56 protein-coding genes and 2 pseudogenes (1 of these 58 running past the window's edge) are annotated in these 57,671 nt (G+C 48.5%); 25 read left to right on the forward strand and 33 right to left on the reverse strand.

Going from position 1 to position 57,671, the window contains the following annotated elements:
- Positions 1-186: 186 nt before the first annotated feature.
- From ABF86_RS05200 to ABF86_RS05225, 6 genes are all read right to left on the reverse strand, one after another.
- On the reverse strand, positions 187-3,369 hold the full coding sequence (locus tag ABF86_RS05200) for a zincin-like metallopeptidase domain-containing protein (RefSeq protein WP_011630657.1): 3,183 nt from the start codon (positions 3,367-3,369) through the stop codon (positions 187-189).
- Positions 3,370-3,371: 2 nt separating this feature from the next.
- On the reverse strand, positions 3,372-4,130 hold the full coding sequence (locus ABF86_RS05205) for a lytic transglycosylase domain-containing protein (RefSeq protein WP_011630656.1): 759 nt from the start codon (positions 4,128-4,130) through the stop codon (positions 3,372-3,374).
- 68 nt (positions 4,131-4,198) lie between these two features.
- Positions 4,199-4,759 (reverse strand): S26 family signal peptidase, encoded by a 561-nt coding sequence (locus ABF86_RS05210; RefSeq protein WP_011630655.1) that lies wholly within the window; start codon positions 4,757-4,759, stop codon positions 4,199-4,201.
- Complete coding sequence (locus tag ABF86_RS05215; RefSeq protein WP_041353903.1) at positions 4,756-6,699, reverse strand: type IV secretory system conjugative DNA transfer family protein; 1,944 nt, start codon at positions 6,697-6,699, stop codon at positions 4,756-4,758. Before ABF86_RS05215 ends, ABF86_RS05210 begins: the two co-directional genes overlap by 4 nt.
- Positions 6,696-8,744: a TraI/MobA(P) family conjugative relaxase gene (gene traI, locus ABF86_RS05220; RefSeq protein WP_011630653.1), complete on the reverse strand. Its 2,049-nt coding sequence runs from the start codon at positions 8,742-8,744 to the stop codon at positions 6,696-6,698. Before traI ends, ABF86_RS05215 begins: the two co-directional genes overlap by 4 nt.
- A complete protein-coding gene (locus ABF86_RS05225) occupies positions 8,725-9,120 on the reverse strand; it encodes a conjugal transfer protein TraJ (protein ID WP_011630652.1) in 396 nt (131 codons plus the stop codon). The genes traI and ABF86_RS05225 overlap by 20 nt, the downstream gene beginning before the upstream one ends.
- 336 nt (positions 9,121-9,456) lie before the next feature.
- On the opposite strand from ABF86_RS05225, the gene ABF86_RS05230 reads away from it, so the two are divergent.
- Genes ABF86_RS05230 through ABF86_RS05240 form a run of 3 tightly spaced genes read left to right on the forward strand, consistent with a single transcriptional unit; the run spans position 9,457 to position 10,942 of the window.
- Positions 9,457-9,753 (forward strand): TraK family protein, encoded by a 297-nt coding sequence (locus ABF86_RS05230; RefSeq protein WP_074455839.1) that lies wholly within the window; start codon positions 9,457-9,459, stop codon positions 9,751-9,753.
- Positions 9,647-10,486 carry a conjugal transfer protein TraL gene (locus ABF86_RS05235; protein WP_218117878.1) on the forward strand — a complete coding sequence of 280 codons (840 nt, stop codon included), beginning with the start codon at positions 9,647-9,649 and terminating at the stop codon, positions 10,484-10,486. Before ABF86_RS05230 ends, ABF86_RS05235 begins: the two co-directional genes overlap by 107 nt.
- Positions 10,487-10,501: 15 nt before the next feature.
- Positions 10,502-10,942: a hypothetical protein gene (locus ABF86_RS05240; RefSeq protein ID WP_011630650.1), complete on the forward strand. Its 441-nt coding sequence runs from the start codon at positions 10,502-10,504 to the stop codon at positions 10,940-10,942.
- Positions 10,943-11,088: 146 nt separating this feature from the next.
- On the opposite strand, the gene ABF86_RS05245 is transcribed toward ABF86_RS05240, so the two are convergent.
- A complete protein-coding gene (locus ABF86_RS05245; RefSeq protein ID WP_074455840.1) occupies positions 11,089-12,384 on the reverse strand; it encodes a Y-family DNA polymerase in 1,296 nt (431 codons plus the stop codon).
- 6 nt (positions 12,385-12,390) lie between these two features.
- Complete coding sequence (umuD, locus tag ABF86_RS05250; protein ID WP_074455841.1) at positions 12,391-12,822, reverse strand: translesion error-prone DNA polymerase V autoproteolytic subunit; 432 nt, start codon at positions 12,820-12,822, stop codon at positions 12,391-12,393.
- A 67-nt stretch (positions 12,823-12,889) separates the two neighbouring features.
- On the opposite strand from umuD, the gene ABF86_RS05255 reads away from it, so the two are divergent.
- The gene (locus tag ABF86_RS05255; protein WP_074455842.1) at positions 12,890-13,522 is read left to right on the forward strand and encodes an SOS response-associated peptidase; all 633 of its coding nucleotides are present in this window, start codon (positions 12,890-12,892) and stop codon (positions 13,520-13,522) included.
- 247 nt (positions 13,523-13,769) lie between these two features.
- Positions 13,770-18,854: a type ISP restriction/modification enzyme gene (locus ABF86_RS05260; protein ID WP_074455843.1), complete on the forward strand. Its 5,085-nt coding sequence runs from the start codon at positions 13,770-13,772 to the stop codon at positions 18,852-18,854.
- Positions 18,855-18,932: 78 nt separating this feature from the next.
- Here the strand turns inward: ABF86_RS05260 and ABF86_RS05265 are convergent, their stop codons facing one another.
- Together ABF86_RS05265 and ABF86_RS05270 are read right to left on the reverse strand one after the other, a co-directional pair.
- Entirely contained in the window at positions 18,933-19,322 is a 390-nt protein-coding gene (locus ABF86_RS05265; RefSeq protein ID WP_074455844.1) for a type II toxin-antitoxin system death-on-curing family toxin, read from the reverse strand.
- Positions 19,319-19,546, reverse strand: coding sequence for a transcriptional regulator (locus ABF86_RS05270; protein ID WP_011630643.1), 228 nt, complete (start codon positions 19,544-19,546; stop codon positions 19,319-19,321). The genes ABF86_RS05265 and ABF86_RS05270 overlap by 4 nt, the downstream gene beginning before the upstream one ends.
- Positions 19,547-19,604: 58 nt before the next feature.
- Here ABF86_RS05270 and ABF86_RS05275 point away from each other — a divergent pair, with 58 nt between their 5' ends.
- Positions 19,605-20,396 (forward strand): hypothetical protein, encoded by a 792-nt coding sequence (locus ABF86_RS05275; RefSeq protein ID WP_143000377.1) that lies wholly within the window; start codon positions 19,605-19,607, stop codon positions 20,394-20,396.
- A 604-nt stretch (positions 20,397-21,000) separates the two neighbouring features.
- On the opposite strand, the gene trfA is transcribed toward ABF86_RS05275, so the two are convergent.
- On the reverse strand, positions 21,001-21,969 hold the full coding sequence (gene trfA, locus ABF86_RS05280; RefSeq protein ID WP_011630641.1) for a plasmid replication initiator TrfA: 969 nt from the start codon (positions 21,967-21,969) through the stop codon (positions 21,001-21,003).
- 55 nt (positions 21,970-22,024) lie between these two features.
- Between trfA and ABF86_RS05285 the strand changes: the two genes are divergently transcribed.
- From ABF86_RS05285 to ABF86_RS05345, 13 genes are all read left to right on the forward strand, one after another.
- The gene (locus ABF86_RS05285) at positions 22,025-22,282 is read left to right on the forward strand and encodes a helix-turn-helix transcriptional regulator (protein ID WP_011630640.1); all 258 of its coding nucleotides are present in this window, start codon (positions 22,025-22,027) and stop codon (positions 22,280-22,282) included.
- Positions 22,283-22,379: 97 nt separating this feature from the next.
- Complete coding sequence (gene trbB / locus ABF86_RS05290; protein WP_011630639.1) at positions 22,380-23,345, forward strand: P-type conjugative transfer ATPase TrbB; 966 nt, start codon at positions 22,380-22,382, stop codon at positions 23,343-23,345.
- Between the two features lie 9 nt (positions 23,346-23,354).
- Positions 23,355-23,810, forward strand: a complete 456-nt coding sequence (locus tag ABF86_RS05295) for a TrbC/VirB2 family protein (protein WP_011630638.1) — start codon at positions 23,355-23,357, stop codon at positions 23,808-23,810.
- Positions 23,811-23,812: 2 nt separating this feature from the next.
- The gene (locus tag ABF86_RS05300; RefSeq protein ID WP_011630637.1) at positions 23,813-24,130 is read left to right on the forward strand and encodes a conjugal transfer protein TrbD; all 318 of its coding nucleotides are present in this window, start codon (positions 23,813-23,815) and stop codon (positions 24,128-24,130) included.
- Between the two features lie 14 nt (positions 24,131-24,144).
- Positions 24,145-26,643 carry a transporter gene (locus ABF86_RS05305; RefSeq protein ID WP_011630636.1) on the forward strand — a complete coding sequence of 833 codons (2,499 nt, stop codon included), beginning with the start codon at positions 24,145-24,147 and terminating at the stop codon, positions 26,641-26,643.
- A complete protein-coding gene (gene trbJ, locus ABF86_RS05310; RefSeq protein WP_011630635.1) occupies positions 26,621-27,370 on the forward strand; it encodes a P-type conjugative transfer protein TrbJ in 750 nt (249 codons plus the stop codon). The genes ABF86_RS05305 and trbJ overlap by 23 nt, the downstream gene beginning before the upstream one ends.
- 1 nt (position 27,371) lies before the next feature.
- Positions 27,372-27,590, forward strand: a complete 219-nt coding sequence (locus ABF86_RS05315) for a hypothetical protein (RefSeq protein ID WP_041353900.1) — start codon at positions 27,372-27,374, stop codon at positions 27,588-27,590.
- Positions 27,553-29,127, forward strand: coding sequence for a P-type conjugative transfer protein TrbL (gene trbL, locus ABF86_RS05320; protein ID WP_240142237.1), 1,575 nt, complete (start codon positions 27,553-27,555; stop codon positions 29,125-29,127). The genes ABF86_RS05315 and trbL overlap by 38 nt, the downstream gene beginning before the upstream one ends.
- A gap of 114 nt (positions 29,128-29,241) precedes the next feature.
- Positions 29,242-29,934, forward strand: a complete 693-nt coding sequence (locus ABF86_RS05325; protein WP_011630633.1) for a VirB8/TrbF family protein — start codon at positions 29,242-29,244, stop codon at positions 29,932-29,934.
- Positions 29,935-29,947: 13 nt separating this feature from the next.
- A complete protein-coding gene (trbG, locus tag ABF86_RS05330; protein WP_074455846.1) occupies positions 29,948-30,832 on the forward strand; it encodes a P-type conjugative transfer protein TrbG in 885 nt (294 codons plus the stop codon).
- Positions 30,829-31,287, forward strand: coding sequence for a conjugal transfer TrbH family protein (locus ABF86_RS05335; RefSeq protein ID WP_011630624.1), 459 nt, complete (start codon positions 30,829-30,831; stop codon positions 31,285-31,287). Before trbG ends, ABF86_RS05335 begins: the two co-directional genes overlap by 4 nt.
- Positions 31,284-32,645 carry a TrbI/VirB10 family protein gene (locus tag ABF86_RS13175; protein WP_041353899.1) on the forward strand — a complete coding sequence of 454 codons (1,362 nt, stop codon included), beginning with the start codon at positions 31,284-31,286 and terminating at the stop codon, positions 32,643-32,645. Before ABF86_RS05335 ends, ABF86_RS13175 begins: the two co-directional genes overlap by 4 nt.
- 248 nt (positions 32,646-32,893) lie before the next feature.
- The gene (locus ABF86_RS05345; RefSeq protein WP_074455888.1) at positions 32,894-33,571 is read left to right on the forward strand and encodes a hypothetical protein; all 678 of its coding nucleotides are present in this window, start codon (positions 32,894-32,896) and stop codon (positions 33,569-33,571) included.
- An 837-nt stretch (positions 33,572-34,408) separates the two neighbouring features.
- Here ABF86_RS05345 and ABF86_RS05350 read toward each other — a convergent pair.
- From ABF86_RS05350 to merT, 8 genes are all read right to left on the reverse strand, one after another.
- The gene (locus tag ABF86_RS05350) at positions 34,409-34,972 is read right to left on the reverse strand and encodes a recombinase family protein (protein ID WP_019334898.1); all 564 of its coding nucleotides are present in this window, start codon (positions 34,970-34,972) and stop codon (positions 34,409-34,411) included.
- A 117-nt stretch (positions 34,973-35,089) separates the two neighbouring features.
- Positions 35,090-36,091 (reverse strand): DUF3330 domain-containing protein, encoded by a 1,002-nt coding sequence (locus ABF86_RS12800; protein ID WP_074455847.1) that lies wholly within the window; start codon positions 36,089-36,091, stop codon positions 35,090-35,092.
- Entirely contained in the window at positions 36,088-36,324 is a 237-nt protein-coding gene (gene merE / locus ABF86_RS05360) for a broad-spectrum mercury transporter MerE (RefSeq protein ID WP_004099015.1), read from the reverse strand. Before merE ends, ABF86_RS12800 begins: the two co-directional genes overlap by 4 nt.
- Entirely contained in the window at positions 36,321-36,686 is a 366-nt protein-coding gene (gene merD / locus ABF86_RS05365) for a mercury resistance co-regulator MerD (protein WP_004636761.1), read from the reverse strand. Before merD ends, merE begins: the two co-directional genes overlap by 4 nt.
- A 17-nt stretch (positions 36,687-36,703) precedes the next feature.
- Positions 36,704-38,401: a mercury(II) reductase gene (gene merA, locus ABF86_RS05370; protein ID WP_074455848.1), complete on the reverse strand. Its 1,698-nt coding sequence runs from the start codon at positions 38,399-38,401 to the stop codon at positions 36,704-36,706.
- 40 nt (positions 38,402-38,441) lie between these two features.
- The gene (gene merC / locus ABF86_RS05375) at positions 38,442-38,864 is read right to left on the reverse strand and encodes an organomercurial transporter MerC (protein WP_074455849.1); all 423 of its coding nucleotides are present in this window, start codon (positions 38,862-38,864) and stop codon (positions 38,442-38,444) included.
- Between the two features lie 35 nt (positions 38,865-38,899).
- Entirely contained in the window at positions 38,900-39,175 is a 276-nt protein-coding gene (gene merP, locus ABF86_RS05380) for a mercury resistance system periplasmic binding protein MerP (RefSeq protein ID WP_012824081.1), read from the reverse strand.
- Between the two features lie 13 nt (positions 39,176-39,188).
- Positions 39,189-39,539 (reverse strand): mercuric ion transporter MerT, encoded by a 351-nt coding sequence (gene merT / locus ABF86_RS05385; protein ID WP_012824082.1) that lies wholly within the window; start codon positions 39,537-39,539, stop codon positions 39,189-39,191.
- A 70-nt stretch (positions 39,540-39,609) separates the two neighbouring features.
- Here merT and merR point away from each other — a divergent pair, with 70 nt between their 5' ends.
- Positions 39,610-40,044, forward strand: coding sequence for an Hg(II)-responsive transcriptional regulator (gene merR, locus ABF86_RS05390; RefSeq protein WP_004636746.1), 435 nt, complete (start codon positions 39,610-39,612; stop codon positions 40,042-40,044).
- Positions 40,045-40,146: 102 nt separating this feature from the next.
- Here the strand turns inward: merR and ABF86_RS05395 are convergent, their stop codons facing one another.
- The 5 genes from ABF86_RS05395 to ABF86_RS05415 all read right to left on the reverse strand — a co-directional run bounded on the left by ABF86_RS05395 (position 40,147) and on the right by ABF86_RS05415 (position 43,514).
- Positions 40,147-40,398 carry a hypothetical protein gene (locus ABF86_RS05395; protein WP_240142238.1) on the reverse strand — a complete coding sequence of 84 codons (252 nt, stop codon included), beginning with the start codon at positions 40,396-40,398 and terminating at the stop codon, positions 40,147-40,149.
- Between the two features lie 260 nt (positions 40,399-40,658).
- Positions 40,659-42,038 carry a replication protein gene (locus ABF86_RS05400; protein ID WP_240142239.1) on the reverse strand — a complete coding sequence of 460 codons (1,380 nt, stop codon included), beginning with the start codon at positions 42,036-42,038 and terminating at the stop codon, positions 40,659-40,661.
- Between the two features lie 176 nt (positions 42,039-42,214).
- Positions 42,215-42,532, reverse strand: a complete 318-nt coding sequence (gene parC, locus ABF86_RS05405) for a ParC family partition-associated protein (protein ID WP_074455852.1) — start codon at positions 42,530-42,532, stop codon at positions 42,215-42,217.
- A 273-nt stretch (positions 42,533-42,805) separates the two neighbouring features.
- A complete protein-coding gene (locus ABF86_RS05410; protein ID WP_074455853.1) occupies positions 42,806-43,120 on the reverse strand; it encodes a HigA family addiction module antitoxin in 315 nt (104 codons plus the stop codon).
- Positions 43,121-43,130: 10 nt separating this feature from the next.
- The gene (locus ABF86_RS05415; RefSeq protein ID WP_240142240.1) at positions 43,131-43,514 is read right to left on the reverse strand and encodes a type II toxin-antitoxin system RelE/ParE family toxin; all 384 of its coding nucleotides are present in this window, start codon (positions 43,512-43,514) and stop codon (positions 43,131-43,133) included.
- 227 nt (positions 43,515-43,741) lie between these two features.
- On the opposite strand from ABF86_RS05415, the pseudogene ABF86_RS05420 reads away from it, so the two are divergent.
- Positions 43,742-43,933, forward strand: a pseudogene (locus tag ABF86_RS05420) (transposase); the annotation flags it as partial.
- A 55-nt stretch (positions 43,934-43,988) separates the two neighbouring features.
- Here the strand turns inward: ABF86_RS05420 and ABF86_RS05425 are convergent.
- Positions 43,989-45,139 (reverse strand): IS3 family transposase gene (locus tag ABF86_RS05425; protein WP_107818370.1). Its coding sequence is split into 2 segments (ribosomal slippage): positions 43,989-44,893 and positions 44,893-45,139, totalling 1,152 coding nucleotides; the frame shifts between segments, so codons are not numbered across the junction.
- A gap of 420 nt (positions 45,140-45,559) precedes the next feature.
- Between ABF86_RS05425 and ABF86_RS05430 the strand changes: the two genes are divergently transcribed.
- Entirely contained in the window at positions 45,560-47,011 is a 1,452-nt protein-coding gene (locus tag ABF86_RS05430) for an aldehyde dehydrogenase (protein WP_074455856.1), read from the forward strand.
- A 704-nt stretch (positions 47,012-47,715) separates the two neighbouring features.
- Here the strand turns inward: ABF86_RS05430 and ABF86_RS05435 are convergent.
- Positions 47,716-48,927 carry a hypothetical protein gene (locus tag ABF86_RS05435; RefSeq protein ID WP_074455857.1) on the reverse strand — a complete coding sequence of 404 codons (1,212 nt, stop codon included), beginning with the start codon at positions 48,925-48,927 and terminating at the stop codon, positions 47,716-47,718.
- 511 nt (positions 48,928-49,438) lie between these two features.
- Between ABF86_RS05435 and ABF86_RS05440 the strand changes: the two genes are divergently transcribed.
- On the forward strand, positions 49,439-50,377 hold the full coding sequence (locus ABF86_RS05440) for an endonuclease (RefSeq protein ID WP_074455858.1): 939 nt from the start codon (positions 49,439-49,441) through the stop codon (positions 50,375-50,377).
- A gap of 179 nt (positions 50,378-50,556) precedes the next feature.
- Here the strand turns inward: ABF86_RS05440 and ABF86_RS05445 are convergent, their stop codons facing one another.
- The 7 genes and pseudogenes from ABF86_RS05445 to ABF86_RS05480 all read right to left on the reverse strand — a co-directional run bounded on the left by ABF86_RS05445 (position 50,557) and on the right by ABF86_RS05480 (position 56,799).
- Positions 50,557-51,195 (reverse strand): SOS response-associated peptidase, encoded by a 639-nt coding sequence (locus tag ABF86_RS05445; RefSeq protein ID WP_074455859.1) that lies wholly within the window; start codon positions 51,193-51,195, stop codon positions 50,557-50,559.
- A 344-nt stretch (positions 51,196-51,539) separates the two neighbouring features.
- Positions 51,540-51,735: pseudogene (locus ABF86_RS05455) on the reverse strand (Tn3 family transposase); the annotation flags it as partial.
- A 144-nt stretch (positions 51,736-51,879) separates the two neighbouring features.
- Positions 51,880-52,599 (reverse strand): hypothetical protein, encoded by a 720-nt coding sequence (locus tag ABF86_RS05460; protein ID WP_074455860.1) that lies wholly within the window; start codon positions 52,597-52,599, stop codon positions 51,880-51,882.
- Positions 52,600-52,663: 64 nt separating this feature from the next.
- Positions 52,664-54,649: a type II secretion system secretin GspD gene (gene gspD, locus ABF86_RS05465; protein ID WP_074455861.1), complete on the reverse strand. Its 1,986-nt coding sequence runs from the start codon at positions 54,647-54,649 to the stop codon at positions 52,664-52,666.
- Between the two features lie 104 nt (positions 54,650-54,753).
- Complete coding sequence (locus ABF86_RS05470) at positions 54,754-55,218, reverse strand: hypothetical protein (protein ID WP_204987568.1); 465 nt, start codon at positions 55,216-55,218, stop codon at positions 54,754-54,756.
- A 67-nt stretch (positions 55,219-55,285) separates the two neighbouring features.
- A complete protein-coding gene (locus tag ABF86_RS05475; protein WP_074455863.1) occupies positions 55,286-55,834 on the reverse strand; it encodes a type II secretion system protein M in 549 nt (182 codons plus the stop codon).
- On the reverse strand, positions 55,831-56,799 hold the full coding sequence (locus tag ABF86_RS05480) for a PilN domain-containing protein (RefSeq protein ID WP_181257470.1): 969 nt from the start codon (positions 56,797-56,799) through the stop codon (positions 55,831-55,833). The genes ABF86_RS05475 and ABF86_RS05480 overlap by 4 nt, the downstream gene beginning before the upstream one ends.
- Before the next feature lie 269 nt (positions 56,800-57,068).
- Here ABF86_RS05480 and ABF86_RS05485 point away from each other — a divergent pair, with 269 nt between their 5' ends.
- Entirely contained in the window at positions 57,069-57,302 is a 234-nt protein-coding gene (locus ABF86_RS05485) for an RHS repeat domain-containing protein (RefSeq protein WP_074455865.1), read from the forward strand.
- Between the two features lie 168 nt (positions 57,303-57,470).
- Positions 57,471-57,671 carry part of the coding region annotated (locus ABF86_RS05490; RefSeq protein ID WP_204987569.1) for a DUF6531 domain-containing protein on the forward strand (this coding region is incomplete at its 3' end). Its footprint extends 3,959 nt past the window's final position, so 201 of the 4,160 annotated nt are shown.

Raw genomic sequence — 57,671 nt, forward strand, 5'->3', positions numbered from 1 at the left:
TCATGGTTTCATGGTTTCATGGTTTCATGGTTTCATGGTTTCATGGTTTCATGGTTTCATGGTTTCATGGTTTCATGGTTTCATGGTTTCATGGTTTCAATTATATTACTGAGAATATCAGCGCTTGTCATTACAAAACACAAAAAAATCTGCTCTACCAGAGTTATGGTTGGCTATAAAACATCATTAAAAACCTGCATCAATATCTCGAATTATGGATTTCACGCGCTGGGGATGACTGGATTGTTGCATTTCTTCTTTACTGTTTTTCTTCTTATCCAAAGAAGAAATGATCGTAGAAACTGCTTTTCCACGTTCTGCTGCTATGACTGCATCATCCAATGATGTTGTCGGATTATTGCGTGCTTCCATTTCTCGGGTTCTGGCCAATCCTACCAATCGCTCCGACATAATGGCTGCCTCTCGTTTTGCTAAAGCCAGCTGCTCTGTAAGCATTTTTTTGGATGCTTCAAACCCACGATTTTCTTTTATGTCATTCCAGTCGCTGCCCTTTTCATCTTCCTTAAACTGAGGGGCAGCAACGCCAGCACCGTACTTTTTGGCTGTTTCTTTGGCTTTTTCTAAACCCACATTGACGCGAGGTTTGCTATCTGGCCCCAACTCTTTTGGTGCCCTGTGGTCGTTGTCTGCTGCAATGATCATGATTCGTTCCGAGAACAGCTGCCGCATGGTTTCGGCCACTGCATTTAGGTTGCCACTATCAAACGCCACAATGACTGGCTGACTTGATAGCTTGGCCACGGTATCAGCTGTGGCATACCCTTCTGCCAACACGATCGGCGTATCTTTACTGGCTAAAAGCTCGGCTACTGTTTTGTCACCCGGGTTGGCTCCGGCAACGGTAAACAGGCCATGTTTTCGACCACCTTTCATGAACGACTTGAAGTATGGATTGACTGATTGTAACGTCCATAACTTGCCCTTTTCGTCATGGCCGGGCACCAACAAATCACCTGATTTAAAAACCCTTGCGTCGGGGTCTGCCTCGCGCAATTCTTTGGCTTCTTTTGCAGTCTTGGCAATCTTGATGCCCAAGGCTGCTGCCTGCGATGAAACTGCATCTGGCACAACACGCAAACCCATTGCGCCGGGGTTATCAATACCCTTGGCCATGCAGTACGGGTTTTGGGCCGTTGCTGCCGGTGACTCTGACCACAAGGTGGCGGCGGCTTTGGCTGTGACTTCGTATTTGGCCTGCGCTTCGCTTGTTCTACGCTGCTGCCGCTGAGCTGCTTCTGTTGCCAGTTTTACCCGTTCTTCTGGTGATGCCTTCTCAATGTTGCCTTCAGCCTTCCAGTTGACGCGCTCACCTGTCTTATAGTTTTGGATGTAACCGCCCGGCATACGGCCTTCCATGTGGCCGGCATACGCGCCGCTCAATTCGCCGGCTTGGTCGCCCGCCACCGGCACCCGATGAATCTTTCCATCCATGACGGGCAGCCCGTCCACGATCAGGCCAGCGCCCTTCAACGCATCTGCGAATTGGTCTTCGGCGCTCTTGGTCGTCGGTATCTGCACCCGTGCGCTGTCGGTCTTCCATTGCTCCATTTTCGACAAGTCGGCTCCGGCCGGCGCAAACCATGCCTTGTTTTCCTTGTCCCATTGCAGCTTGAAGCCAGCCGCCTGCGCGGACGCTTTGGCTTGCTCTTTCTCGGCGTAAGGAACAGCCAGGTAAGTGCGGTCGGGCATGGGATTTTCCGGCGGATGGTGACGAACAGACGAGGCCGGTGCTGCATCGGCATCACCGCCAGGAATCACGAACGGCCCCACTCTCGCGCCCGGCTTTGCTTTCGCTTCGATTTCTGCAATCAAGGCGTCCTGCGTTTCCTTCGGTACGCCTTCTTTGTCCCAAATCGCTCGCAACTTCACTTCAGGGTCGTCGGCCTTCGGCTCGGGCATGACTTCCGGCCGGTCACCGTTCGACAGGGAGCGCAGCATCAGGGCGGTTTCGGTCGGCGTGGCGTCACCCAGCAAGACCCGTTCACCGCCGGTGCCGGTGCCGGTGCCGGTGCGAATGTCGAAACCGATTTTCAACCAATGCTTGTTTTCCTCGGCGATCATGTCTTCTGCGGTCGCGCCGTTTCTCTTCATTTCCTCACGGGTTTTGTTCATGGCATAGGCATTGGCGTAGTAGTCCAGCGCATCCTTGGCATCCGCTCCGATGTCATCGTCGCGCTGCGCGGTGTCGCGCAACAGGTCGCGGAAGCGCAAGCCGATTTCTATGTCAGCGACCGGCACCATGTCGATGTTGCTTGACTGCTGGATGGCGCGCAGCTCGCCACGATTGGCCTGATCGCGCAACTCGTTTGGATCGTCGGGCAGCTTCAAGGTGATGTAACTGCCCTCGCTGGTGGACTCAAACTGCAACGTACGATTGATGCCGTCGCCATCGGTGATGAACGCCAGCACGGTGTCTTCCTGTTGCTGTGCATCGCCCCTGCCCTGCTCTTGCTCCTTCATCTGCTCTTGCTCCTGCTCAAAGGTCATGACAAATCCGGTGATTTTTTCCGCATCGGACGCAGCTCGAAAAATCTCTTTGGGGTCTTCTTTAAGCGCCTTAATCCACGATCCAACATAAGCAACGTGCTGGCCGGGGTCATGGCCAATGTCCATGCGTTCCCCAAGCATCAATGAGGCAATTTCGGCGCGCAATTCTTCCTTGGCGTACCCTTCCGATCCGAATGGATGGGATAGGTCACGATCAAGGCGGCTTGAGTGCCCCGTCCAGTGCCCCAGCTCATGCAATGCGGTTGCATAGTAGGCATCAGCCGTTGGGAACTGGTGACGCGCTGGCAATGTGATGCTGTCTGTACTTGTCCGGTAAAAAGCACGGTCGCCCTCTATGTGCTGAATGTTGGCACCAGAATTTAAAAGCACAGCTTCGGCGCGAGCGTGGCGCTCTGGTTCTGGCTCAGCCTGTTTGGGCTGCAATGGTGGAAGGCCGTCAATCTGTTCAGCGTTGAAAACAACAGCGTGAAATAGTCGCGGTCTTTCAAGCTCAACCGTCATTATTTTTGGCTTGCCTTCTTCATCACGGATTGGGTGGCCTTGTTCATCCTTGGCCTGTCTTTCCTCTCTGAATTTCCAATACGTGATTTTGGTGCCCTTAGAGCCTTTGCGCACCTGTGCGCCCGCGTCTGAGGCTTGGTTGTAGGTCATCCAACGCGGGTCACTGTGGCCCTGTATTGCCAGCCACATGCTATTTATGCCGCGATACTCTTTGCCGGTTTGGGCGTTATAGGGTAGTGTCAGTTCGCCAGGCTTCCAAGGTTTTTGCCAAGGTGCCGTGCCCTGCTCTAACTGCTCAATAATTTTTGCGGCGACTTCCTCCGCATACTCTTTTTTCATGATTAGTTTCCTCCGCGATTGACGCTCTGCCCGGCAACAACAATTCCGGTGCTTTCAGGGTCAACCACAAGGTCTGCGTTAGCTGCCCACGCTTCTTGTTCCGTTAATGCCGTTTCTTCAAAAGCACCGTTTTCCTCTGCTGCATCGGCGGTGTATTCAACCTGCACACCAGGGATTTCCGCATCGTCTGCCGACTGGCTGATAACCGGTATCACCGTTTCTTTGCTGTCATTCATTGCTATCTCCTTTCGAGGTTTAAGGATCACGGCAGTATCCGCCGTGTAAGGGTTAATCGCTGGCACTCGTTCCAGCTCGACGGGGACACTAATGCCATATTTGGCAACGTAGCCATTGCTAAACCCGTTGATGAAATTGCCTGTGTTGTAGGCAGACAAAGCAGCCCACAAGGCTGCTTGCTCATTGTCATGTTTTGGCTTTGCTCTCGCGTAAAACTCGGACAAAACGCGAGCACCCGCTGCAATGTTTTTACAGGGTTCAAACATATCCTTGATGCTGTACCCAAGCCGTACAACATTTTTACTATTCACCTGCATCAACCCAAGATCAACTGAATAACCTTTTTGAATATACGATTCAGCTAAGTTCACTGCTTCTTCTACGTTGATCGGCTCTCGATCCAGCTTACCTTTATTGACGTGGATTGCTAAAGGATTACCACTGCTTTCCACTCTAATAATCTGTTCAATGGTTTCCGGTGCAAAAGCTGGCGCGCACGACAATATCAAATCAATTCCAATCATGACTTAATGACTTAATGACTTAATGACTTAATGACTTAATGACGCCATGAAATCATAACACGATGGTGTCATGCTTGCTCACGAGTTAAAAGCATCTCGGCTGGATCGCCTATTACCAATATTGGAACAGCTTTCCCTCGAATATTGGATACATCAACCGGGCCAAAGTATCTGCTATCAAAACTGCCTGAACTGTAAGTAGAGAACAGCCAGATTTCATTCTCTTTGGTGAGATAAGTACCATCAGGCCATGCCTGAATCGTTGGCATAGACCGGGTATTAGGTAAGAACCTGCCATTTATTGAAACTGGCAACCCTTTCCGAATTGTCACAATGTCACCCTTACCAACTGCAATGGGCTTAAGTAAGGTAATAACATTCGTTGGACAATTGCCTGTAGCGAGATAACCCTTATCCACCATAACCCTGATGATTGATAAGTCCGGTGGACATACTTCTACAAAATCGCCCTTCTGATAGGTTACAGCCTCTTGCACTCTCCACAAACCAACCGGTGCAGAAGCAGTGGTATTTAACCGAAAACCCAAGGAGTGAAAAACTGCCGTTACAGAGAAGAGACACGACGTAAAGGTAAGCGCAGCAATACCAATTAGCTTTGGCCGGATCATATCGACAGCCTGAAACCTTCTTTCTTTGGCGGAAAGTTACCAGTAATACGTTGAGAATTCTTTACCGTATCTGTGTATTTAGGCGGCTCAATTTCTGAACGTTTTCTGAAAACAGGATCACGGAAGTACAGAATCTGGCGTCCACGAATTACAGGGTAGCCCGCTACAAATACCAGCATTTCCCCAGGCTCGACAATGTTATCCTTACTATCCTTCTTGGGGCCAGGTAACTGCATGATTTCATCCGTTGTCATTAACGGTCTTTGAACCTCCTGGAAACTGCGGGAAACCTGCTCAAGTACCATCCCGAAGCGCTTCCCGGATTCATTGACTTGTTCCTTAATGACGGTTGCCTGTCCAGCCATTTTGCTCATCCATTCCGCTGTTTCCACTTTATTTGGTGCATAAGCAACACGCACATGACAATTGGAAATGATACTTTCAAAATTGGTATACGCTTTATAGAGTTGTTGCACGTCTTGCGTAATGATGTAGGCTTTCATTCCATAACCGGCAATGAAAGCAAGAGCGCTTTCAAATATCTCCAATCGACCCAGTGTTGGAAATTCATCTAGCATTAATAGCAACCGGTGCTTGTGTGATGTTTTAGAACGCCCGTTATCAAATTCCATGCGGTCAGCCAGGCTACTGACAATCAGTGTTAAAAGCAGCCTGGCCAATGGCCGCATACGATCCGCATTGCGCGGCGTAGTTATGAAATACAATGATACGGGCCGGTCGTGATCCATCAGATCGGATATACTGAAATCGCTGCGCGATGTATTTTCACCAACGATTGGATCACGATATAAAGATAACGCTGTGTTGGCAGTTGAAATAATACTTCCGAGTTCTCGCGCGGGTGTATCCAGCATTCTTCGCCCCACGCCGGCTATTACCAGTTTCGCCTCTCTATCAATCTGATCTTTTACCGGAAAATCGACATCCCTCATTTCGGCAAACAAACTGTTTAAAGCCTTTGGGTCGCCATCCGCATCTTCGGCAAGATTATCTTGCGTATCGGGTGCTGCAAAATCACCCACGCCGGTTAGCATCAAGGCACAATCAGACAAACTAGGAAATCTGCCGACACCATCACTCTTGTACAGGGAATGGAGAATTAAACCAGTCAGTAATTCGTAAGCAGCAGAACGAAAATGGTTACCTTCAATCCCTTTTCCATCGCTATCTACAACCATATAAGCGATATTTTGAGTATCACTTACCTGAAAACGGGTTTTGTACCTGATTTCGTTTAATGGATTCCAACCGCAACTTTCTCCGGGTTGGGCCGGGTCAAAACGCAAAATTACATTCCCCGCTTCTTCCCGCCTCCACCCTGCTGTGATTGCATAATTCTCTCCCTTTCTATCCAGTACGAAAACGCTATGCGGCCAGCTTAATAAGGTCGGGATAACCAGCCCAACGCCTTTACCCGATCGGGTCGGTGCAATGGCACAAATATGTTCTGGTCCGTCATGCCTAAGGTAATAGGTCTTTTCCCCATTGGGATCATCAAATGCACCACAGTAAACACCCTGTCCACGTTTACCTGGTTTGGATATTAAGCCTGTTTCCTGAATTTCCTCGATGCTGGCAAAGTGCGCTGTCCCATGAACATCGGTGTGCTTGCGTGAGCTGCGTGACTTGACACCCACAACGATGACAAATGCAACCATACCAATCAGTACACCGACAGAAAAAATGATAAATGCGTAGTTATAAGTATCGGGAGCGCCTTGATAGAACGTGAACAGCCATTTCCACCAATCAAAGGGGTTATAAATATTTGCATAAACAGGTGTGCCAAGTGCCAGGTGATAACCCAGCCGATAGGCCACAAACTGCGTACACAGGCTATTTATCGCTACCAGGTAAATGGCGAGCCAAATTACCCCATACCCTCGCGCGCGCATAATTGAAGTATTTTGATTGTTCAAATCTCAATCTCTTTTGATTTACCAATAAATCTTCCCTGCCTGTCGATAAAAACAGATCTTCCTATCTTCCATCTGCTTGCTTTTGCCACCACTCTTGAGCTGCAGGGCTTGACCAGCATGTCATTCCCTTTTTTCAATAAAAGCACCTCACTACCATCCATCATTTTTCGGCGTCCCTGATAAATTGCTTTGCCCGCATCAGTAACCATCCACAGCCGGTGATACTCCAAAGAATGCTGCCTGTCTTTCAACACATTCCTTTTTTGTATCCACTCAATGACTGCTCCTGAGACCTGATCCTGGTTTCCAGTTAGAACCCCATCTTTGTCTTCGGGCACCTTTGGGTAATCAGGTTTGTTCAAAACTGCCACCTGATTAACTGGTATCTTGTTGATCGTTGCCACTCGTTCAAATGCTGTAACTCTCTGCTGCCGATGCTGTTCCATAACTGGATCAACAAAAGTAATATTCAGCCGATGAATAGCTGCAAGCTCCGATACCTTTTCACAGAAATCTTTTGTACCTTCCACTATTAAAGCGCGCCCTCCGAATTTTTCTACAGCCAAAGTAAGCGCAAACAATGTAGTGACTGTCGATACCTTTCCAGTCTGGATATGATCCTTTCTATCCATGACCGTGCCTCCATCAGCAGTACGGTAAGAGACTGTGCCATCCTTTCGGACAGCAGGATTGAATGCCTTGAGTAAAATCGATTTTGTCAGATTAAAATCGCCCGCCGCTCTCAGTAAATCTCCCCGGAATCGCCTCTCTCTATTTTCTCTACTTCGTAATACTTCCAGTGCATCCCTATCCCCGGCCATCGCCTTTTGCATCAGCCAGTCAGACCAGCTCGGCATAACCGCATTTGATAAGACTTGCTTGCGTTTGCGTTGATTGGATGCCTGGTGATTCTTTCTGGCCAAAACAGCCTGTCTCCTGATATCCGCTCCCATCATTTTCCGGATCACTCCTTTATTACCCAGTTTTAACATTACCTGTTGATGGTTTTTCCAATGACGTAACTGCAACAAATACGCAGCGCTATCCGTTCTTATTTTCTCCAGTTCTTTCTTTCTGGTTAATAAACAAAGCTGTTTCTCCCGTTGGTACTGAGAAAAAAGATTGGCACTGGAGGGATGATGATGCACTGGTCGCGATACATACCCCGGTTTCTGTTTCCATTGTCCTTTTGGTACTTCGTATGGCCCAAACCTGTCAGTCATATTTTTCATTGAAAAATCACGCTGGCACTGACTGGCTCTAACCCATAAATTACTCCTGACATCCCCAATAATCAGCCCCGTTCCACGTGGCTTCATCAGTAACCCATACTCGAACAAAGCTGCGTGTACGCTTTGCCAGTCTTTGGCTTCAGATAGTTTCCTGCCAGCGTTTTTTGTAATGTATGTAGCTAGCGTCTCTATCCCGCTTTGATCCTCGATGCTCTTAATCCTGCTGGTTACTCCTGATCCTCTTCCTACTTCTTTGCCTTTAATTCCGTGATTTGTACGCTCCAGTCCATATTTGATCTCTAATTGTTCGCACGCCTGCATCAATCTTTTCTGGTCATAGTAGGGTTCTATATTTTGCAAACCGATAGGATGAACCTTGTTGATCGCAACATGGACATGCAAATGATCAGTGTCGATATGCACGGCAGAAACACGCTGATGATCGGCATAGCCAATTGATTCGCAAAGTGCATCCTCTATCTCGTGCAGCACGTTAAGTGATGGATGCTCACCTGGCGGAAAAGAAAAAACCAAATGATAGGTTTTTTCCTTGCCTGATCTTGTATTACGCGCTTGTGTTGCCAGGATCAGGCAGGTGGCATCTGCCGGATCATCCGTATGACAATTGGTTACACGTACACCACTAACCTTTTCTCCTTTCTCGTTAGGATCGGCATGAAGATCAAGTACATAATCCGCTGTGCGCTCCCAGTTTCTCGGATCAATTCCTCCCTTGGCATTAACGATATATCTTGTCAAACGGGCAACATTGGATGCCGTCCTTTGCCTGGATTCAATCCGTTTTGCGATCATGCAATGCCTTGTGCATCAGGTCGCGCATGATCTTTTGCAGCTCCCTGAAATCATCCATCATGTTTTCCACAGTCATCGGCAAGGCTCCTTGACCGCGTTTTTCCGCTAACCATAGCTTTAACAATCCGGCTACCCGTCCAAGATCGCCATTCACTTTTACCAGATCTGTCACCGCTTCCAGATCAAGCACAGATCTGACAGGAGTATTAAGACCCAAGGCGCGAAGATAGGCCGATTCTTTCATCCCTGAATTAGATGCAGCTTCACCAATCGCCGCTTTTTCTTCTGGTGTTACCCATACTTTGATGTGAACCCCCCGTGGACGACCACCGTGGGGTTTTTTTAGATTTCTATCGTTTTCCTCTGCTGCTTTCATAGCCTCCTCAGTTCTGTTTCTGGCGCGGCAGCGACTGTCGGCCTCGCAGAGCAAGATTAACGTTGAGCCAAAGGCGAATAAGTGAAGGTAATGTTAGCCAAAATGCGTAGCATGTAGGACTACATTACACATCTTGCCTGCTTATTATTTGGTATTATATGCAATAAATTAATGCGAAATAGATTTTTATTTGTGAATTGCATTAAATCTCATACAATATCTTAAGATTGCAAATAATCTTATTTAATATCAAAAAGCATCTATCATTTGCTGATAGTTGCTTAACAAAGGAGGGCTATAGATTAGAATCTTTTGGGGCACCAAAAAGGAGAAAAAATGGCATCAAAAAGGAGAAAAGGTGAAGGTCGTGTCGCTTTCCTCGCCAACCTAAATAAATTTAGAGAACTGCTCGACGCAGGATATACGCAACGCACGATATATGAAGATCACATAGAAATACTCGAAATTAGCTACGCACAGTTCAATCGTTATGTAGGTAAATATTTAAGAATTAAGGAACGCTCTAATGAACAGCAAAACAAAACAACAACCGAAAACGGAAATCCCAGAAAAAAAGGAATCCCCTTCTACCATGATCCAAACGCCGCAAACTCAAGGGACGACCTCATCTGACAAGACAAAAGAGACGAAACAAGTGCATCTCACCTTGCAGGGAAAGGGGGGTGTGGGAAAATCATTTATATCTGCTCTATTAGTGCAGCACCTCCGAAACAAAAATCAACCTGTTCTCGCTATAGATACTGATCCAGTAAATGCAACATTAGCCGGATACAAGGCATTTAACGCCAAACGACTGGAACTGATAGAAGGAGGCAGTTTGATTGAAAGAAATTTTGACAAACTGGTTGAGCAAGTGATAGCTGAGGATACTAATTTTGTAGTCGATAACGGCGCTGCATCATTTATACCTCTGTCCTACTACATCGCAGAAAATGATGCTATCAACGTGATAGTAGAACATGGGAAAAACGTAACCATTCACACCGTTATAACTGGCGGACAGGCAATGAAAGACACGCTGGTTGGCTTTGCATCTCTGGTTGATCAAATACCCGGAACTGTCGATCTAGTTGTTTGGTTAAATGAGTTTTTCGGGGATATTGTTGCTGATGGAAAAACTTTCGAGGAAATGAACGTCTATCAAAGTAATAAACAACGGGTGAAAGGGATCATAAGAATTCCTCGCCAGACAAGCAGCACGTTTGGAGAAGATGTTAAACAAATGATGGATAGAAAACTAACGTTTGATGAAGTAGCACAATCGCCAGAATTTGGACTAATGGCAAAATCACGACTGGCAAAAGTTAGAAAAACAATCTTTGATCAACTGGCAATTGTCCTCTAAAGCGAAATCTCCGCTATGATTGATTTTGAGGAAATCAGAAAGCAGATCGCCATCAAACACAACGTTCTCCTTGATAAGGATGATCCCATTTTGGTCACCATTACCATTAATGAGATCGTGCTGAGCCGCTACCTTGACTTGGTAACAGAACGATATAGTGATGCAAGTCGGGACTTAACAATAGCCCTCCTTCACCAGCAAGAAGAATCAAAAAGAATCGCCGAAAAAATTATTACAGAAGCTTCTGATTATGTTTCCAATCAAGTTCGTCAGTCTGTCGAAGAATCAATATTAGAAGCGAGCAAAAATCTCAAACAGCAATCACTAGGCAATAATATAGCCAGCAGCAACTACTATGCACAAAAGGCAGAGAAGAAGGCAACTTTGGCTACTATCATGGCTGTCGTATCAACAGTTGTTGCTGTCGTAGCTCTAGTTGTTGTAGCACTCAATTAACATGGTTGCATGGTTGCATGGTTGCATGGTTGCATGGTTGCATGGTTGCATGGTTGCATGGTTGCATGGTTGCATGGTTGCATGGTTGCATGGTTGCACAGTATCAATACACCTGTAATACAAACAATTGCTTCTTAAATATTTGTTCAGGTTAAGGCGGTTGGAATTTCTCCAAGAGTCGTTGTATAAGAAGGGGTACGTCGCTGCTGGTTCATCGTCCATACCTTTTTTTCGCTGCCCACTCCAGCACTGCCATAAATGATTGTTCCTCTGCCGAAGCGGTCATTGATCTCATCAATAGCGTGCATTAACCGCTCGTCGCTATCAAGTACTGTCTCACCAAAATCCAGCTCTGCCTGTCTGGTTTGAGCGTTGACCAGATCCATTAAAATAATGCCCGCTTTGGTGAGATCGAATCCTGGTTTATAGATCTTCTTGAGGCCATGTAAAGCAGCATTTAGCAAACTTTTGGTATCGGATACTGGACGAACCAACGGCACGGTGATTGATCGGGCATATTGCGGTCCTGAGCGGTGTTTGCTGGTATGAATAAATACCAGAATGGTTGAAGTCTTGCTTTGTTGCTTGCGCAGCTTCTCGGCTGCCCGTGAAGTGAACTCCGTAACGGCTTCTATCAAGGAAGCAAGATTGTGCACTGGCTGGCCAAATGTGCGGGTATGGGCAATTTCTTTTTTTGGGGATGGTATTTCTTCCAGAGCAATACAGCCTTGGCCATGCAGTTCACGCCAGGTACGCTCCAGCGTAACGCTGAACCGCTTTCTGATCGTTGCCGGGTTGCATTGCATGAAATCTTTTACGGTATTGATTTTGGCTTGTTTGAGTTGTTGGCTGATTTGCCCGCCGATTCCCCATACTTCCCCCACGTCTGTCATCTCAAATAGGAACTGGCGTTGACGTTCGTTTAATTCAGCCAGATTGCAAACTTGTGCCAGCCGGGTAGGGTAGCTGCCTGGCTTTCTGTCTGCGTCCTTGGCAATATGATTGGCGAGTTTAGCCAATGTTTTGGTGTGGCCGATACCAATACAGGTTGGTATTCCAGTCCACTGCAAAATTTTGGCGCGAATCTCACGTGCCCTGTATGTCACATTGGAGATCCCCTGTAATCCAATAAAACACTCGTCAATCGAATAAATTTCCTGTTTGTCGCCCAGTTCGGAAGCCAGGCGCATCATGCGCAGGCTCATGTCTCCGTAAAGTGGGAAATTGGGTGAAAGAGAAACCAGCCCTGCTGATTGTTCCAGATGCTTGATCTGAAACCACGGTTGCCCCATTTTGATACCCAGCGCCTTGGCTTCTTCACTGCGGGCAATAGCGCATCCATCGTTATTAGACAGTACAACCAAGGGGGCTTTTTGCAGACGAGGCTGAAAAATTCGTTCACACGAGCAGTAAAAGTTATTGCCGTCGATCAGCGCAAACATGATGTTTCAGAATTGTTTAATGCAGGAAGTGACCACTCCCCAGACTTCCAGTATTTGCCCGTCCTTGAAAACAATATCTTTATAGTCCGGATTAGCTGGTTGCAACCTGGTTTCTCCATCCAGGAGATATAGGCGTTTGCAGGTAAATTCTCCATCCACACAGGCGATCACGATCTTGCCATGCTCAGGTTTTACAGCTTTATCTACCACCACAATGTCACCGTCATCAATTCCAGCCATTGTCATGGAGTGGCCTTTTATTCGCATCAAGAACGTTGCTTCCGGATGCTTGATCAGCTCATTAGACAGATCAATGCGTTTGAGCAAAAAATCATCTGCCGGACTTGGGAAGCCAGCACGCACTCCAGAATAAAGCGGAATATAAACAGGTTCACCGACCTGTACAGGAACAGGTTGGCTATATTTCAGTACCAACATAGGCAAGTTCGTTTTCTGGCGAATTAAACTGTTCTTTATTCTAATTCTTTTTACTGAAAGGTCGACCATGTGCAGTCACTATGAATCTGTACGAGATCCTAAAAGACTGTTGCACTACTTTGGCACACAGCTTCCGTTAGATATTCGCTTTGACGTATGGCCAACGTACACCAGTACCTTCATCATACATCCGGGTGAATCCGAATCAGGAGACAAATCTGTTCCTGATTTTCAGGCATTAACTGGCCAATTCGGTTTAATTCCACACTGGGCTAAAGATACAACATTCGGTCGTAGAACATTTAACGCCCGCTCAGAGACAGTTGCCGAGAAACCCAGCTTCATGGATGCGTGGCGCAATAAACAACGTTGCATTATTCCTGCTGAAGCAATTTATGAACCGAATTGGCGTAGAGGAAAATCCATTCCTACTCGCATCACCAGAAAGGATGGAGAACCGATGGGAATAGCAGGGCTATGGTCTACCTGGGGAAAAGAGAGACTATATTCCTTTACCATGCTGACTATTAACGCTGATGATCACCCTTTAATGAACCAGTTTCACAAACCAGGTACTGAAAAAAGAATGATAGTGATTCTGCCAAAAGCTTCCTATAGAGATTGGTTGACTCCATTAAACCATGACGCCATGACGCATTTACGTCAATATCCAGCCGACAAGTTAATCACCCAGCCATAACTTTCTGGTGTACATCTTTCCTTGAATTCAGTACCGGGTATAGGTGCTGAATCCACTACTTACTAAACAGAATATCAACTCGTCCAGCAGCTCTCCATCTCAGAAATAGGCCAGTTATACCGTTTTCCTCGGCCTCAGGAACGTCCCCTATTTATTTCATTATATCCCTGTATTTATCGGACTTTAGCATGTAAACGGCCCACGTTTCACGCCATCTCCATCAGTCTCCATTTAATAAGGCAGGGATATGACCACTCCATTACAAGCGGTGTTGGCTCACATTCGTGAGGTAACTCCGACAGTACGCGACCAGGGCACCAGCTTTGAAAAACTGATGATTCAATATTTCCAGACGGAGGCATTCTATAAGTCTCTGTATATCGAAGTATTGTTCTACGCGGATTGGGTTACACGCTACGGTGCACAAGCAAGTATCGAAAGAAGAACTGATACTGGCATTGATCTGGTGGCGATCACCAAAGACGGTCGCTTTCATGCGATCCAGTGCAAGAACTATGCGCCGGACTATTGCATCAAGAAATCAGATATCGACAGTTTCTTTACTGCGTCTGGTAAAACTTGTTTCAGTGGTCGCGTCATCGTAACCACTACTGATAATTGGTCGAGCAATGCACAAGATTCACTGGAATTCCAAAATCCTCCGGTATTTGTAATTAATCGGCAGAATCTAGAAAACAGTGCTATCGACTGGTCGCGATACCATGAAAAATCCGGGTATCTGGTAGTCAAATCTAAGAAACAGCTTCGAGATCATCAAGAAATAGCTCTGAAACGGGTGGTTGAGGGTTTCAAAGAAGCCGATCGCGGCAAGATGATCATGGCTTGTGGCACCGGTAAAACCTTTACCTCTCTCAAGATTGCCGAAAAAATGGCTGGAGCGGGAAAACGAGTCTTGTTTCTTGTGCCCAGCCTTGCGCTGCTCTCCCAAGCGTTGACCGAATGGACCCAGGAATCGGCCATTCCGCTGAAAAGCTTTGCAGTCTGCTCCGATAGTGATGTTGGTAAGACAGGCACAGATGACCGAATCGTCACCGGTATCAGCGAGCTGCAATATCCGGCCACCACTGACGCTGAATCTTTGCGCAAACAAATTGCCAAGTTGCATTCAGATGATGCCATGACGGTGGTGTTTTCCACCTATCACTCCATTGGTGTCATTCACGAAGCGCAACAAGCAGAAGGGCACCCCCTGCCTGCCTTTGATCTGATTATCTGTGATGAAGCCCATCGCACCACCGGCGCTACATTTGACGGAGAAGAAGAATCTTCCTTCGTCAGAATCCATGACAACCGTTACATTCAGGGGAATAAACGGCTGTACATGACAGCCACTCCGCGTATTTATGGAGAAGATGCACGGAAAGTAGAGAATGTCACGCTATGTTCGATGGATGATGAAGCACTGTACGGTAAAGAACTCTACACCATCACTTTTTCTGAAGCTGTTTCGCGCAAGCTGCTGGTAGATTACAAAGTCATCGTGCTGGCTATTGAAGAAAGTCATATCAATCGGCGCTTGCAGGACATGCTAAGCGACCAGGGTAACTCATTAAAAGTAGATGATGCAGCCAAAATTGTTGGCTGCTGGAAAGCGCTATCCAAGCAAGGATTGTTTACAGGGAACGAACAACTTGCTGAACCGATGAAGCGAGCAGTGGCTTTCTGTCAGGTTATCGAACCCGAGTACAAAGGCAACAGACACAAGGTCAGTTCAAAGTTAATTTCAGAAATGTTTGGCGCAGTAGTGAGCCAATACCAGGAAGCAGAAAAGAGAGTCTTACCGGCACAAGATCCCGATGCTGAGCTGGATCCCGCGTTATCCATGAAATGCGAAGCTGAACACGTAGATGGCAGCATGAATGCCAGTGAAAAAGGCAGTCGTCTGGAATGGCTGAAAGCAGACACAGAAGAGAACACTTGTCGCATTCTTTCCAACGTGCGCTGTTTGTCTGAAGGTGTCGATGTCCCTGCGCTGGATGCAGTGTTGTTTCTGACTCCTCGTTCTTCACAAGTAGACGTGGTGCAATCAGTTGGCCGTGTGATGCGTTTGTCTCCTGGCAAGCAACAAGGGTATGTAATTTTGCCAGTTGTCATTCCTGCTGGCGTAGAACCCAAAGAGGCGCTAGATAACAACGAAACTTATCGCGTAGTGTGGCACGTGCTCAATGCACTCAGAGCGCATGATGATCGCTTTGATGCCATGATCAACAAGCTGGAATTCAACGGCAGCATGCCCTCCAAGATGGAGGTGATCGCCATTGCTGACAGTGTTAAGCCAAAAGCTAGAAAGCAGACTCCTAAACAACGTGCTGCCGGGAAGGCTCGTAATGGTTCGGCAATTGGTTCTCCTGGCACGACAATACCGACTCAAGAAGTCATCGGCATTGAGATAGGTGAAATTGAACGCGCACTCTGCGCCAAGATCGTTAAGAAATGCGGTAACCGCCATCATTGGGAAGATTGGGCCAATGACATCGCCAAAATTGCCAATACGCATATAGATCGCATCAAAGCTATTTTGGAAGATGAAGCTAACACCGCAGAAATTGCAGCCTTTCAGTCTTTTGCCAAAGAACTGCGCGATGATCTTAATAACAGTATTTCTGATGATGAAATCATCGAGATGCTGGCACAGCACCTGATCACAAAACCGGTGTTTGATGCGCTATTTGAACAATACCGCTTTGCTGAGCACAACCCCATGTCGCAGGCAATGCAACAGGTATTGGATCAGCTACAGGAACATCACCTGGATAAAGAACGAAACACGCTGGAAGATTTCTACGCATCCGTCAAGATGCGCGCCAACGACATCAACAGTGCTGAAGGCAAGCAGCGCATTGTCGTAGAGTTATACGATAAATTCTTCCGCAACGCCTTTCCAAGAATGACTGAACGATTAGGAATCGTCTACACACCGGTGGAAGTGGTGGATTTCATTTTGCATTCAGTAGAACATGTTCTCAAAACCGAGTTTAACTCCAGCATGGCGGATGAGAATGTTCACATTCTGGATCCATTTACGGGAACAGGAACATTTATTACCCGTTTGCTGCAAAGCGGCATCATTCCTGAAGAAAAACTACCTTACAAATATCAGCACGAGATTCATGCCAATGAAATTGTACTGCTGGCCTATTACATTGCTGCGATCAATATTGAAGCCACTTATCACGGTATTTTGACTGGCAATATCCACGGCGAACAAGACGATGACGCATCCGTTGCAAAACCTGCTATTGAATATCAATCGTTTAAAGGAATCTGTCTGACTGATACCTTCCAGATGGCAGAAAAGGAAGATCGGCTCGATAAACTATTGGAGAAAAACAGTCATCGTCGTAAACATCAGCAAAAGCTGAATATCCGCGTGATTGTTGGTAATCCACCGTATTCAGCAGGACAAAAAGCTGCCAACGATAATAATGCCAATGTAGCTTATCCTAAGCTCGATGATCACATTCGCAGTACTTATATCGTGCGCTCGGCAGCAACGTTAAAAAATGCACTTTATGACAGTTATATTCGTGCCATTCGCTGGTCTTCTAATCGCATTGGCAATTGCGGTGTTATTGGCTTTGTCACCAATGCCGGTTTTATTGAAGCCAATGCAGCAGATGGATTGCGCCAGTGTTTGGCTGAGGAATTCAGTAATTTATATATTTTTCACTTGCGTGGTAATGCAAGAACTTCTGGAGAACGTCGGCGTAAAGAAAAGGATAATGTATTTGGACAAGGTACTCGTACACCGATTGCCATCTCTATTCTGGTCAAGAACTCCGAATCTAAGAAGCAAGGCCGTATCTATTTCTATGATATTGGTGACTATCTGACGCGTGAACAGAAGCTGAAAACTATTGTTGACTTTGGGAGCATCGAAGGTATTACCAAGCAGAAAGGTTGGCAGGAAATTGAGCCCGATCAGTTTGGTGATTGGTTGAATCAGCGCGATCCAAATTTTGATACTTACATCAGCTTGGGTAACAAAAAGGATAAAACAGCGCAAGTGATTTTTGAGAATTACTCAAACGGCGTAAAGACAAATCGAGATGCATGGGTATATAACGCATCTCTTGGTGATCTTAGCAATACTACGGAAGGAATGGTTGCTTACTACAATAAATCAGTAGAAGCATACAAAAATCTTTGCCAATCGGTCGTAAAAGAAAACTGGCTGAATGTTGATAACTTCCTGGATTTTAGTACCAAAACCATAAGCTGGACGCTTGAATTGAAACAGGATCTGGCACGACACAATTTTCGTACTTATAGTTCAGAAGGTCTGCGACAGGCTTTATATCGACCTTTCACAAAAAGCTGGATATTTTTCGATAAGTATTTCAACAATAGCGTTTACCAAATACCTCGTATCTTCCCCACCAAAGACAGCGAAAATCTGGTGATTTCTGTTACTGGTAGAGGATCGACAAAAGAATTTTCCTCGCTAATAACAAATATTATTCCTGACCTTGAAATGATTTCTAAAGGACAGTGCTTCCCGCTTTATCTATACGAGAAAACAACATCAGATGCTTCTCCATTCAATGAAAAAGGTGAACCACAATACCAGCAGCGTGATGCTATCACCAATGATGCTTTAGAACATTTCCAGGCGGCTTATCCGCAAATCAAGATCAGCAAGGAAGCTATCTTCTACTATATTTATGGTTTGCTTCACAGTGAAGATTACCGTGAGCGCCATGCTGATAATCTCAGTAAACAATTGCCACGTATTCCACGTGTAAAAACAGCTGCTGATTTTAAAGCTTTCAGTCAGGCAGGGCGTGACTTGGCAGATTTACATCTGAATTATGAAACTATTCCCATGCACACAGGTGTTCGCCTTGTTGGGAGTTTGAAATATTTGAGAGTAACCGAACAAAAGATTCTTGGTGGAGAGGATAAAGATTTCTATGTCACAAAAATGAAGTTCGGTAAAAAGAGAGATCCTGAAACAGGTAAGAGCATTGATGACAAAACAACAGTTATCTACAACACGAATATTGTCATTGAAAACATCCCGGAAGAAGCTTATGACTATGAGGTCAATGGCAAACCAGCGCTTGAATGGGTGATGGAGCGCCAGTGTGTTCAAACTGATAAGGCCAGTGGAATAACCAATGATGCCAATGACTGGGCTATCGAAACGATGGATAACTCCAGATACCCGCTTGAACTCTTTCTGCGTGTTATCACTGTCAGCCTGAAAAGCCAGGTGATTGTGAACGGGTTACCGAAACTAACCACGCAAGCTGTCGCCCTGAATCAATCTTCTCTGTTACAGGAAAATCGTTTCGCAACAGGTCTCTGATTCTTTTTTATATAAAGCCACCCCGGTGATAAGGTTCCTCGTTTAATTTATTGTTTCTGGTGTCGTTTTTCATCTCAGTTACGGTGCAATCGAATTATCTTCAATAAATAATCTGAACCCGGATTCATCAAGAAGCCCTTTAGCAAGAGAAAATACAGCTTGTGTCGAATCTTCCTCACCGGCGGTGAACCGATAACCATTGAGTTCAAGAAATAACACGCCAATTACAAATCCTGTCCGTTTGTTCCCATCCACAAAAGGATGATTTTGCAGAATCCCACCTGTGTAAGCAGCGGCCAGGAGGAAAATATCAGGTTGCTGATCGTAGGCAAAAAAATTGAGTGGTCTTGCAAGTGCTGATTTTAGAAGATTCCTGTCGCGAATGCCCGATGCACCACCATGCAGAGAAATTAAGCGCTCATGGATGGCAAGTGCATCCTGCTCAGTTATCCAGACAGGTGCTGTCACTTCGCCAATGCACGCAGTGTATTACGGTATCGGTTACATATATCTTCTACCTTTGCCATTTTTTCACCAAATGAAGGATCGTATGGCGTAATAAGATACCTTCCATCAGATGCCTCGGTTAAGAATAAGCGCTGCCCATCCCCGGTACGTAAGTGATTAACCACTTCTTTTGGCAAAACAACACCAAGAGAATTACCAAATTTTCTGACTTTCAATTCAATCATATCACCCCCAAAGTTATAACTAATGTAATAACATATAATAACAAAAATTAATTTCAGTTTGAAAAATTCAGGAATCTTGATGAACTTTACAATCCTTAAAAAGATTTTCTGTGGGTGGTTGTTATCTGCCGTGCTTCTGCCGCAGATAGCAGTAGCAAGCGAAGTACAAAGTCTGATTACGAGTGAAATAGAGCAGGGCACCATAACGATCATCGGTGAAAATCACAAACGGCCAGAATCTATCCAGTTTTTCAAAACCGTGATAGATGAATATCTACAACAGAGAAAATGTCTGGTTGTTGCTCTCGAAATAGCCAGCAGCCAGCAAACGATTCTTGACCAGGTGTTTGAAGGAAAAGCGGATATATCCAGTGTTGCTATCCCGCCAATGATTGATCATCCAGCCTATCGGGTAATGATTCATGATCTGGCCGAAATGAAAAGAAGTGGTAAATGCCTGAAATTGCTTGCTATAGATGCTGATTTAAAAACAAACAGTCCACGTGATGAGTGGATGGCAATGGTTCTTGAAAACCAGACAAAGGGGACGCCTATATTGGCGTTGTTGGGTAGTCTCCATACCCTGAGACGTGTTGATTGGAGTCGTGAAGATCCATCTCCTTTTGTTGCTGAAATTCTTGCAGAACGAAAATATGTAGTTAAAACCTATCCGCAAGTCTGGAAAGATAAAAACTGTCATACCTACAATCTACTAATATCTTCTGATACAGAGGAAGCAACAAGATTGATCAACGATGGTTTGATTTCACTGTTAAATGCCTATGATTATGAGACCGTGAAGAGTGTAGTTGATGGTGTGATTTTGTGGGAATGTAACCAAAGATTATGAATGAGGTTTGATCGGTTTTTAATAAAGCTGTTTAAACCCTTCATGTGCTTTCCTGCTTTTGTTTTTCTTTTGGTGCTATTTTTGTTTTTTTTAGGTATTTTTTTGGGCTCTTTGGTTAAAGAAAAGGTTAAAGATAGGGTTAGTGCTGCAAAAATATCTGTTTTTTTAATTTAATATCAATTACTTAGAAAAATGTCTTGCAGGTCATCCGTCACGCTTTTGCATGTCATCCGTCACGCTTTTGCAGGTCATCCGTCACGCTAAAGGTAAGTTTCAGGTACTAGATGCAGGTCATCCGTCACGCATTTGCACCTTTAACGGGCAGAGTGATTCAAAATTGTGGATAACTTAGCACTGAGAAGTTTTCTAATTCATTAACAAGCCTATAACCGTAGCAAATACCGTACATTTTGTGACGGATGACCTGCACTTTGTAAAAATGGCGTAGGTCATCCGTCACATGGTGCAGGTCATCCGTCACAGGTTGCCATTGACCTGTGGATAAGTCTCTCTTTGACTGGTCGAGAGCATGGTTTTGAACTCTGAAGATGCGCAAACGCCTTTGCGCACCCCTGATTTATTTTGTACTCAATACGATGTTGGCTTACTCGCGGACGCAACAAATTTGATCGTTGCTATCAAGTGTGACAAGGGTAGCAATTTTGGCTTCTTGTACTTCAGCACAGGCTTTTTTTACGGATTGACGCCAGCTTCGCGCGTTCTTATCCGTTGATCCGCACATTTGGCGAAATTTTTCGGCGTTTAATGGATATGGGTGTTGGTGACTTCCAATGTAGTCTGCTAGGCGACGGGCAACGGGAGAAAGATCACGGTACACTTTCCATACGTGATTAGTGAAGGTGTTGCCTGCAAATAGCACGATTAAGTTGGGATCAATCCACACACGATATTGTGTCGGCTTGCACTCGTTATCGTTAATTGCAGTGTAGTTCTGAATTAGCGATATTGCTTCGCTTTTACCGTAAGCTTTTGTATTAAGAGCTAATACTTCGTTAGCTTTCAATCGTGAAATACATTCGCGGGCGCGATCGTAATTGCGCCCATTTTTTGGCCAGCCCATATCACGAACCAGATCTTTAATGCTGAACTCAAATGGTTCACCTAGGGGCACACTTTCGCCATATTTGAGGATTTGCAGCCAAACGATTTCATCGTCCTCGGCACGCAGTTCAATACCGGTGTAGAGAATAGATATGTGTTCGTTGTAATGAAACAGTTTTTCGTGCATAAGCATTTTGCGAGGTTCACGCTTATTGCGAGCTGTGAAGATTGACGAACGTGCGTAATCGTTTGGGATATGTCGCATATCCTTTTGGGCGCCTATTGTGTCGGGAAAGACCAGATCAAGCTGAGTTTTAGTATTCGGTTTGATACCCTTACTACTCAGATAAGCGTTACGTTGTATCTTGCTTATCTGATCAGATAGGTCTTTTTTTGTTTTCTCTTCATTTCTTTTCATGGAATTTTTCTCTAGAGCAACCATAACACGTGCTACCAGTTCATTAGTATCATTCACAGCCATTTTAGTGTCCACTGAAACTACTGTATCCATTGCATCCACAGTAGTATTTTTTTAAAAAAATAACCAAATGACATAAAATTGATTGATGAATAAATCAAGAGATACAGAGGAAATTTCACCTGAAGCACGCTTCATTTTCGGTCGAAACTTTCGCCATGCGAGGAGGGCGGCTGAATTAACACAATGTGATATCACAAGAATTACAGGAGTCATGCGTGGATATATCAGTAAAGTGGAGTGTGGAAAGGTTTCAATTAGCGTGGACAAGATGGAAGTATTAGCCAATGCCGTTAAAGTGCCACTTTGGAAATTATTAACACCAATTACCTCCGACGATAAGTAAATAGCATATTCCACTTGCATTTCATACGTTATTTAATATAATACTGAGTGTACACTATATTGCACAATATGTAACTTAATATAACTCATTATTCAAGATGAACGGGTCAAATGCATTACACATAGAATACGATCGTCGCATTTCAGAAAAGATAAGGCGTGAGCTTGGATCGGTTGTATGTGCTCTGTTGGAAGATAAGACCGTGATTGAGATTATGCTTAATCCAGATGGCCGTTTGTGGGTGGAGCGTTTAGGAAGGCCAATGGAGGTCGTTGGAGAGATGTCAGCGATCCAGGCCGAAAGCCTGATGGGTACGGTTGCATCCACGCTTAAAACACAGATTACTGCCAGTAACCCGATTCTTGAATGCGAATTACCTTTCGATGGATCTCGATTCGAGGCATTGATCCCTCCTGTAGTTTCAGCGCCAGTATTTACTATCAGGAAAAAGGCAATCCAGGTCTTTACCCTGGAGGACTACGTTTCAAGTGGAATAATGACTTTGCATCAAAGCAAAGTGATTAAAGATTCGGTTAAAGATCATCTTAATATTCTTGTGGTCGGCGGAACGGGCACAGGGAAAACAACCCTCACGAATGCCATTATTGACTACATGGCTGTTGAAGCGAATCAGGATCGGATAGTAATCATAGAGGATACTGGTGAGCTGCAATGTACAGCAGAAAATGTAGTGATTATGAGAACGGTGGATCATGTGGACATGACCAGATTACTCAAGTCAACCATGCGATTGCGCCCTAACCGTATTCTCATAGGGGAGGTGCGCGATGGCGCAGCTCTGGCTTTACTCAAAGCCTGGAACACAGGACATCCTGGAGGGATTGCGACGGTACACGCAAACAGCGCAACCGAGGGACTGTTACGTATTGAGGAACTGGTAGCAGAAGCAAATACATCGCCCAAACAACGCCTGATAGCGGCAGCAATTAATGTCATTATTTTTGTTGCCAAGGACAGTATGCATCCGGCTGGGCGTATTGTTCGTGAAATTATCCGGGTGAACGGATATGACGGCCAGAATTATTTAATTAAACCAATGTAAGGGATCTCCATGAACTCAGCGACAGTAGCAACATCTCCACTATTTCTGTACCTCCATAATCTTTTTAAAAGCCCGTCGTTCTGGTTGGTTGTGGTGATTTTTGCTCTTTTCTTTGGTGTTATTGATTCAGCGTATGCAGCTGATGCAACAGCAGGAGGTGGAGCTGGGTTACCGTGGGAAGGCCCAATACAGAAAATTTCTCGATCTTTTTCTGGCCCAGTTGCTTTCGGGGTTGCTCTTTTAGGCATTATTGCCTGTGGAGCAACCCTTATATGGGGTGGAGAAGTATCAGAATTTATAAGGAGAATTATTTATGTTGTCCTGGTGGTTTGCGTCATCGTATTTGCCAACACATTACTGACCGGTACGCTGTTCTCTGGCGCTGTTGTTCCAGCTGACGCGCATATCATGGCAGCAGACTTAACTGCCTTTGGTAATCCAGCTTCAGCTATTTCAGAAAAATAAAAATGGCTCAATCTGTAGATAAAAAGCGCAAAACAGCATTTCATCGTGCTCTACATCGCCCTCAGCAGATTATGGGCGGAGAGCGCGAGTTAATGCTCTTTTCTATGCTTATAGCAGGCACTCTTGTCATTACTGCGATGAATTGGGTGGCAACTGCAATCGGGTTATTCGTTTGGACGCTTTGTATCTATGGGCTGCGGCGCATGGCAAAAGCCGACCCGGAGATGTCGAAGATCTACTTACGGCAGCTTCGTTATGGTGTTTATTACGGGCCTTTTTCAAAATATTCTCGTGTTTCCAAGTCTTCAAGAAACTACTGATTGAGATTGAACAAATGCTTGCTCTTAAATCTTTCCGTGATGAAGCTGCTGGATTGCCAGATTTACTCAATTACGCAGCTTTAATTGATGAGGGAATAGTTTTAGGTAAAGACGGTTCATTAATGGCCGGTTTTTATTTCCGTGGTGATGACGCAGCATCATCAACTGCTTCTGACAGCAACTATCTGACAGCAATCGTTAACAATTATCTTCTCCGCTTCGGAAGCGGGTGGGCTGTGTGGATTGATAATACACGTCTACCTTCACCGAATTATCCGTCACCGGGAAATTCACATTTTCCCGACCCGGTTACAGCATTGATTGATGCTGAACGACGTGAAATGTTTGAACAGAACAGCATGTATTTTGAGAATGAGTACACGGCCATATTTCAGTACCTCCCACCCTTGCGTCATAATTCCAGGCTCAGTGAGCTAATTTACGATGATGACAGCCTTAACGATAATTCTCCGGCGCAACGGTTGATTGATGACTTCAAGAAAACACTAATCACCTTGGAACAAGGGCTCGCCGATCTCATAAACATGCGTCGAATGAGGACGGTAACTATCAATGTGGAAGGAAGTACGTACCAAAGCGATGAACTGGTGAACTACTTGCATTTTGCGATAACCGGTGAAGAAATAGCGTTACGGATACCAGATTGCCCAATGTATTTGGATGCCTGGCTTGGTTACCAGGAACTCTGGCCGGGTGATACTCCGAAATTAGGCAATAAATTCATTGCCTGCGTCGCAATTGATGGGTTTCCTTCTGCAAGCGAACCCGGAATCTTGAATCTCCTGGATGGATTACCTCTAGCTTACCGCTGGTCATCACGGTTCATATTTCTGGAGAAGCATCAGGCCATATTTTCTCTTAACCGATATCGTCTCAAGTGGCGTCAGAAGATAAGGGGATTCTGGTCACAGGTATTTAAGTCACAGAAGGGCGTGATTAATACTGATGCACTGGATATGGCAACACAGACAGAATCCGCGATCAACGATGCCCATTCCGGGCTTGTATCTTACGGCTACTACACGCCGGTTATTGTACTCATGCATGAAGATCGAATACATCTTGAGAAACAGGCAGATTACGTAAAGAGGCAAATTGATTACATCGGATTTTCGGCCAGAATAGAAACAGTAAATGCATTAGAAGCATGGCTGGGCAGCCTGCCGGGCCAAACCTATCCGAATATCCGTCGCCCGCTGATACATACGCTTAATTTGTCAGATCTTTTGCCTCTTGCAAGTATCTGGCCGGGACTTAAACAAAATCCATGTGATTTTTTTCCGGCCGGATCGCCTCCGCTGATGCAGACAGTAACAACAGGCGCTACTCCGTTCAGGCTCAATTTACACGTTGGCGATGTCGGACATACGCTTATATTTGGTCCAACTGGAGCTGGTAAATCCACTCTACTTGCTTTGATAGCAGCGCAATTTAGCCGCTACCAAAGCAAACCAGGCATGGATGGATCTAAACTACCTGCCAGCGTACTTGTATTTGATTATGGGTACAGTCTGTATACGCTTTGTAAAGCTGCACAGGGAATACATTATGATATTGGCAACGACAGTGAAGAAATAGGAGCTGTCATGCCATTGGCCGATATTGATAGTCCGGCAGGAGCATTGTGGGCGGAAGAGTGGATTGCAACCTGTTATGAATTACAAGCTCTTAAACCCCCCACACCTCAGCAGAAAACAGAAATTCATCGAGCAATTGGCTTGCTGCGTGCCGCGCCAATGCACGGAAGATCACTGACAGATTTTGTTGCTCAGGTACAAGATAACGATATACAGGACGCACTTTCACATTACACCTTAAAAGGTCCGATGGGTCATTTGCTTGATGGTGCTGAAGATTCTATGGAGCTGGCTCAGTTCACCACATTCGAGGTTAAGGAATTAATGTCAATGGGAAGGGCTAATGCACTTCCCGTTCTCCTGTATCTGTTTCGCCGGATTGAAAAAACCATGCATGGCCAGCCGGTTCTATTGGCCTTGGACGAAGCCTGGGCGATGCTTGGTGATCCAGTATGGCGAGAAAAAGTACGTGAATGGCTCAAAACATTGCGAAAACAAAATTGCTCAGTCGTCCTGGCTACACAATCCTTATCTGATGCGGTCAGATCTGGATTACTGGACGTTCTAACAGAACAATGTCCAACAAAAATACTGTTACCCAACAAAGAAGCGGATCAGTACGGCACCAAAGAAACACCAGGGCCAGCTGATTTGTACACCATGTTTGGATTAAATAAGCGGGAAATAGAAATACTTAAAAATGGCCAATACAAACGGGACTATTACTATAAATCACCGCTTGGACGCCGCCTGTTTGAATTGGGACTTGGCCCACTGGCACTCGCTTTTCTGGCTGTATCAGATAAGGACAAACTGGCGGAAATAAGATATTTCATTGATAGGTACGCTAACGGCTGGCCGTTGTCTTTTCTAAAACATAAGGGAATAGATTATGAACGCTATATCGGTCACTAAAACAATAAAAAGTGGGCTGCTCGTATTGGCCGCATCAACCTTGTTTGGTGCTGCTCTTTTCTATAGTCGGCCTGCACCAGCTCTGACCGTATTTTGTTCTAACTGTAGCAACTGGTGGACACAGGCACTGGAAAAACTTGAACTGATTAACACCCAAATAAATACGGCAAGGCAGTTACAGGATTCACTTCAGCAAGCTATATCCTTGCCTGGCAGGATGTTCCAGAATGTTACTTCCAATCTGCAAAGAGTGGTTGGTGTTTATCAGAATGCGAGAATGCTTGGTCGGGATGTACAAAATTTTGATGAAAGATTTATGAGGCAATTCAGTGGATATGAGAATTATCTCAGGACTATCGGAAATGGAACGGTAGACATGGGTGGGCGTTATCGGCAATGGTCAGATTACGGTATGGAGAACATACGAGCTGCCATGAAATCAGCCGGTTTCAACGTGGAAAGTATTTCATCAGATAACGATATGCTCGATACCATGCTTTCACGATCCAGCTCTGCGTCTGGCCGTCTACAAGCATTGCAGGCCGGGAACGAAATAGCAGCTTTAAATGTGCAGCAACTCACGCGACTAAGAGATATGTTTTCCAGTCAGATTACATTGCAAGCTAACTACATGGCAACTCAAACCGAGCGACAAGCCATGGATGATGCGTTAGCAGAAGAAATGAGAAGAAGCAGAATACGCAACTCTAAAGACACAGGATTTTGATATGGATTTTCTAAAAAATATATGGGTAGTCAGTATTTTGTCTGCTGCGATTGGCGGTATAGCAACATATTATGCGACGATCACAATGGTTATTTCTGCGCCTAGCGTAACTATTGCGAATCCAGAGTGCTCAGCAGCCAAGGTTGACCTTGAAACTACTGAGAGAAAGCCACTTTTACAGGATGGCAGAATACGCAACTCTAAAGACGCAGGATTTTGACAACGTAGCAGCAGGATACATAGCTCCGAGGAGAAGGAATATTGAAACGCTAGATCGTAGGCAAATATTTTGCCTTTTCGGGTTGGTTGCAACTGTCTTTTTTATTGCGCCAGGTACTGCGATTGCCGCTGATCTTCACGATGCAACCGGTTCATTTAAAGACTTGCTGGGATTAATACAAAACAGCGCATCATACTGGGATGGAAAATTACGGGACTATGCCATAACCCTTTTCTGGAGCTTAGCTGTCATTCAACTCATCTGGACGTTTTTACCGTTAGTTTTCAAACAGGCAGATTTTGGAGAGATCGTCGGAGAATTAGTCAGGTTTGTTTTAGTAACTGGTTTTTTCTTTGCATTACTCAAATTTTCAACCAGTTGGGGACAAGCAATTATTAACAGTTTCCGTGAGGCTGGAGGTAATGCTTCAGGTTTTGGAAAAACGATTTTTCCTGGCGATATGTTCGGAATAGCTGTTGAACTGGGCGATACCATATTGCATGTTCATACGTTAAATCCTTTGACAGCAGTGTTTGTAACGCTATCCGGAGTAATTGTAGTACTTTGTTTTGGATTTATCGCTGCATTCATGGCGTTGACATTAATTGAATCATATATCGTTATTAATGCTTCTGTTTTATTTATGGGATTTGGGGGGTCACAGTGGACGCGCGAGTACGCGTTAGCCATCACCAGATACGCCATCGCTGTAGGAGCAAAGCTGTTTATTCTGACACTGATCGTCGGATTGATTATGAGTTCGGTTAATGACTGGAAAGCCAGTTTCCACAATGACAATGCTGACATGCTGACGATGGTTGGATTAGGATTGGCGTGCGCCTACCTCTCAAAAACCATTCCAGAACTGGTAGCAGGAATGATTACAGGATCTTCTCCGACTGGCGGTCACGCTCTTGGTTTCATGGCCGCTGCTATTTCGGCCGGTGTTGCATCAGGTATTTCGGCGGCAGCAACCAACGGCATATTTGGTAAGTCAGGAACCGGGATTGGGAGCAACGGGTCAGGAAGTGATGGATTAGCAGATATGATTAGTTCCTCTCTTATGGGAGGCAGTTCATCCACCGGTAGCAATATGCGTGAAAATATAAATGCTTATGGCAACTCGGGTGATAGCAATTCAAGATCTCCCATGAATAACACGCTGCCTCCACAGCGTACAGGAGGAGGACAAACTGGCAAACCAACGACATTGGGAACACCCCCTACAGGGGGTCAATCACAGGGTGATAACAAAAGTCCGGTTTCTCCTTTAACGCAATTTGCTGATAGCGCGGTGAAATCTACCGGTATTATGGCTGCAATATCTGTCCCTGGTATGGAACCAGCCATGAATTTATCCCTGAACGTTCCACCTCCAGATTATGGGGAAGATGAAGATAAAAATCAGGATATGGCACCAAATAAGAACATGGGTGCCGGTGATTCCAACATCATACGGGCAGGCGAGACTACTGTCCCGAGCAATACTCCTCCTCAACAAAATCAGTCAGATAAGCAGACAAAACCAGATTTGTAATCATCCAGTTCTGTAAGATTCACCAAAACATTTTCTCCTTGTCTCGAACGATATTGATGATACTGGCATTTTAGTCTAGTATGTATACTATAGTGTACAAAACAAGGTATTGAGATGAACAACGATGACAAGAAAATAAAAACACAATCGTCAGATACTCCCTATCTGGCTGCTCGCAGAGAATGGAACGAGCGTTATGGAAGTTATATATCAAGGGCAAATAATTGGCGCCTGGCAGCTCTTGGCAGTATCGCCGTATCGATCATTGCTGTCAGTGGATTGGTGTATATCTCTGCGCAACACAAGATCGTGCCGTATGCCGTCGAATTTGATGGCAATGGAGAGGTCACGAAAATAGCACGCACTACGGTTGCCAGTGCACCCAATGACAGACAAATGATTGCAGCGCTACGAAATTGGGTTATAGGTGCACGAACTGTTTATACAGATCAAAGCGCACAAAAAGCATTGATTGATACAACCTATGCGATGACTTACCCGGATAGCGCATGTTATCAGACGATTGCCACATATCACCGCGAGAAAAACCCTTATCAGCGAGCGGCCAATGAAACAGTTGAAATCGCAGTGAATGCTGTGGTTCCGATTACGGATTCTACCTGGCAGATTGAATGGACTGAAGTAACAAAACAACGATCTGGAAAACTGGTTGATACCAGGCAATATCAGGCGTCAGTTACCACGGTACTGTCACCGCCGATAAATGAAGAGCAGATTATGGTTAATCCACTCGGAATTTATGCGCAGCAATGCTCATGGTCGGCTCGTATTAATAGCAATTTCTGATACTGAGGGACACATGAAAAAACAACAATTGATCATAGGCATGGCTGCTTTTGTATTAACTATTCCCGCATATGCACAAACATCTCAAAGCCAGAATGAGCCATTACCAATATTTGCAGGACAAAAACCACGACTGGATTCAAAGGAAGTGTACGGAGCAAAGCTTGCTAACCAATGGAAAACAAACCCTGACAAGCCGCGTCGCGGCGAGGATGGAAACGTTAAATATCTTTTTGGTGCAACCCTTCCAACTCTTGTCTGCACCCCATTACAGGTATGCTCTATACGTTTGCAGCAAGGTGAAATCGTCAATGATGTCCATGCTGGCGACGCAGTACGCTGGAAAATCACACCGGCTACCGAAGGTTCAGGGCAGACAGCATCAACCATCATTATTATTAAACCCACAGATATTAACCTGACAACAAATCTGATTGTTACTACGGACAGACGCACCTATACGATCAAGTTAGCCAGTACAAAAAATGACTGGATGCCAATACTATCTTTTGATTACCCCGATGATATTCAAAGAGAGTGGGCTGCTTATCATCTGCGTAAAACACAGGTTGTTCAAACGAACACAATGCCTGCGACCGGCCAGAATCTTGCTGCCCTTGATTTTAACTATAACCTGAGTGGTGACAATCCATCATGGAAGCCCGTTCGTATTTATACGGATGGCATTAAAACTTATATCCAGTTTCCGTCAACACATTTCAACGAATCTCCTGCATTACTGTCACTCGGTAATTCTGGCGATGAAGAGCTGGTTAACTACCGTCTGATTGGGGATCGCTATGTAGTAGACAAGGTACTGGATCGCGCGGCTCTTATTGTTGGTGTCGGATTGTCACAAACCAAAGTCGAAATTATCCGTAAAGAGGGCAGCAAATGAATTTGCGTATCTTTATGCTGTTAATAATATCTCTGGTTATAACTGCTTGTGCCACATCTGGCACGACATCATTTGTGGCCAAGGAAATTACACAGGTTGATGCAGAAATACTAACAAATGACATCATTTCTTACCTTGAAAAACCACTCCCTCCTGCCAGTACAACATTGATACTTGAAGCTCCGTCTCAAAAACAGGGGCAAGCGGATGTATTAACCCCTCTATTAATAGAGAAATTACGGGTACATGGCTACGGGGTGACAGAAATAAAAGCCAAGACCGATTCTGCCCAGACAGAGGAGAAAGGCACCGCTCTGCGCTACCTGGCATTCCCTTTCAGGAATGGAATCGTATTGCGCTTACAATACGAGCAAAATGAAGCCTCTCGTTATTATCCGCGTGATACGGCCGGGTCGTTGATTACTGAACATCCATTCACTGTGAGGACTGAGTGAACAATAATTCATTTGAGCAGCCATCACCTGATACAACGCCTGTTGAGTCTCCTGATTATCTGGCAACACCAACACGGGGCAAGGGTGTGCGACGAATGAATCGCCTGCCACTATTTATTGTCGGTGGAATTGTTTCAATATCTGTATTGGGTATTGTTTACACATTCTATGATCGTCAGAATCAAAATATGAGTAAAGTAGCTGAAGGCCCACAACCTCCTGTTACAGAGATCTCTCTCCCTCCAGTAAAGCCTGGTGATTATTCACCCCCTGAGCCTCTGCCCATTGAGATGGGAAGCACAGGAATTCCGACAGAAGGTACAAACACGCCATCTCCACTTCAATCAGAGCTGGAAGAATCGGAAAATAGGCGGCGCACTATTCAGCGCATCGAAGAACGAAAGCTGGCACAACTGGAATCTGCACTTAGTTCAGAAAGCCAGGCACAGAACTTTTCTGTGAGATCAACCCGGAATGACACTACGAATATAGCGAATAATGATCCGCTGGCTCCGATACGTACGGCTATAAATAACGCTGCAATGGCTGAGAAGCAGGTAATAGCCAATAACGGCATAAATGAGAACGAAACAGATGATTCATTGTATGGCTTGAATGCGGGAATAGGGGGTCTGGGCAGTAATTCTGGAATAATTAATACAAGCATGGCCTCAGATAACCGACAGCTTGAGAAACAGGCATTTTTATCCAATACACCGGAAGCAATAACTTATTTGCAGCATCAACGCAGGGCTGCCGTTGCAGCGTCAAGAGAAGTTAAGGCTGGCACAATCATTCCAGGAGTAATGATCTCCGGTTTGAATAGCGACTTGCCTGGTCAAATCATCGCTCAAGTCCGAGAAAATGTTTATGACAGTGCAACTGGAAATACTCTCCTGATTCCGGCAGGTGCGCGTTTAGTTGGGATCTATGACAGTAATGTAACGTTGGGACAGGAAAGAGCGTTAGTTGGTTGGGAGCGGATTATTTATCCGGATGGATCTTCAATTTCTCTGGATAGAATGCCAGGTAGTGATGTTGCTGGCTATGCCGGTTTTAACGATCAGGTCAATAATCATTACTGGCGGCTATTCGGACACGGAATTCTGTTGTCTGTATTCACCGCTGGCATACAGTTATCCCAGCCAAAATCAACAAACAACAATTCATATAGCAGCCAGCAAATAGTTGCTGGGGCTCTTGGGCAACAAATGGGGCAGATCGGTATGAGAATGGCTCAAAGAAACATGAACATCCAGCCAACACTGGAAGTCAGGCCAGGCTATACATTCAACGTAATGATTACAAAAGATATTATCTTGCCACCATGGACAGGGCACCCACTATCCATGCGTTAATTCGTGCTTAACCTGAGTTCGGGATAAGCCCTCAGGGTTGAGCCAAGTTATTGACTCTGGTGAGATTCAAGGTTGGTTTGTTATCGGGCAAACTGGAGTTGTCCCCTTTGAACGGACACATTATATTCTGTTTAAAGGAGCAGCAAGATGACGCAAAACTACAAACCAGCCTACCCGGTAGCATTTCGCCAACAGGTGTGGGAGGAGAGGCATCGCGAGGTGCCTCCCTATCCCGATTAGGCCACTCTATGAAATACGTGCACGCGATAGATTTAGGTAATCCACACCCATGTTGGAATCTCAGAGTTAGCGGAGGACGACTTCAAACACCAAATTTTATTGCCCGAATAGATAGTGGAATTGCAGAAACGCATCGCCATATAGGAAATATTTCCTTAGAAGAACTTCGCACTGTTGGCCCTCAAGGAAACGTAGTTACACCACGAACAGGTCACGTATTAATGAAAGCGGCAATGTTGAGAAATCATGTCTCGCATCTTGATGGCTATGGCCAGGAAGTTCTTGTGTCACCTGAAACTCGAAATGAACTATTGAGGCTTGCGGATCAAGAGCTTGAGTTTGAGAGGGTTAGAAGGGTCGCGGGTGGAAACCTGGTAAGCAGAATTTCCTGCTTGTGGTTAGCAGAAAGAAACGAGCAGGGCATATCTCATGTAAGGTCAATGCTAGGTGATCATGTCTATTTTTTAGATGTAGCTATTACTTGCAATTTGGCACTTACGCGCACGGACACGTCTTGGTTTGATGCCTACTGGAATGAGCCAAGAGAGGAATTTGCGCAAGGGTATTGGTCACAATCTCCATTTGGCAATACTCCAAACTGGGAGTATCTTTTGGACGGAGAAATTGTCGTCGAAAATCCTGAGCAGTTGGCACACGTAATAAATAATGGAAATATTCAGTGGTAAGTGGCCTAACAAGTCGCTCGAAGGCGCTCGCGTTGCTCGCAGTTTCGCTCCACGCTTCCTCCCCACACTCGGTCACCCTCATGCAGTTGCGCTTCGCTTCGTTCGCTGTGATCAACTTACGGGAGGACTTTCACCTCCAAGAGTGCGCCCGTGCCGGGCGCACGCAAAAAAAAACACCCCTTATCTGGGGTGTTTTTTATTGGAGAAAACTTTAGACTAATCCCATTTCGGCCATTGATTTGGTTGTGTTGCCTCCAACAATAATATGATCAAGTACACGTACATCCCTATGTGTCAGGATACCTTTCGCTGCAGTTGGAACTTAAAAAGTTGAGGGGCGAAGCGAGAGGTATCCTGACACATAGGGAGGCTATCCTAATATGTCGTCAAATTGTAGCTTCGCTCTCACTGGTCACTAAGAACGAATTTCGCCGTAACAAAATTTTCGGCGGTTCCGGCTTACACCCCCAATTAAGCGGTTTGATATTGTGACTAGGTTAGTAAGTCTATGTAAATATGGGGTTATTTAGCCAAACGGCGGCCGGTGACACAACTGTTGGGTCTACCCCCATCTGGCAGTGCGAGAACGCTCCAACCGGGAGCCTCTGAGACTGGCCAAGTACTAGGCCCAGATCGCCTCAGCATCTCGATCGGCAACCGCAATGCGCCGCTCGGGTCGACTAGATACGGTCCGAACGTCGCGGAGCCTCGTTCGCTGTATCGAGTTTCGCGATTGTGTGCGCCCATGATGTCATGCGATCTCTCGACTCAAGGAAACCAATATCTCTTCAGCTCGGGCTTTTGGGGGTCGTCTCAGAAAACGGAAAATAAAGCACGTTAAGCTCCAATTTCGCGCAGGTACTGGTACAACGTTTCGCGGCTGATGCCAAATTCACGGGCCAGCTTTGCCTTTTGCTCGCCGGCCTTGACGCGTTGCAGAAGTTCAGCGGCGCGTTCGGGCGAAAGCGCTTTCTTGCGGCCCCTGTATGCTCCGCGCTGTTTGGCGAGCGCGATGCCTTCCCTCTGCCGCTCGCGGATCAATGCTCGCTCGAACTCGGCGAACGCGCCCATGACCGACAACATCAAGTTTGCCATCGGCGAATCCTCGCCGGTGAAGGTCAGGCATTCTTTGACGAACTCGATACGCACACCGCGCCTGGTCAGCTTTTGCACAAGGCGGCGCAGGTCATCGAGGTTGCGAGCCAAGCGATCCATGCTGTGCACCACCACCGTATCTCCTTCGCGCACGAAGGCCAGCAGCGAGTCAAGTTCTGGGCGCTGGGTGTCCTTGCCCGATGCCTTGTCGGTGAATACCTTTCCGACTTCGACCTGTTCCAGTTGCCGCTTCGGGTTTTGGTCGAAGCTGCTGACCCGGACGTAGCCGATACGTTGACCTTGCAAGATGCCCCCAAACAGAAAAGTGTCAGGAATAAATCTATGACCTTGCGCAGCTTGTGTCAATAAATTAAGCGATGGAGTCTATCCGGACGTTTCTGGGTAGGCTGTCCTGACGTCAGGTTAGGGCATGCCTGAGTCTGACGGCAGCGAGCCGCAGGTGTTCGGATCAGCACCGGTTTCGTTCTCTGCCTTGGCCCGCGCCTGGAAGCGCTGATAGCACTCCAGCCCGCAGAAGTGCTCGACATACTCCACGCCTTCCGGGGTAAAGGCGGCATCGAGCGGGATTTCCTTGCAGCACACGCAGCAACTGGTGGCAGTCGGATCATTTGCATTCATGGTGGCACCCCTCCATTGACTGACAAAGGCGGCGAATGCCGCCGCCGGCATTGGCTTGGCGAACAGGAAGCCTTGTCCCGTATCGCACTCCGCTTGCCGCAACAGTGCGAGACTGGTCGGCGTTTCCACGCCCTCGGCCACCACGTCCATGCCCAGCCCGTGCGCAAGCTGAATCACGGAGCGCACGATGGTTCGGTCGCGGTGATCGGCGACGAGTCCGGCGACGAAGGACTGGTCGATCTTGAGCGTAGTAATCGGGCAGCACTTCAGGTGTTGCAGGCAGGAATAGCCGGTGCCGAAGTCATCGGCGGCGAAGCGCACACCGATCTGTCGCAAGGCTTCCAGGGCGGGGAAGATCGCCGGATTACCGAATGCGACCGATTCGGTCAGCTCGATTTCAAGAGACTCGGCGGGCAACTCGGCATCAGCCAGCATGTCCTTTACCCACCCGTCGAAACCCGGTCTCACTTGGCTCGCCGAAACATTGACGGCCAGCCGGAACGGTTGCCACGCCAGCTTCCGCCACTCGCGCATCTGGCGGCAGGCTGCGCCCAGCACCCAGGCACCGATTTCCGGCATCAGGCCGGACGATTCGACCACAGGCAGGAACTGGCCGGGCGGCAGCAGCCCGAGCGTCGGATGACGCCAGCGCAACAGGGCTTCCGCACCGACAATCTGGTCACTGCGCAGATCGACTATCGGCTGGTAATGCAGCTCAAGTTGCCCGCGCACAACCGCCTGCGCCAACTCGGTCGCCGTCCATCCGGCGGGGTGCGAGGTCGTCATGATCCGCCCCGGAAGGCCCGCAGTAGCCGCGTCACGGACAGCACGAACAAGCCGGTCAGCGTGAGGGCTGCAATACCCCAATGCTCCCCGATGAATGCGCCGGCGGTCGTTCCGGCCAGCACAACGGCGAGAATCGGCAAATGGCAGGGACAGGTGAGCACGGCCAGCGCGCCCCACAGGTAGCCGGTGAACGGCTTGCGTGTCTTGGTCGGCAGGCGTTCCGGGCCGTTCATGGCAGACTCTCCGCGTGCTGTGCCGGCTCGGTCGGCAGGGTGGCCAACTGCGCTTCCAGATCGGCCAACGCTTCGCGCCGGCGTTCGACGAACTGGCGCAGCACGGCAAGCTGCGTGGCCGCTTCGCCACCGTCCGCTGCATCCAGCGCCCGGAACAGCCGCGCCAGCGCATCGAGGCCGATGCCCGCTTCGAAGGCGGACCGCACGAAGCACAGCCGCTGCAAGGCAGCCTCGTCGAACAGGCCGTAGCCGCCTGGCGTGCACGCCACCGGCCGCAGCAGTCCGCGCAGCAGGTAGTCGCGCACGATATGCACGCTCACCCCGGCATCAAGGGCCAGCCGGGACACCGTGTAGGCGTTCATCGAACACCTCCTTTTTCTCACCCGGCGCAGCAGGAAAGCTGCTTCACATCCTTGTTGAAGGTCTGCGCCGCGAGCTTCAAGCCCTCGACCATCGTCAGGTAGGGAAACAACTGGTCGGCCAGTTCCTGCACCGTCATGCGGTTGCGAATCGCCAGCGCAGCGGTCTGGATCAGCTCGCCCGCTTCCGGCGCGACCGCCTGCACGCCGATCAGTCGTCCGCTGCCTTCTTCAACGACCAGCTTGATGAAGCCGCGTGTGTCGAAGTTGGCGAGTGCGCGCGGCACGTTGTCCAGCGTGAGGGTGCGGCTGTCGGTCTCGATGCCATCGTGGTGCGCTTCCGCCTCGCTGTAGCCCACGGTCGCCACTTGCGGGTCGGTGAACACCACGGCCGGCATCGCGGTCAGGTTCAGAGATGCGTCACCTCCGGTCATGTTGATCGCGGCACGGGTGCCGGCCGCTGCCGCCACATAGACGAACTGCGGCTGATCGGTGCAGTCGCCGGCCGCGTAGATGTGTTCCACGCTGGACCGCATGCCGGGGTCGATGACGATCGCGCCTTGCGGGTTGAGCGTGACGCCCGCCGCATCCAGCGCCAGGTTGCGCGTGTTGGGCGCGCGGCCGGTGGCGACCAGCAGCTTGTCGGCGCGCAGTTCGCCGTGCGCCGTGGTGAGCACGAATTCGCCGTCCCCTTCACCATTGATATAGGCGACCTGGCTGGCCTGGGTGTGTTCCCTCACCTCGATGCCCTCCATGCGGAATGCGGCCGTGACGGCTTCGCCGATGGCCGGGTCTTCGCGGAAGAACAGCGTGCTGCGCGCCAGGATCGTCACCTTCGCTCCGAGTCGGGCGAACGCCTGCGCCAGCTCCAGCGCAACCACCGATGAGCCAATTACGGCCAGGCGCTTAGGGATAGTCTCGCTGACCAGTGCCTCAGTGGAAGTCCAGTAAGGCGTATCTTTCAGGCCAGGAATCGGCGGCACAGCCGGACTCGCGCCGGTGGCGACCAGACAGCGGTCGAATGCCACCACGCGCTCGCCGCCGTCGTTGAGTTGCACGACCAGGCTGCGGCTGTCTTTGAAGCGGGCTGCGCCGCGTAGCACGGTAATGGCTGGATTGCCCTCCAGGATGCCTTCGTATTTGGCGTGGCGTAGTTCATCGACACGGGCCTGCTGCTGGGCCAGCAGCGCCGTGCGCTGGATGACCGGCGCTACCGCTTGGATGCCATTGTCGAACGGGCTTTCCCGGCGCAGGTGGGCAACGTGGGCGGCGCGGATCATGATCTTCGACGGCACGCAGCCGACATTGACGCAGGTGCCGCCAATGGTGCCGCGCTCGATCAGCGTGACGCGTGCGCCCTGCTCGACGGCCTTCAGTGCCGCCGCCATTGCGGCCCCGCCGCTGCCGATCACGGCGATATGGAGCTTGCCAGCATCCCCGCCAGCCTTGTCATCACTGCCCAGCCATTCGCGCACCTTGCCGAGCAATCCGCCGTCCGCCGGAGCCACGGACGCATCGGCGAGCGTGGCCCGATAACCTAGTCTGGCCACAGCGGCCGTCAGCGCGTCGGGTGACGTGCCGGCCTCGATAGCGAGCCGGGCGCTGCCCTTGGCGTAGGACACTTCCGCCGAGCGCACACCGGGGACTTTCTCCAGGGCGTCCTTGACGTGAACCGCGCACGAGTCGCAGGTCATGCCGGTGATGTTGAGAGTGGTCATACCATCGTTCCTTATTCGTGTGGGCCGCCGTCTAGCACGGTCAGCCGTGTTTCGCAGGGAGTTCGCAACCATCCGGGCCGCAGCGGCGATGCGCCGGCGACACGAAGTCCCAGATCGACACCCCAATCATCAAGGCCAGGCCGACGTACATCAGGTTCGCCGTCCACCAGTTGCCGAGCAGCCAGACTGTGGCCGCGAACACGATGGCCGGCCCGATCATGCCGAGCAGGCTGCGCAGCCATTGCCGATGACTGAGCCAGCCCAGCGCGTTCGCCACGAAAGCCAGCGCGGCAAACAGCGGCAGCAGGCGGCCGATGAACAAGCCCTCGTACTGGCTCAAGGAGCCCAGCCCAATGGCCGCGCCAAAGCTGGCGAGCGCCGGGAAGCAGGCGGCGCAGCCCATCGCGGAAACGACGCTGCCGAGCGCGCCGGTTTTATCGGCAATGCGAGTCATCAGTCCCATGATGTGGCTCCCGTTGTTGATGTTGGCTTAGTGGCTCACTGCTTGACGCTGGACGGATAGCCGGCGTCTTCGGTGGCCTTGGTGAGCTTCGGCACGCTGGTCTTGGCGTTGTCGAAAGTGACGACAGCCTCGCGTTTCTCGAAGCCCACATCGACCTTGCTCACGCCCTCGACCTTGGAGAGCGCTTTCTTGACGGTAATCGGGCAGGCGGCGCAGGTCATGCCGGGCACCGCTAGCGTGACGGTTTGGGTAGCGGCCCACACGGGAGCAACAACGGCGGCGAGGGCAAGGGAGGCAAACAGTTTCTTCATGATGAACTCCTGGTTAATAGAAAAAGGGAACGACATAGGGAAATCCAAGCGCGACCAGGACCAGCACGGCCACGATCCAGAAAATCAGCTTGTAGGTGGTGCGCACCTGCGGAATCGCGCAGACCTCGCCCGGCTTGCACGCCTGCACGGGCCGGTAAATACGCTTCCAGGCGAAGAACAGCGCCACCAGCGCCGCGCCAATGAAAATCGGCCGATACGGCTCCAGCACCGTCAGGTTGCCGATCCAGGCCCCGCTAAAGCCCAGGGCGACCAGTACCAGCGGCCCTAGGCAGCAGGTTGAAGCGAGGATGGCGGCCAGCCCGCCGGCGAAGAGCGCACCGCGCCCGTTTTGCGATTCAGACATACGTTGGCCTTTTGAATTTGGATTGGATAGCGTAACCTTACTTCCGTACTCATGTACGGAGTCAAGCGATATGGAAAATACTTTGGAGAACCTAACCATTGGCGTTTTTGCCAAGGCGGCCGGCGTCAATGTGGAGACGATCCGGTTCTATCAGCGCAAGGGCTTGCTGCCCGAGCCGGACAAGCCTTACGGCAGCATCCGCCGCTATGGGGAGGCGGATGTAACGCGGGTGCGGTTCGTGAAATCCGCTCAGCGGTTGGGCTTCAGCCTGGATGAAATCGCCGAGCTGCTGCGGCTCGACGATGGCACCCACTGCGAGGAAGCCAGCAGCGTGGCCGAGCACAAGCTCAAGGACGTGCGCGAGAAGATGGCCGACTTGGCGCGCATGGAAACCGTGCTGTCTGAACTCGTGTGCGCCTGCCATGCACGAAAGGGGAATGTTTCCTGCCCGTTGATCGCGTCACTACAGGGCGGGGCAAGCCTGGCAGGGGCGGCGACGCCTTAGCGTGCTTTATTTTCCGTTTTCTGAGACGACCCCAGCCTGAGCGGTTCTGTGGGGTCATATTTGTGATGGCCGACCGCCAGATTTTTAGCAGCTAAATTTTGATCAATTTGACTGGAATCGCTTCACCGCTGTCACGAAGTCCAAGCGCAGCAGGTGCATGGCCAGATCAATCGCACCGCCGCCACCTTTATTTGTTTTGGTGTCGTACCACCTTGCGCCCGTCGCCAGCAATTCCACAACACTACCGCCCAAAGACACATTAAGCCGGATAGTAGTTTTATCTTTCACTGGCAAAAAATCAGAGTCACGCTTCCAATACAATCCCAGGACATTAAGTGCGGCTACCACCGGCATCGATCTCAGTTGCTCCAATAGTTCAGGAGAGAATGATTTTCTTGATCTTCCCATACAGATACCTTTTAGGCTTCTCTTCTCGCTTCACCTATTTTTCTCCGTGCCCAAGGGGCACTGCGCGGGATGATGGATAAGTCTCAAGCGACTTACCCACAACCCTTGCGGCTACTCGCATTTTTCAAAATGCCTGACTACTCAAAGACACGGCCTACGGCGTTGGCTACGCCATTAGTAATACGGACGGACTTGTGCCACGGTATTTATTTAATCGATTGCTGGCCTGGGGCCGCCTGTAATACGGACGGACTTGTGCCACTTTCTGATGGCATAGGTTTCCCAGCCCGATACCAAGTGCGGCGACTCATACCCAGGGCTTCCCAAGGTTTCTGACGGCTCAAGGACTGGCTTTCGTAGGTTTCCCGGTCTACTGCTCCCGCTGCCCGCCTGACGGCCTCCTTGCGCGCTCTGTCGCGCTCCTTTGCCATGCCTTTGCTGATAAGCGTGCGTAACTGCGCCTGCTCCTGGTCTGTAATGCCAAACAGGTCAATCAGCGTGTCATTCCTTGGTGTATACAACGGCGGATACTCTCTGTCGCCAAAGCTGACCTTTTCGCCTGCTTCGTAGGCTTTTGCCTTGGAATACAACGTCATCAGCTCTTTGCTGTTTTCTTGCCAGTTCGGGTCAAGCTCTTTAGCCAGAGCTTTTGCTTCGTAGTACATCAGCCTGCTGTTAGTCGCACCGGATAGCAGCAAAAAATTCAAGCGCCAAAATAGGTGCTGCATACGCTCACCTTCCTGGATACCTCCGCGCAGATCTGCCAACTTGCGCAGATCCTCAAGTCGGTGCCAGGCTAATTGCCGTCCACTGAATCCGCGTAAGTTATCCGTCTTGTCGCCTGGCAGCAGCTTAAGCTGTCGCCGAATGGCGCGTTTCTCCCCCTTTTGACGTTGCTGTTCAATCGTCCAGCGAGCTACCGGCAGCAGTATTTCAGCCATGTACTCAAAGTTATAGCGTATCGGATGGCCGTTCAGCTCGTTTTCAACGTGGACAACTCGGCAGATTTCCCCGCTTTTCTCGTTAACGGTCTGTACAACACGCAGCACGCGACTGGCATCTTTCGCCTGGCGGTCGGCTCCAAGGTATGCCAATCGGTCGATAAGGTAACGCTGGCAAGCGTTCCACCTGGGTAATGCCTGTCGTGGCAACGTCCCTTCGAGAAGCCATTTGGCCTGTATGCCACGGCCTGAGAAAACCAATATTGAGGGAGGGGGAATGCCTTCTTGGGCGCAGTAGTACAGAATGGGCTCTACTAACTGCTCCGGCGTTCTGCCAGAGGCCCACGACTTGCGGTAGGTGTCCAAGTCGGCAAAAAGTAGGCCGACGCGGGCAAGGTTAACCACACGTCGGTTTGGCCGGATAAACTCGGCTTGCGTCATCCAGGTGTCACGGTTCTTGTCGATTAAACCCAACACCGTGGGCATATCGATCAGCCGGTGGGATGATTGGCGCTTGTCGCCCTTGGCGTTAACCAAGATAGAAAAAAAACCTGCCTGTTCAGGGTCATGATACGCCCTAGCTTCTTCGTCCCGATCGAATAGGGAGAGTTGCTTATCTGCCGCCATGTAACTCCTTTCTGCCATGCGCAAAAACGCAATGGACTTGTCAAAGAAGGAACAATGCCGTAGAATAGTATTAGCAAATTACGTCGTTGATTATTTGTATTCTACGGCGGTCATACTTTAATTGTCGCCAAACAATTCAAGTATGTGTTCCTGAGTTTTGCAAAAAGCCCCGTTGCCACGGGGTTTTTGCTTTTCTAAATGTCTCCACTGGTGCCAGCCGGTAAAGACTGCCTTTTTTGGTTCTTGGTGAGTGTTCGTGGCAACCAGCCTATTGTGTCCACATAGAAGCCGGTGATACCGTGCTGAATCAGCACCGATGCCGCGCCATCAACCGAATAAAAGTAGCGTGGGCCACCACGCCGACGCCCTAAAACAAAATCCTTTCCGCCCACTTTCATGGCGATAATCAAGCCTTTGTCACCGGCCTGAATAATCGTATCTTGAACGCTGTTGGCCGCTAACAATTCTTTGAAACCCATCGGGCCAACAATACTCATTAAATCTATGCTCATAATCATGCCTTACCCGCGCCGATAAAACAAGCCATAATTAAACCTCGTACACCAGAGTACGATAAGAGTATCATATTACAATATCACTTTAATTGTTTTTGATTATTATTCATTCTCAATAGTCGAGCTGGCAAGTGCGCGAATGTGCCATAATACTTAATCATGCTTAAAATTCTCTTAGAATTGATGGCATGATTGTCACGTGATCTTTCGTGTTTTCCTACATAAAGCCGCGACAAGGGCCTGTATATCGCAAGTATTCAGGCCCACCTTCTATCCATGCGTTAATTCGTGCTTAGGAACCAGTGGCACAACTTTTAATAGTTCTGCGCCTTGAGCTGCGTTCCGTGCCTTTTCAAGGTCGTATTCGCACTGCAATGCCGTCCAGAAGCGGGCCGTACTGACGCCCGCCGCTTCCAGCCTTATGGCAAGGTCGTAGCTGATGGCGCTGCGCCCGTTGACCACACGGGAAATCGACGCACGCGCCATGCCTAAACGATCTGCTACCTCGCCCACGGTCAGATTGAGCGGTTTTAATACTTCTTCGCGCAAAATCATGCCAGGATGGGGATGGTTTATCATGTTCATAGCTTCGCTCCTATTTGTCGTGGTAATCCAGATAATCAACCAGGTCGGTATCGACGCCCACGAAAACAAAAATAACCCGCCAATTTTTGTTAACGGTAATTGACCAGTACCCGGCTAAATCGCCCTTGAGCGGGTGCGGTCGAAAGCCAGGAAAGTCCAATTCAGCCGGAGCCTGTGCCACGTTCAGCGCCCGCAGGATGCGGCCTAATTTCGCTGCATGTTCAGCCTGTATACCTTTGGTCGAGCCGGTCTTAAAAAAAGTCTCTAGTCCCTTGTGCTTAAAGTTCCTAATCAAGCCGGTATCCTTTGCTCTCTGTTTAATTAAGAGCGTAACGTGATACGCTTCGCGTTTCAAGTAATTTTTGCTGAACAGACCAATTAAGGTTGGTGTCATTTTCAGAAGACGATTGCACTAAATGTCAGAAGTCGATAACACATAACTAATGTTATAGCATCCGCACCGAATCGCTCCGTAACGTAACGCTGTCGTTGAATCCTACCGTTCATCACATTCGCTTAGCTGAGCGTAGATGATTGATGTTGTTGATTACTCATCCAATGATGTGGTTCACTGAAACCGGACAGTCTGGTTAAGAGAGAATAGCTTAACTGGAGGATGAAATGACGATAAGGAAGCAACACCCCAAGGAATTCAAACTGGATGCAATCAGTCTGGTTTTGGATCAAGGCCATACGCCATCGTAAGTATCCCGAAATTTGGAGATTAACGCCAATATGCTGAGGAGATGGATCAGAGAATACTGAACAGATGATGCAGGCCAGGCATTTCGTGGCAATGGAAAGTTGACAATATAACAGGAAGAAATCCGGCAGCTGAAAGCTCAAATTAAGCAACTCAAGCTGGGTTCTACCCTGTTTCCACGGACGGTTTTAAAACGACTGATAGCTTTCTATCTTGACGAGCGACTCTACGCCGCATTCGCGGATTATGGAATCGTTCGATGTAGTCGAACAGATCTGCTCGTGCTTCATCCAAAGTACGATACCACCGATGAGCTACACGCTCGCGCTTGAGCTGTCCAAAGAAGCCCTCACACGCAGCATTATCGCCACAGTGGCCCACCGCACTCATGCTACACATCAATGTGTTCCTGCTCAGAAACTGCTGGTAATCAACGCTCACGAACTGACTGCCACGATCCGAATGTAGAATCACAGGCCAGTCGCCTTGGCGCTGCCAGATCGCCATTTCTACAGCGCGAATCACCCTATGCCTGTCTTGACGGTGGTGCATTGACCAACCAACGACCAACTTGTTGTGCAGGTCAATTACCACGCATAGAAATAGCTTGCCTTCCTGCGTGGCAATTTCGGTAATGTCGGTCACCCATTTGCTTTCAGGCTTCAGAGCAGTGAAGTTGCGCTCCAGAAGATTACGCACCCCTGATGGACGTCGGGCCGGCTTGCCAAAGCGCCGTTTCTTACGCCGTGGCCAACCTTGCAGGCCATTTACAGCCATCAGGCGCGCTACCCGATTCAGACCAACTTTTTTACCTTCATCCAACAGATCTTCGTGCATTCGAGGGGCACCAATGGCACCCTGGCTATCGTCGTGGATCTGGCGAATACGAGTCAGCAATCGTTCGTTCTCCTGAGAACGAGGGCTGGGTTCGCGTGCTGCCCAAGCGTAATAACCGCTGGGAGAGACGCGAAGACAGCGACACATCAGCCTGACCGGGTACTGGTTGCGGCAGTGCAGGATCACCGTGTACCGCTCGATGATCCTTTCGCGAAGTACACCGCCGCATCTCTTAAAAAATCCCGTTCCTTGGTCACCCGGGCCAGCTCACGCTTGAGGCGAGCAAGCTCCTCATCGCGTGGATTACCCGCTCCTGAAAATGGCGTGTTGCTAACTTCCGCTTCCCGAACCCAGCGTGACAGCATAGCGGGATTAATTCCGATGTCTTGGGCCACCTGACGGCTACTGGCCCTTGATCGGAGTACAAGCTCCACAGCTTCGCGCTTATACTCGGGGCTATATTTATTACGTTTAGACATGAACACTCCTATGGCTCTCTGTGAGTCTAATCGAAAGTGTCCGTGTTAGCAGGGTAGAACCCGCTGGAGAAGGCAATATTAAAGGAAGCGACGGTCTTTTTCGCGAAAGAAACGAAGTGATGCCTTGCTACCAGGCACTGTTGGAAGTGGTTCGTGAGATCGCAAAATCCAGTGATAACACCTATGGCATCCGCCGGATGAAGTAGGCGGGGTTACCCAGTCAAAAAACCTTGACCACGTCATAACAGAGAATGCTCATAATCGAGTGTCAAGGTTTCCATTTTCGATACCTCACTGCGGTGCTTATTGTGCTCTAATAGGGATTTCTTCTAGCGCGGAGTGATGCTGGCCTTGCTGTTACCAAAGGAATCGTTGTAATGAGCAAGCAGTTTCATTCCAGAGAACCGAGGAGGAACTTCCGTGATTGAGCAACCCATGCTGATTGGCGGGCAGAGTGCACAAGCCAGTAACGGTACCACATTTGAACGCAGAAATCCGCTGGATGGCAGCGTGGCTACACGCGCACCAGCGGCCACCGCTGATGATGCCGTGCGGGCCGTTGAGGCGGCCCAGGCCGCTTTCCCCGCATGGGCCGCCTTGGGCCCTACGCAACGGCGTCAGATGCTGATGAAGGCCTCCCAAGCCCTGGCCGCCAAGGCTGATGCCTTTGCTGCTGCGATGGCGACAGAAACAGGAGCTTCCGACGTCTGGGCCAGCTTCAACGTCGACCTATCAGCTAATATGCTGCTGGAGGCGGCTTCGCTGACCACGCAGATCAACGGTGAATTGATCCCTTCGGATATACCGGGCAATGTGGCGATGGCCGTGCGACAGCCCGCTGGAGTGGTTCTGGGCATCGCGCCGTGGAACGCCCCCATCATTCTAGCCACGCGGGCCATTGCCACGCCGCTGGCGTGTGGCAATACTGTGGTACTCAAGAGTTCGGAACTATGTCCTGCCACGCACGGCTTGATCATCGAAGCACTGCAAGAAGGTGGCTTACCCCTGGGCGTGGTGAACTTTGTCACCAATGCGCCGGAGGATGCTGGCATTGTGGTGGAGGCTATGGTGGCGCATCCGGCCGTCCGCCGTGTGAACTTTACTGGTTCAACTCGCGTAGGTCGTATTATCGGCCAGACCTGTGCAAAACACCTTAAACCCGCGATTCTAGAGCTGGGCGGCAAGGCACCTTTCCTGGTACTGGACGATGCTGACATCGATGCAGCAGTGGCTGGCTGCACCTTTGGCGCGTTTTCCAACTCAGGACAGATCTGCATGTCTACCGAGCGCATTATTGTTGATGAAGCCGTCGCTGAGGAGTTCTTGACCAAGCTGGTGGCACGCGCTAGCACGCTACCGCTGGGCGACCCGCGCCAAGGACCGGTGGTGCTAGGATCTGTAGTGGATATGACCACCGTACACCGAGTTAATGAACTCATCGACGATGCCGTGACTAAGGGCGCAAAGATTCTGTGCGGCGGCAAAGCCAGGGACACCCTGATGCCCGCCACCTTGCTGGATTGCGTGACACCCGAGATGCGCATTTTTCGCGAGGAGACTTTCGCCCCTGTCAAGGCTATCGTACGCGTGCGTGGTGAAGAGCAAGCCATTGCCATGGCCAACGACAATGAGTTTGGCCTGGCATCAGCCATCTATACCAGAGATGCTGCACGCGGCTGGCGCATGGCGGCACGCATCGAGGCAGGTATTTGCCATATCAACGGCCCCACCGTTCACGACGAGGCACAGATGCCTTTCGGCGGCATGAAGAACTCGGGCTATGGCCACTTTGGCGGCCAGGCCGGTATCGATGCTTTTACCGATAGGCGCTGGATCACTGTACAGACGCAGCTGCGTGAGTATCCTTTCTGATATTTAAGGAGCAAGTAAGTCCCACCAAAACAAAAAAGAGGAAATTGCACAAGCAAAAATCTACCCAGGATATAAATATTGAGCGTGCTATCACAAGTGGAAGGGCAGTTTAAAACGGATGTAGATATAATAAAATTGTATTTTGAAGCCTACACAGAAGAAGATCTGTGGGGATGACAGTCTCATTCGTGCTGCATTGGGTGATATTGCCTGCATCTGCGGAATGACCTGGCTCACTCACTTATGAAACTGGCCTGGTACGCCGATTTGCGTGTCATTCAACGCCTGTGCATGGTCAGGATCAGATTCAGGAAAATAACAAGCGTTATTGATTCGGCTCGCAATCCGTTCCAGGTAATTCAATCCTGACAGCAAGGGTAGCAAAGGCACTGGACATAAAAAGGCTGTAACAGTTACAGCTTTTTTATGTATTGCTAACCGTATTTAACAAAATACCAGCTTAGCGTACGATTTTTTCCGTTTTCTGAGACGACCCCAATGATGAAAGAAGTTACGATTGAGATTACCCGTGATTTTACATTCGATTCCAGGCTTCGTCCTTGACTGCTTTTTTATTCTCAGAAAGCTAAAATTCTCCTTGGTTAAAAGATGCAAGGTTTTTCGCGCGAACTGAGAAAATATCAACCGTTGTTGCCCCTCAGTTTAGGTTCTGATTTCTTCAATAACCTCATTTGCTGACTATTTCAGATCGCCTCTTCCAGATAAATCACCACATACTCTCTGTTATCAGTGACCTGCTTTTCATAGTCATTTACCTTGAAGGCGGATCCTTCTGGGAAGGTGTATTCAATTTTATTGACTTCATTAGATAAAGACGTGATATAGGCGCACTGGGTCCAAACATCACTGCCAGGTAAGGGCTTGATCCTGACGATAATGCCGTTAGAGTAGCGCTGGGCATCTTCCAGAGAATCTGTAAAGCTCATGACGGATTTCAGGTTGATGACTGATCCTGGTTGCATGAAGCCAGCCAAGGCCTGCTCAACTGGCATCCCCATGGGGCTTCCCTCGGGGCCATTATTACCCGGGTATTGCAGGAAATAAGTGGCCAAGGCCTCTGGTCCCAGGTTCGAGACATCCACCTGGCCACTATAAAGTTCCGGCTTGGAAAGCACACTGGTTCTGGGCATGGACTGCATGGCGGCTGTGGTCACCCGCCCCAGGGCATCCAGATACTGGATTAGGGGCTGCTTGATGTTGGGATATTGAGCAGCTATCCCTTCCTGGTATGGCTCAGATATTGGATCCATCATCATCGAATGCATGAAGACTTTGTCTGCTGGTGTATAGGGAGCCCAGGAGGTTGTCGATATTGCCTTAATGATGTCATCATCGGAGGCGGGGCTGCCAGGCAATGCGGTGTAGCGGTAGAAGTGGAAGATATCCAGCCGAAAGAAGTCGGCCGTCGTCCAGTCATAAATACTTAAAGCCAAGGTTCTAGCAAAGAGACTAGATCCAAAATACTGCTTGGCCAACGGTTCCACTGCTGAGAAAGGCCGTTGGTCACCAGTAACGCTTTGGTAAGGGATGAGGCGGCGGGCTTCCATCTCCCTGATCAGATCCACATCGTGTGGTGAGATATCCGGTACGGACTTAAGATGGCTTCCTACCTGGTTGCCATCGCCCGTTACCTGAAATCGTCCGTCGGATCGGACAGTGATGCTTGGGGCGCCCTCGCCATCGTACCAGTAGATCTCCCCATTGAAGCGCAGCTGCCAGTAATGGGGGCCACCGGACTGATGGCCCGTATCGGTAATATCCAGAAATCCCAGGTGGCCAACTGCCATTCTGACACTGCTGCCTGCAGGACCTCGGCGAGCCAAGATTGGCAGCCCATCACTCATGGTAACCTCAATACCAGGAGTTTCAACGGTAACGTTTTGTATTGACCACATAAAGATCTCCTTAATTCGATGAATAGACACCAAGTGCAAAACTGGATTTAACACTTTGCGATGGATGAGCGGTTTGTCCTTGCCGAGAGTGGCTGAACCGATTTAAATGATCAACTCATCCAGCAAACCGGCATCATAGAATTGGTCAGCGAGATCACATCAAACTATCCAGGTATTTTTAATGCCAGCAGCAACCCGAATTTCAGCATGGACAAGATCCACATCTTCATTAACGGCATATTGGCACCTTCTCAATAGGGGTAAATCAAGCAGTCGTGTCACCAGCCGCCAGTTGGACAATTTGAATGCCGGAAAACACATGTTTTCCGACACCAAAACGGTTTATCGCCGCGACGATTACTGATGAAGGCAAGGTTCAGGTGAAAGTAGCGGGCCAACTGCAATGTACGAAGATATTTTTCTTTCCTTCTTTGGGTTCGTCCCAACAACATACAAAAGATTTAGCAACAAATTACTAACTTTCGAGGTACTTCATTTGAGAAACAATCTGATGGTAAAGCTGCTCGTCAGCTTTGCCGTTATCGGCGCTTTTTTTCATTCTCCGGTTGATGCGGCTCCTCAATCTTTCAGTGAAGCAAAGGTACAGGCCCGCCAAAAAATATATTACGACCGCAACCAGTCTGAACAGGGAACGTTGTATTGCGGCTGTAAATGGAGATGGACAGGTAAGTCAGGCGGCAGGGTGGATCTGGCATCATGCTGGTATACACCGCGCAGGAATGCATCTCGGGCTTCTCGTATTGAATGGGAGCATATTGTTCCCGCCTGGGTGATGGGCCATCAGCGTCAGTGCTGGCAACAGGGGGGCAGAAAGAATTGCACCAATAAGGATTCAGTCTTCCGGACAATGGAAGCAGATCTCCACAATCTTACTCCAGTGATAGGAGAGGTTAATGGGGATCGCAGTCACTTCCTGTATGGCATGGTTTCAAAGACATTGCCTATCCAGTACGGACAGTGCACGACACGTACTGATTTCAAAGACAAGACAACCGAGCCAAGAGATGCTGCAAAAGGATTTGTGGCGCGAACTACTTTCTATATGTACGACCGCTATGGACTATCCATGTCCAGAACCCAGCAACGTATTCTGATGGCGTGGGATCATCAGTATCCAGTCACTGCATGGGAGCGAGAGCGTGATAATCGTATTGCCAGGCTCATGGGACACCATAATCCTTACGTTACCCGGGAAAAAACCTGGGTCCTTGATCAGAAACCCTCCCGTGAAGGGCTACAAGGTATTCAGCAATCGGCGATAAAGATAAACACTGGCAAACAGATTATTGGTAACAGAAAAAGTAACGTTTACCATCTGCCCGCCGGTTGTCCAAGCTACAGCAAGGTAGCTGAGAACAACCAGGTTATGTTCTCCTCACGAGAAGAAGCTGAGGCTGCTGGTTATCGCCTGGCAGGAAACTGCCGTTGAAGTGAATGATTACATTGTCTCAGGAAATAACGCCTTTGCAGAAGCCTGGATACGACTGTTTCCTTATCCACTGAAATCTTGGATGATTCTGTGAATAACCCCTTTAGTATATTGTTATTAAAGATGAAAACAGGATGATCAATTGTTAATCAGAGCTGAAATTACCTCATTTGATTGAACTACGCTGAAATCCCAAGCCTGTCAGCTGGATATTGCCTCAGAAATGCTTTAGCCTCGTGAACTGGCACTGACAGCCAGTCTTTGTAAGATGCCTTTGGCAATATGACTACCATGCGCTTTTCTTCTCCTGATTTATGGAATTGATTCATCAGAGCATGATCATCAGCATTGATAGTCAACATAGTAAATGAATCAATTTTTTGTGATCCTTGCCCCCAGGTAGACCACAAACCAGCTATTCCCATTGGCTCCCCGTCTTTTCTTGCAATTCGAGTCTGTACCGCTTTACCTGAGCGCCAGTCTGGCTCGTAGATGACTTCAGCAGGAATGATACAGCGATGACCAGCTCGCCAGGCGTCCTTGAAGCTGGGTTTCTCTGCAACGGTTTCTGAACGGGCATTGAATGTCCTGCGACCGTAAGTTTTTTCCTTTGCCCAATGGGGCAGCAAACCAAATTGACCGGATAATGCTATCCATGCCGGTACCGCTTCATCTTCGACGTCTGCTTCATCAGGCTTGATAATGAATGTGCTGTTATAAGCAGGCCATACATCAAAACGAATATCCAATGGTTGTTCGACACCAAAATATTGGAACAGTCTGTTAGCATCTCTTACTGATTCATAATGGCTGCACATGGTCACTCCACAATGTCAGTTTCCTATTTCTAGCCTGTTTATCTTATGCCACGAATAGATACGGCCAAAGTATCGTATGTTTACCCGATCCACTTAAAACCCTTGTTGGATGATTTACCACGCAGTCATGGCGTATATCTTTTCTGGGCTACCTCTTTATATCGGTAAAAGCATCAATATCCGCTCCAGGATTATGGATCATTTCCGGAACACGGATGAGGCTTCATTATTAATGACAGACTATCAAGCCAATTTTTATACAGATATTGCCGTATAAATTACATATCCAGGTTACAACGTTCTACTTGCGAGAATTTATTTAAGAACCTGTTCACGATCTCTTGAATAGCATTTTTCACCAGTCCTAAAGCGCCAATACTGACCCTCCCGGTACCGTTTCCTGATTTCGCCTCGTTGGCCGTGGCAGATCGCCCTTGCAACAGCATGCCGGCCTTCGCCCCGATTCAACTGAGTCAAAATTTGGCGGTGGTAATCTTCATTATCCACATAGTTCAGCAGGTACAGGGTTTTGTTGATCCTGCTGCCCGCTAATGATGGTTCCTTGGCGTACGTCTTCCTTCCGTTGGACTTCAGACCCCTGCAAAAGCCCAAATCAGTATGAAGCAGAGATGGATAATTTGAAAAATGTCGCTTAACCATATCGTCCGGTTTTACTTGACCAGGTCATATACCTCTCTCAACAGATAATGGACACGGTTTGTTACCATATGTCCTGGAGATACGTTTCCAGCTTCTTACGAGATGACTGGGATTAATTTGCCCGGTAATCGTCACTTCGACAGAAAGCCCTGTAGTCTCGTCTGAAGCATTCCCGGGGAGCACATTGACACGAAGCGTGGCGCCAGTAACATCGTGGGACGATGTATTGTCATTCATGACGGAGTACGTTCCAGCAGATCTGGATCTCAATCCAACAAGTTCGATCAGATGACTGGATGCATACCGCCAATCAGGTTCCACCTGGCCTGAGTAAAGTGTAATGTAAGGATAAAGGCAGGCAAATGTCCCGTGGTCGAGGCCAAGCATTGCCTGCAAATCAGTGTAGGTTGCAAGGCGATGGGTATCTGTCGAACGTGCTGACAGGAAATCAAGTCCGCGTGAGTTCCGGGGGATGGCAAGCCACGCCAACAGACGACTCAGTATCTGTGGATCAGATGTCATGGCATCTATGAGTCCTGTCGCTTGCTGAACTGAAACACTGAACATTCGCTCATTGATCTGTACATTTTGAGTAACAATACCGTCACCTATCCAGCTACTTCTGTTTCCTTTGACCAGGACATCATAAATAACCATTTCTACGGCCGATTCATGTACAAGATCGGCTCTGAGCTGTCGCTCTGAAATCGTAAGCTCCTCTGCCGAATAAAAAACAGCTGCCATCGAACTCACAATGAGGGTGGCTGCTACGAGGAGCAGCCACAACGTATGCAGGAGAACGAAGCCCCTACTGCGCGCGCGATGGGGCAGGAATACGGGCACGTTCAGCTAGACGGGAAGCCGCCTCAAGGCCATCAACCAGCGCATCAGCGACCGATTGTGTCTCCATTTGGTTACGCATTACATGAGGAACAAGGAGGATGACCAACTCAGTCCGACGAATATCAGAGGTATTGCTCCTGAAAAGATTGCCAATAACCGGCACATCCTTGAGCAAGGGTACGCCACTGTTGCCGGCACTGCCATTTTCCCGGATTAGCCCACCAAGTGCGACTGTAAAGCCATCTCGGGTTGCAATGACACTATGAATTTTCCGTCGCTGGATGGTTGGCGAGTCAATACCGGATGAAGTTGTTTGTGCAACTTCGCTTACTTCCTGTGTGACATCGAGAATTACATTCCCGTTATCATTAACACGCGGTATTACCTCCAGGATGACGCCCGTGTCACGCATTTGAATAGTATTGATAACTGGTGCACCAGCTATTGCTGTCCCTTGAGAAGATTGAGTTACGATAGGAACCTGATCACCAACTTGCAGACTTGCCTTCTGGTTATTCAATACAGAAATTTTAGGGGCAGAGAGAATTTTCACCTCCGTCTTGGATTGAAGGGCATTCAAGACAATACGCGCATTTGCTTTGCCAGCGTAAATATAGGAGAAACCAGGGAACTGTGATGCCACGGAGCCGACATCGGTTGCACTTAGTGTGACAGTATTTTCTCCTGAATCAAAAAACCACTGAACACCATAGCGTAGATTGTTATTAAGAGTTACCTCAGCCAGAAATGCCTCAATCATGACCTGACGTGGCAGCACATCGATCTGTTTGAGTGCTTCCTGGATGACACGGAATTCATCCTCGGTGCCGTGGAACATTAACGAATTGTTCTCTTCGATTGCAACAAGTCGACCGATATTTGTTTGAGGGCCGGATAGAGTCGGTTCGGCTGAAAGAGAAGGTGCTGCCGCAGGTACCTGTGGTGTTGGCATGAGCGTTGGTGTGGGCGATGCTGTTGTGCTCGAAGCAGTTGTTGCCTGCATCTGGCCGGTCAGTACCTGTCGAAGGGGTGCCACCAGATCCTTGGCATTTCCGTTTTGCACGTTATAGACGAAGATACGTTGTGCACCTAACTTTGAAACGTCAAGGCGCTCAATCCACTCACGCAGTAATTCGAGATCAGATTTATTCTGAGCTACACCGAGTACGGCTTGCATTCGCTCAAGGGGGACAAGGTGGATACGGGTGGTAAAAAGGTCAATCTCGCCCTGGAAAATCTCTCTAAGTTCCGTAACAATGGCTTCCGGCCTGCTCTGAGAAAGTCTGTAGAGCGCAAAAGTCATTCCATTGAGCCAGTCCACATCGAAACTTTCGATGGTATGGAGAATGGCACCGCGATCCTGGCTGCTGCCAGCAACGACTAGATGCCCATGGCGTGTATCTGCCTGCAGGACTATTCCTTTCGGAACGAACGAGTCAAGAATCGCCTGCATGTCATTTGCATTGATATACCGAAGCGGAATAATTTCTACAGCATAGCCTGGAGTGGGAGACATTGCAGAAGCAAGACGCTGGGCGGGTCTGACTCTTTGGGGCGCCTCACTCCATGGCAGCACACTAATAGTTTGCTCATCTTGCAGTATTACCGCTGAAACAGTACCTAACGCTGCTTCCAGGGCAGAAAGTAGAGAAGCTTTCGATACCGGACGGCTTGTCCGCAACGTAATGCGGCCCTGCACTGCGGGTGAGACGACATAGTCAAGTTTAAGCATTTCCCCAAGCACTACATCAATTACGCCACGGATATCAGCTTCGTTAAAATTAAGTTCGAAACGCTCGCCGGTGTCTACAAAGGCAAACGTTTCGGCCTTGGAAGATGAAGGTTTCCTCCAACCGGATTCGAAATATTCCGTTGAGATACCAGTGGGGTGCTCCGGGGCATTGGAGGTTGATGGCACAGCATCGTTCGGTTGTATCGGTACTGCCGGCATGATTTTCCATGTCGACAGGGGAGCTGGTTTAGGTGGCTGTGTCGTAGAACATGCATTTAACCCTGCCAGCAGGGTTATTCCGATAAAGAATGTCTGGAATCGATTCATTGACTGAGATTTTGGGAAGGTAGGACAGACGGCCTTAATCGGAGCTCGATATCAGAGGATGGATGGGATCCATCATTGATATTTGAGCGGTTTCGCAGGTAAATGGCATCAGATGTGATCGAGACCACAACCCATACCTCGAATGCCTCGCCTTGCGTGACGAGCTTTCTGGAAGTGGCAGTCTCATCTTCAAGCAGGGCAAATCGTTTGTGTCCCTCCTTTTCAACGATACCCACCAGATGCGGAGGTATGGCATCCAGAGACCCTGTGGATTCGGGGGGAGATATTACCGTACGGGTGCGTGAAGAAGAAAATAATAATGTCTGTTCCAACGCATTCGGTAATGTCTCCGTTGGAATCCTCAGCGGATCGATCTCAGATGGAACGTTCTGGCTTTTCGTCGATAAATCATCCGAGCGATCCAACAATATCCAGTGGATGAATACAAATGCTGAAAGCATACAGATATTGAGGACAAGCAGAGTGACTGTCTGTCTATTGAACATCGGCTTTGCCATAGTGAAGTTATCAGTGTTCCGCAGCAAAAGCCCAAATTCGGAGTTCTACAGAAAGGGGGGATGAAGTATCGTCGGACGCCGCAGCAGTAGCCAGAACAACGGCACGATCAATGATCAGGAGTGGTCGGTGGCGTTCGAGTAATGTCAGTAAGTGTACCAACTTCTCCTCGGGCGCGTTTATGCGTACATCCAGCGCAAAGCGGGTCAGATTCCCATCATTAAATGGATCTGCCGTCCGTAGTTCCAGCAGCTGCACGCCTGAATTATGGATCAGTACGTTAACGGCATCAACAAAGACAGCATTGTCATTTGATGAGGGGAATACCAGTACGGCAACTGACTGTTCAAGCTGGATAAGATCATCAGGGGTGAAGTCGCTATGCTCAATGGCCAATGCCTGCAGGCGATGGAGCTCAAAGCGTGTGTCATTCAGCCGTTCGATGGTAGTTGCGGGCAGAACGTAGAGCAGCCGGACGACAATAGACCATAAACTGGTCAGTAACAACACTCCGACAGCCAGCGCAAGCGCTCGTCGTGCCATTGCAGGGAATGGCGTCACTTAGCTTCCTTATTGGCGAAAGCTGCATTCAATACGAATTGGGGAACACTCTTGTCACCCGATCCTGGCTCCAGTTGCGATACTGATTCCAGTTTTATACTCCTCAGATGCTCTGATTGCTCGAGTGCACGTGCTGTTGCCGTCGGATCCACTGCATAACCTAGAAGCTTGAGATGCCCATGCTCATATTGAAACTGGCTGATCCATGCCTGATTTGGCAGATATATTGCGATATCCTCCATGACCCGCAAAACTCCGGGCAATTTTTGTGATTGAGCCAGTAACTCTCGTATTGCGCGGATCCGGGCATGCTCTTCAGCAAGATTTATGGCATTCCCCTGTGCTGCTCGTCCTTCGTTGATCTTGACTCGAACGCCAGCCTCAAGCCAGGACGCACTCATGTAGAGCACAGGGCCGATAGCGAGCATGATGCCGATGGCTGATACGGTCAACCAGCGGTTGAGTCGCGCTGCGGCTGGGCTTTGTCGCATATTGTACGAAGTATAGAACTTGTACATGGGAGGCAGCTCTCCACTCGGTGAGAAACCGACCAGGAAACCAGTTGCTCCGACACTTCTGACAATTTTCTCAAGATTGGCTACAAGAGACCGTTTACATAATGCAATCTCTATAACGATCTCATCACGGGCACGGGCCACTGCAATATCACCGATATCGAAGTACAGTGCTGCTTCATCAATCGGCGCTTCGACAGCCAGTTGATACCGTACCGCAGGCCGCAAGTTTGCTCGTGCTGATCGTGGCAGGGTCAAGGACAGCTGCAAAACCTGCTCCGGGTGTAACAGAATGATTATGGAACGCCCCACAGCTGCATTCGGCCAGTCAGATACCTGTTCGGAGCTTTGCGCAGAGAGACAAGGTTCTTCGGTTGCATCGGTTACCAATAACAAAGGAATTTGTGAATTGGTGAACTGATGGGTAATTGGTTTTATCAGCCAGCCCATTTCAGTCAGCCACCACTGCCATGCGGTCCGAATTGTCGTAAGGAGATTGGGTAACAAACCGTGTCCATTACCTGTTGAGGGAGGCATATGATTTTTATTGAGCATATAAAATGGATACTTTTGTCGTCGATTGTTGACAATCTGAATCATTATTGCAAATAATATATGCGAAATACATCAATACAGTTTGTTTATATAACGTGTACGGAGTGTAGTTGCATCCTGTCATGATTGTTAGGAATTAGAAATTCATTTACCTGGAGTAATTAATGAGCACGCAGCAAACTACCAAGCGTACACCGGCAGCAGGTGTGGCATTTCGATTCCTTACGGTTATTACTCTGCTGGGGCTTTCGGTTTCGGTGTTCGCCGGATCTATCAGCTACACCTATGATGCATTGGGTCGAGTCAAGACCACTACTTACAATAATGGAGTAGTCGTCACCTATACCTACGATGCGGCAGGTAACCGTGTCAGCCAGGTCACCACTGGCGTTCCCTAATCTTCCTTGCGGCAGCCAGTCGCACGTTTCATCAGTTTCTTCACAGTACACAGCAGTCAGCAGTTGTTAAACGATCCGCAAAACGGATCACCTTATTATCCTGCGTCCCGAGGAAGTATCGTTGAGATAAACGAGCATCCGAGTTGCGCATATCTCCTCAGGAGTCTGATGATGTTTAAACGCAACAAAAGTGCGCATCGCACAGGTGTGGGTGCAGGAATGAGTGTACTGTTAATGCTCCTGGCGGGGATTCTCCCGGGTGCAGTACTGGCTGCAGGTAACATCCAGTTCGGCCAGGGCGTGCCGGCAGTAGTGGAAGCACCTGCTGCAGATGCCCGCATAACCAATACAGCACAACCACAAGCCAAT

It is taken from the genome of Nitrosomonas sp. GH22, from assembly GCF_009833115.1.
Classification (GTDB): domain Bacteria; phylum Pseudomonadota; class Gammaproteobacteria; order Burkholderiales; family Nitrosomonadaceae; genus Nitrosomonas; species Nitrosomonas eutropha.

Coding starts and splice junctions, on each gene's coding strand:
- ABF86_RS05200 (WP_011630657.1), bottom strand. CDS start 3,369: ATGAAAAAAGAGTATGCGGAGGAAGTCGCCGCAAAAATTATTGAGCAG.
- ABF86_RS05205 (WP_011630656.1), bottom strand. CDS start 4,130: ATGATTGGAATTGATTTGATATTGTCGTGCGCGCCAGCTTTTGCACCG.
- ABF86_RS05210 (WP_011630655.1), bottom strand. CDS start 4,759: ATGATCCGGCCAAAGCTAATTGGTATTGCTGCGCTTACCTTTACGTCG.
- traI (WP_011630653.1), bottom strand. CDS start 8,744: ATGATCGCAAAACGGATTGAATCCAGGCAAAGGACGGCATCCAATGTT.
- ABF86_RS05225 (WP_011630652.1), bottom strand. CDS start 9,120: ATGAAAGCAGCAGAGGAAAACGATAGAAATCTAAAAAAACCCCACGGT.
- ABF86_RS05230 (WP_074455839.1), top strand. CDS start 9,457: ATGGCATCAAAAAGGAGAAAAGGTGAAGGTCGTGTCGCTTTCCTCGCC.
- ABF86_RS05235 (WP_218117878.1), top strand. CDS start 9,647: ATGAACAGCAAAACAAAACAACAACCGAAAACGGAAATCCCAGAAAAA.
- ABF86_RS05240 (WP_011630650.1), top strand. CDS start 10,502: ATGATTGATTTTGAGGAAATCAGAAAGCAGATCGCCATCAAACACAAC.
- ABF86_RS05245 (WP_074455840.1), bottom strand. CDS start 12,384: ATGTTTGCGCTGATCGACGGCAATAACTTTTACTGCTCGTGTGAACGA.
- umuD (WP_074455841.1), bottom strand. CDS start 12,822: ATGTTGGTACTGAAATATAGCCAACCTGTTCCTGTACAGGTCGGTGAA.
- ABF86_RS05255 (WP_074455842.1), top strand. CDS start 12,890: ATGTGCAGTCACTATGAATCTGTACGAGATCCTAAAAGACTGTTGCAC.
- ABF86_RS05260 (WP_074455843.1), top strand. CDS start 13,770: ATGACCACTCCATTACAAGCGGTGTTGGCTCACATTCGTGAGGTAACT.
- ABF86_RS05270 (WP_011630643.1), bottom strand. CDS start 19,546: ATGATTGAATTGAAAGTCAGAAAATTTGGTAATTCTCTTGGTGTTGTT.
- trfA (WP_011630641.1), bottom strand. CDS start 21,969: ATGGATACAGTAGTTTCAGTGGACACTAAAATGGCTGTGAATGATACT.
- ABF86_RS05285 (WP_011630640.1), top strand. CDS start 22,025: ATGAATAAATCAAGAGATACAGAGGAAATTTCACCTGAAGCACGCTTC.
- trbB (WP_011630639.1), top strand. CDS start 22,380: ATGAACGGGTCAAATGCATTACACATAGAATACGATCGTCGCATTTCA.
- ABF86_RS05295 (WP_011630638.1), top strand. CDS start 23,355: ATGAACTCAGCGACAGTAGCAACATCTCCACTATTTCTGTACCTCCAT.
- ABF86_RS05300 (WP_011630637.1), top strand. CDS start 23,813: ATGGCTCAATCTGTAGATAAAAAGCGCAAAACAGCATTTCATCGTGCT.
- ABF86_RS05305 (WP_011630636.1), top strand. CDS start 24,145: ATGCTTGCTCTTAAATCTTTCCGTGATGAAGCTGCTGGATTGCCAGAT.
- trbJ (WP_011630635.1), top strand. CDS start 26,621: ATGAACGCTATATCGGTCACTAAAACAATAAAAAGTGGGCTGCTCGTA.
- ABF86_RS05315 (WP_041353900.1), top strand. CDS start 27,372: ATGGATTTTCTAAAAAATATATGGGTAGTCAGTATTTTGTCTGCTGCG.
- trbL (WP_240142237.1), top strand. CDS start 27,553: ATGGCAGAATACGCAACTCTAAAGACGCAGGATTTTGACAACGTAGCA.
- ABF86_RS05325 (WP_011630633.1), top strand. CDS start 29,242: ATGAACAACGATGACAAGAAAATAAAAACACAATCGTCAGATACTCCC.
- trbG (WP_074455846.1), top strand. CDS start 29,948: ATGAAAAAACAACAATTGATCATAGGCATGGCTGCTTTTGTATTAACT.
- ABF86_RS05335 (WP_011630624.1), top strand. CDS start 30,829: ATGAATTTGCGTATCTTTATGCTGTTAATAATATCTCTGGTTATAACT.
- ABF86_RS05345 (WP_074455888.1), top strand. CDS start 32,894: ATGAAATACGTGCACGCGATAGATTTAGGTAATCCACACCCATGTTGG.
- ABF86_RS12800 (WP_074455847.1), bottom strand. CDS start 36,091: ATGACGACCTCGCACCCCGCCGGATGGACGGCGACCGAGTTGGCGCAG.
- merE (WP_004099015.1), bottom strand. CDS start 36,324: ATGAACGGCCCGGAACGCCTGCCGACCAAGACACGCAAGCCGTTCACC.
- merD (WP_004636761.1), bottom strand. CDS start 36,686: ATGAACGCCTACACGGTGTCCCGGCTGGCCCTTGATGCCGGGGTGAGC.
- merA (WP_074455848.1), bottom strand. CDS start 38,401: ATGACCACTCTCAACATCACCGGCATGACCTGCGACTCGTGCGCGGTT.
- merC (WP_074455849.1), bottom strand. CDS start 38,864: ATGGGACTGATGACTCGCATTGCCGATAAAACCGGCGCGCTCGGCAGC.
- merP (WP_012824081.1), bottom strand. CDS start 39,175: ATGAAGAAACTGTTTGCCTCCCTTGCCCTCGCCGCCGTTGTTGCTCCC.
- merT (WP_012824082.1), bottom strand. CDS start 39,539: ATGTCTGAATCGCAAAACGGGCGCGGTGCGCTCTTCGCCGGCGGGCTG.
- merR (WP_004636746.1), top strand. CDS start 39,610: ATGGAAAATACTTTGGAGAACCTAACCATTGGCGTTTTTGCCAAGGCG.
- ABF86_RS05395 (WP_240142238.1), bottom strand. CDS start 40,398: ATGCCGGTGGTAGCCGCACTTAATGTCCTGGGATTGTATTGGAAGCGT.
- ABF86_RS05400 (WP_240142239.1), bottom strand. CDS start 42,038: ATGGCAGAAAGGAGTTACATGGCGGCAGATAAGCAACTCTCCCTATTC.
- parC (WP_074455852.1), bottom strand. CDS start 42,532: ATGAGCATAGATTTAATGAGTATTGTTGGCCCGATGGGTTTCAAAGAA.
- ABF86_RS05410 (WP_074455853.1), bottom strand. CDS start 43,120: ATGAACATGATAAACCATCCCCATCCTGGCATGATTTTGCGCGAAGAA.
- ABF86_RS05415 (WP_240142240.1), bottom strand. CDS start 43,514: ATGACACCAACCTTAATTGGTCTGTTCAGCAAAAATTACTTGAAACGC.
- ABF86_RS05435 (WP_074455857.1), bottom strand. CDS start 48,927: ATGTGGTCAATACAAAACGTTACCGTTGAAACTCCTGGTATTGAGGTT.
- ABF86_RS05440 (WP_074455858.1), top strand. CDS start 49,439: ATGGTAAAGCTGCTCGTCAGCTTTGCCGTTATCGGCGCTTTTTTTCAT.
- ABF86_RS05445 (WP_074455859.1), bottom strand. CDS start 51,195: ATGTGCAGCCATTATGAATCAGTAAGAGATGCTAACAGACTGTTCCAA.
- ABF86_RS05460 (WP_074455860.1), bottom strand. CDS start 52,599: ATGGCAGCTGTTTTTTATTCGGCAGAGGAGCTTACGATTTCAGAGCGA.
- gspD (WP_074455861.1), bottom strand. CDS start 54,649: ATGCCGGCAGTACCGATACAACCGAACGATGCTGTGCCATCAACCTCC.
- ABF86_RS05470 (WP_204987568.1), bottom strand. CDS start 55,218: ATGCTTTCAGCATTTGTATTCATCCACTGGATATTGTTGGATCGCTCG.
- ABF86_RS05480 (WP_181257470.1), bottom strand. CDS start 56,799: ATGGGCTGGCTGATAAAACCAATTACCCATCAGTTCACCAATTCACAA.
- ABF86_RS05485 (WP_074455865.1), top strand. CDS start 57,069: ATGAGCACGCAGCAAACTACCAAGCGTACACCGGCAGCAGGTGTGGCA.